This window comes from Halorubrum salinum, from assembly GCF_024494575.1.
Taxonomy (GTDB): Archaea; Halobacteriota; Halobacteria; order Halobacteriales; family Haloferacaceae; genus Halorubrum; species Halorubrum salinum.
Window position 1 is genome coordinate 994,414 of sequence record NZ_JANHDO010000001.1, and the last position, 54,222, is coordinate 1,048,635.

General features: G+C 68.5%; 58 protein-coding genes and 1 tRNA gene (2 of these 59 cut by a window edge). 32 read left to right on the forward strand and 27 right to left on the reverse strand.

Annotated elements, in window-relative coordinates:
• The 3 genes from NO930_RS05370 to gyrA form a co-directional block, all read left to right on the forward strand.
• Window positions 1–203, forward strand: partial view of a hypothetical protein gene (locus NO930_RS05370; protein WP_256402742.1) — the 3' portion only. 664 nt of this gene lie to the left of the window's left edge; the window shows 203 of its 867 coding nt (coding positions 665–867); its start codon lies beyond the left edge, outside the window; its stop codon occupies window positions 201–203.
• An 87-nt stretch (window positions 204–290) separates the two neighbouring features.
• Window positions 291–2,228 carry a DNA topoisomerase (ATP-hydrolyzing) subunit B gene (gene gyrB, locus NO930_RS05375; protein WP_256402743.1) on the forward strand — a complete coding sequence of 646 codons (1,938 nt, stop codon included), beginning with the start codon at window positions 291–293 and terminating at the stop codon, window positions 2,226–2,228.
• Complete coding sequence (gene gyrA / locus NO930_RS05380; protein WP_256402744.1) at window positions 2,225–4,708, forward strand: DNA gyrase subunit A; 2,484 nt, start codon at window positions 2,225–2,227, stop codon at window positions 4,706–4,708. Before gyrB ends, gyrA begins: the two co-directional genes overlap by 4 nt.
• A gap of 32 nt (window positions 4,709–4,740) precedes the next feature.
• Here the strand turns inward: gyrA and NO930_RS05385 are convergent, their stop codons facing one another.
• Window positions 4,741–5,208, reverse strand: coding sequence for a redoxin domain-containing protein (locus tag NO930_RS05385; protein ID WP_137783317.1), 468 nt, complete (start codon window positions 5,206–5,208; stop codon window positions 4,741–4,743).
• Between the two features lie 155 nt (window positions 5,209–5,363).
• On the opposite strand from NO930_RS05385, the gene NO930_RS05390 reads away from it, so the two are divergent.
• Together NO930_RS05390 and NO930_RS05395 are read left to right on the forward strand one after the other, a co-directional pair.
• Window positions 5,364–5,636: a Sec-independent protein translocase subunit TatA/TatB gene (locus tag NO930_RS05390; protein WP_256402745.1), complete on the forward strand. Its 273-nt coding sequence runs from the start codon at window positions 5,364–5,366 to the stop codon at window positions 5,634–5,636.
• A gap of 56 nt (window positions 5,637–5,692) precedes the next feature.
• Window positions 5,693–5,765: transfer RNA gene (locus NO930_RS05395), tRNA-Arg, on the forward strand.
• A gap of 184 nt (window positions 5,766–5,949) precedes the next feature.
• Here NO930_RS05395 and NO930_RS05400 read toward each other — a convergent pair.
• Window positions 5,950–7,095: an acyl-CoA dehydrogenase family protein gene (locus NO930_RS05400; protein WP_256402746.1), complete on the reverse strand. Its 1,146-nt coding sequence runs from the start codon at window positions 7,093–7,095 to the stop codon at window positions 5,950–5,952.
• A 181-nt stretch (window positions 7,096–7,276) separates the two neighbouring features.
• On the opposite strand from NO930_RS05400, the gene NO930_RS05405 reads away from it, so the two are divergent.
• From NO930_RS05405 to NO930_RS14075, 4 genes are all read left to right on the forward strand, one after another.
• The gene (locus NO930_RS05405) at window positions 7,277–8,113 is read left to right on the forward strand and encodes an RIO1 family regulatory kinase/ATPase domain-containing protein (RefSeq protein WP_256402747.1); all 837 of its coding nucleotides are present in this window, start codon (window positions 7,277–7,279) and stop codon (window positions 8,111–8,113) included.
• A gap of 73 nt (window positions 8,114–8,186) precedes the next feature.
• Window positions 8,187–9,707 (forward strand): aldehyde dehydrogenase family protein, encoded by a 1,521-nt coding sequence (locus tag NO930_RS05410; protein ID WP_256402748.1) that lies wholly within the window; start codon window positions 8,187–8,189, stop codon window positions 9,705–9,707.
• A gap of 101 nt (window positions 9,708–9,808) precedes the next feature.
• Complete coding sequence (locus NO930_RS14070; protein ID WP_321169337.1) at window positions 9,809–10,117, forward strand: hypothetical protein; 309 nt, start codon at window positions 9,809–9,811, stop codon at window positions 10,115–10,117.
• Window positions 10,108–10,479, forward strand: a complete 372-nt coding sequence (locus NO930_RS14075; protein WP_321169338.1) for a helix-turn-helix domain-containing protein — start codon at window positions 10,108–10,110, stop codon at window positions 10,477–10,479. The genes NO930_RS14070 and NO930_RS14075 overlap by 10 nt, the downstream gene beginning before the upstream one ends.
• Window positions 10,480–10,531: 52 nt before the next feature.
• Here NO930_RS14075 and NO930_RS05420 read toward each other — a convergent pair whose 3' ends face one another.
• Complete coding sequence (locus tag NO930_RS05420) at window positions 10,532–12,823, reverse strand: nitric-oxide reductase large subunit (protein WP_256402749.1); 2,292 nt, start codon at window positions 12,821–12,823, stop codon at window positions 10,532–10,534.
• Window positions 12,824–12,993: 170 nt separating this feature from the next.
• Here NO930_RS05420 and NO930_RS05425 point away from each other — a divergent pair, with 170 nt between their 5' ends.
• Window positions 12,994–13,119, forward strand: a complete 126-nt coding sequence (locus tag NO930_RS05425; protein ID WP_255511581.1) for a DUF7989 family protein — start codon at window positions 12,994–12,996, stop codon at window positions 13,117–13,119.
• A 52-nt stretch (window positions 13,120–13,171) separates the two neighbouring features.
• Here NO930_RS05425 and NO930_RS05430 read toward each other — a convergent pair whose 3' ends face one another.
• Entirely contained in the window at window positions 13,172–14,119 is a 948-nt protein-coding gene (locus NO930_RS05430) for a hypothetical protein (RefSeq protein WP_256402750.1), read from the reverse strand.
• 104 nt (window positions 14,120–14,223) lie between these two features.
• Between NO930_RS05430 and NO930_RS05435 the strand changes: the two genes are divergently transcribed.
• The 3 genes from NO930_RS05435 to NO930_RS05445 are packed head-to-tail and all read left to right on the forward strand — an operon-like array spanning window position 14,224 to window position 18,279.
• Window positions 14,224–15,267, forward strand: coding sequence for an ABC transporter ATP-binding protein (locus NO930_RS05435; protein WP_256402751.1), 1,044 nt, complete (start codon window positions 14,224–14,226; stop codon window positions 15,265–15,267).
• Window positions 15,264–17,225, forward strand: a complete 1,962-nt coding sequence (locus tag NO930_RS05440) for an ABC transporter permease family protein (protein WP_256402752.1) — start codon at window positions 15,264–15,266, stop codon at window positions 17,223–17,225. The genes NO930_RS05435 and NO930_RS05440 overlap by 4 nt, the downstream gene beginning before the upstream one ends.
• Complete coding sequence (locus tag NO930_RS05445) at window positions 17,218–18,279, forward strand: ABC transporter permease (RefSeq protein ID WP_256402753.1); 1,062 nt, start codon at window positions 17,218–17,220, stop codon at window positions 18,277–18,279. The genes NO930_RS05440 and NO930_RS05445 overlap by 8 nt, the downstream gene beginning before the upstream one ends.
• A gap of 57 nt (window positions 18,280–18,336) precedes the next feature.
• Here the strand turns inward: NO930_RS05445 and NO930_RS05450 are convergent, their stop codons facing one another.
• Entirely contained in the window at window positions 18,337–19,383 is a 1,047-nt protein-coding gene (locus NO930_RS05450; protein WP_256402754.1) for a threonine aldolase family protein, read from the reverse strand.
• A gap of 171 nt (window positions 19,384–19,554) precedes the next feature.
• On the opposite strand from NO930_RS05450, the gene NO930_RS05455 reads away from it, so the two are divergent.
• From NO930_RS05455 to NO930_RS05465, 3 genes are all read left to right on the forward strand, one after another.
• The gene (locus NO930_RS05455) at window positions 19,555–21,081 is read left to right on the forward strand and encodes a carboxypeptidase M32 (protein WP_256402755.1); all 1,527 of its coding nucleotides are present in this window, start codon (window positions 19,555–19,557) and stop codon (window positions 21,079–21,081) included.
• A 123-nt stretch (window positions 21,082–21,204) separates the two neighbouring features.
• On the forward strand, window positions 21,205–21,723 hold the full coding sequence (locus NO930_RS05460) for a hypothetical protein (RefSeq protein WP_256402756.1): 519 nt from the start codon (window positions 21,205–21,207) through the stop codon (window positions 21,721–21,723).
• Window positions 21,724–21,873: 150 nt separating this feature from the next.
• Complete coding sequence (locus tag NO930_RS05465; protein WP_137783953.1) at window positions 21,874–22,122, forward strand: DUF4242 domain-containing protein; 249 nt, start codon at window positions 21,874–21,876, stop codon at window positions 22,120–22,122.
• An 80-nt stretch (window positions 22,123–22,202) separates the two neighbouring features.
• Here NO930_RS05465 and NO930_RS05470 read toward each other — a convergent pair whose 3' ends face one another.
• Both NO930_RS05470 and NO930_RS05475 read right to left on the reverse strand, forming a co-directional pair.
• Entirely contained in the window at window positions 22,203–22,817 is a 615-nt protein-coding gene (locus NO930_RS05470; RefSeq protein ID WP_256402757.1) for a hypothetical protein, read from the reverse strand.
• A gap of 110 nt (window positions 22,818–22,927) precedes the next feature.
• Window positions 22,928–24,100, reverse strand: coding sequence for a 3-dehydroquinate synthase II (locus NO930_RS05475; RefSeq protein ID WP_256402758.1), 1,173 nt, complete (start codon window positions 24,098–24,100; stop codon window positions 22,928–22,930).
• Between the two features lie 147 nt (window positions 24,101–24,247).
• On the opposite strand from NO930_RS05475, the gene NO930_RS05480 reads away from it, so the two are divergent.
• Window positions 24,248–25,060 (forward strand): DICT sensory domain-containing protein, encoded by an 813-nt coding sequence (locus tag NO930_RS05480; protein ID WP_256402759.1) that lies wholly within the window; start codon window positions 24,248–24,250, stop codon window positions 25,058–25,060.
• A gap of 7 nt (window positions 25,061–25,067) precedes the next feature.
• On the opposite strand, the gene NO930_RS05485 is transcribed toward NO930_RS05480, so the two are convergent.
• The 4 genes from NO930_RS05485 to trpC form a co-directional block, all read right to left on the reverse strand.
• Complete coding sequence (locus NO930_RS05485) at window positions 25,068–25,859, reverse strand: 2-amino-3,7-dideoxy-D-threo-hept-6-ulosonate synthase (protein ID WP_256402760.1); 792 nt, start codon at window positions 25,857–25,859, stop codon at window positions 25,068–25,070.
• 125 nt (window positions 25,860–25,984) lie between these two features.
• Entirely contained in the window at window positions 25,985–26,875 is an 891-nt protein-coding gene (gene trpA / locus NO930_RS05490; RefSeq protein ID WP_256402761.1) for a tryptophan synthase subunit alpha, read from the reverse strand.
• Window positions 26,875–28,188 carry a tryptophan synthase subunit beta gene (gene trpB, locus NO930_RS05495; RefSeq protein WP_256402762.1) on the reverse strand — a complete coding sequence of 438 codons (1,314 nt, stop codon included), beginning with the start codon at window positions 28,186–28,188 and terminating at the stop codon, window positions 26,875–26,877. The genes trpA and trpB overlap by 1 nt, the downstream gene beginning before the upstream one ends.
• Window positions 28,185–29,042, reverse strand: a complete 858-nt coding sequence (gene trpC / locus NO930_RS05500; RefSeq protein WP_256402763.1) for an indole-3-glycerol phosphate synthase — start codon at window positions 29,040–29,042, stop codon at window positions 28,185–28,187. Before trpC ends, trpB begins: the two co-directional genes overlap by 4 nt.
• Before the next feature lie 138 nt (window positions 29,043–29,180).
• Between trpC and NO930_RS05505 the strand changes: the two genes are divergently transcribed.
• A complete protein-coding gene (locus tag NO930_RS05505) occupies window positions 29,181–29,711 on the forward strand; it encodes an MGMT family protein (protein WP_256402764.1) in 531 nt (176 codons plus the stop codon).
• Window positions 29,712–29,804: 93 nt separating this feature from the next.
• Here NO930_RS05505 and NO930_RS05510 read toward each other — a convergent pair whose 3' ends face one another.
• Window positions 29,805–31,007: a redox-regulated ATPase YchF gene (locus NO930_RS05510; RefSeq protein WP_256402765.1), complete on the reverse strand. Its 1,203-nt coding sequence runs from the start codon at window positions 31,005–31,007 to the stop codon at window positions 29,805–29,807.
• A gap of 99 nt (window positions 31,008–31,106) precedes the next feature.
• The gene (locus NO930_RS05515; protein WP_137784241.1) at window positions 31,107–31,364 is read right to left on the reverse strand and encodes a DUF5789 family protein; all 258 of its coding nucleotides are present in this window, start codon (window positions 31,362–31,364) and stop codon (window positions 31,107–31,109) included.
• Between the two features lie 140 nt (window positions 31,365–31,504).
• Here NO930_RS05515 and NO930_RS05520 point away from each other — a divergent pair, with 140 nt between their 5' ends.
• Window positions 31,505–32,047 carry a universal stress protein gene (locus NO930_RS05520; RefSeq protein ID WP_137784242.1) on the forward strand — a complete coding sequence of 181 codons (543 nt, stop codon included), beginning with the start codon at window positions 31,505–31,507 and terminating at the stop codon, window positions 32,045–32,047.
• Here the strand turns inward: NO930_RS05520 and NO930_RS05525 are convergent.
• The gene (locus NO930_RS05525) at window positions 32,044–33,027 is read right to left on the reverse strand and encodes a biotin--[acetyl-CoA-carboxylase] ligase (protein ID WP_256402766.1); all 984 of its coding nucleotides are present in this window, start codon (window positions 33,025–33,027) and stop codon (window positions 32,044–32,046) included. The two genes, NO930_RS05520 and NO930_RS05525, sit on opposite strands and share 4 nt — an antisense overlap.
• Before the next feature lie 92 nt (window positions 33,028–33,119).
• On the opposite strand from NO930_RS05525, the gene NO930_RS05530 reads away from it, so the two are divergent.
• Together NO930_RS05530 and NO930_RS05535 are read left to right on the forward strand one after the other, a co-directional pair.
• On the forward strand, window positions 33,120–33,500 hold the full coding sequence (locus tag NO930_RS05530; RefSeq protein ID WP_256402767.1) for a 2Fe-2S iron-sulfur cluster-binding protein: 381 nt from the start codon (window positions 33,120–33,122) through the stop codon (window positions 33,498–33,500).
• Between the two features lie 168 nt (window positions 33,501–33,668).
• The gene (locus NO930_RS05535) at window positions 33,669–34,244 is read left to right on the forward strand and encodes a hypothetical protein (RefSeq protein ID WP_256402768.1); all 576 of its coding nucleotides are present in this window, start codon (window positions 33,669–33,671) and stop codon (window positions 34,242–34,244) included.
• A 28-nt stretch (window positions 34,245–34,272) separates the two neighbouring features.
• Here NO930_RS05535 and NO930_RS05540 read toward each other — a convergent pair whose 3' ends face one another.
• On the reverse strand, window positions 34,273–35,220 hold the full coding sequence (locus NO930_RS05540; protein ID WP_256402769.1) for a DMT family transporter: 948 nt from the start codon (window positions 35,218–35,220) through the stop codon (window positions 34,273–34,275).
• Window positions 35,221–35,403: 183 nt separating this feature from the next.
• Here NO930_RS05540 and NO930_RS05545 point away from each other — a divergent pair, with 183 nt between their 5' ends.
• Complete coding sequence (locus NO930_RS05545) at window positions 35,404–35,886, forward strand: Lrp/AsnC family transcriptional regulator (RefSeq protein WP_137784505.1); 483 nt, start codon at window positions 35,404–35,406, stop codon at window positions 35,884–35,886.
• A gap of 14 nt (window positions 35,887–35,900) precedes the next feature.
• On the opposite strand, the gene NO930_RS05550 is transcribed toward NO930_RS05545, so the two are convergent.
• The 5 genes from NO930_RS05550 to NO930_RS05570 form a co-directional block, all read right to left on the reverse strand.
• A complete protein-coding gene (locus tag NO930_RS05550) occupies window positions 35,901–36,362 on the reverse strand; it encodes a DUF5804 family protein (protein ID WP_137784506.1) in 462 nt (153 codons plus the stop codon).
• Between the two features lie 72 nt (window positions 36,363–36,434).
• The gene (locus NO930_RS05555; protein WP_256402770.1) at window positions 36,435–37,637 is read right to left on the reverse strand and encodes a methionine adenosyltransferase; all 1,203 of its coding nucleotides are present in this window, start codon (window positions 37,635–37,637) and stop codon (window positions 36,435–36,437) included.
• Between the two features lie 89 nt (window positions 37,638–37,726).
• Window positions 37,727–38,848: a pyridoxal phosphate-dependent aminotransferase gene (locus NO930_RS05560; protein ID WP_137783458.1), complete on the reverse strand. Its 1,122-nt coding sequence runs from the start codon at window positions 38,846–38,848 to the stop codon at window positions 37,727–37,729.
• 67 nt (window positions 38,849–38,915) lie between these two features.
• The gene (locus tag NO930_RS05565) at window positions 38,916–39,656 is read right to left on the reverse strand and encodes a tRNA (adenine-N1)-methyltransferase (RefSeq protein ID WP_137783459.1); all 741 of its coding nucleotides are present in this window, start codon (window positions 39,654–39,656) and stop codon (window positions 38,916–38,918) included.
• 10 nt (window positions 39,657–39,666) lie between these two features.
• Window positions 39,667–40,086 carry a nascent polypeptide-associated complex protein gene (locus NO930_RS05570; RefSeq protein ID WP_137783460.1) on the reverse strand — a complete coding sequence of 140 codons (420 nt, stop codon included), beginning with the start codon at window positions 40,084–40,086 and terminating at the stop codon, window positions 39,667–39,669.
• Window positions 40,087–40,221: 135 nt separating this feature from the next.
• Here NO930_RS05570 and NO930_RS05575 point away from each other — a divergent pair, with 135 nt between their 5' ends.
• Window positions 40,222–40,995: a creatininase family protein gene (locus NO930_RS05575; RefSeq protein WP_137783461.1), complete on the forward strand. Its 774-nt coding sequence runs from the start codon at window positions 40,222–40,224 to the stop codon at window positions 40,993–40,995.
• A gap of 21 nt (window positions 40,996–41,016) precedes the next feature.
• Here the strand turns inward: NO930_RS05575 and NO930_RS05580 are convergent, their stop codons facing one another.
• From NO930_RS05580 to NO930_RS05590, 3 genes are all read right to left on the reverse strand, one after another.
• Window positions 41,017–41,715, reverse strand: a complete 699-nt coding sequence (locus NO930_RS05580) for a 6-hydroxymethylpterin diphosphokinase MptE-like protein (protein WP_137783462.1) — start codon at window positions 41,713–41,715, stop codon at window positions 41,017–41,019.
• A 159-nt stretch (window positions 41,716–41,874) separates the two neighbouring features.
• A complete protein-coding gene (gene folP, locus NO930_RS05585; RefSeq protein ID WP_256402771.1) occupies window positions 41,875–43,206 on the reverse strand; it encodes a dihydropteroate synthase in 1,332 nt (443 codons plus the stop codon).
• Window positions 43,207–43,525: 319 nt separating this feature from the next.
• A complete protein-coding gene (locus NO930_RS05590) occupies window positions 43,526–44,056 on the reverse strand; it encodes a DUF192 domain-containing protein (RefSeq protein WP_256402772.1) in 531 nt (176 codons plus the stop codon).
• A gap of 136 nt (window positions 44,057–44,192) precedes the next feature.
• Here NO930_RS05590 and NO930_RS05595 point away from each other — a divergent pair, with 136 nt between their 5' ends.
• Genes NO930_RS05595 through NO930_RS05610 form a run of 4 tightly spaced genes read left to right on the forward strand, consistent with a single transcriptional unit; the run spans window position 44,193 to window position 46,784 of the window.
• The gene (locus NO930_RS05595; protein ID WP_137784855.1) at window positions 44,193–44,780 is read left to right on the forward strand and encodes a DUF8114 family protein; all 588 of its coding nucleotides are present in this window, start codon (window positions 44,193–44,195) and stop codon (window positions 44,778–44,780) included.
• On the forward strand, window positions 44,777–45,691 hold the full coding sequence (locus tag NO930_RS05600; RefSeq protein WP_256402773.1) for an RNA methyltransferase: 915 nt from the start codon (window positions 44,777–44,779) through the stop codon (window positions 45,689–45,691). The genes NO930_RS05595 and NO930_RS05600 overlap by 4 nt, the downstream gene beginning before the upstream one ends.
• A gap of 5 nt (window positions 45,692–45,696) precedes the next feature.
• A complete protein-coding gene (locus NO930_RS05605; protein WP_256402774.1) occupies window positions 45,697–46,380 on the forward strand; it encodes an AzlC family ABC transporter permease in 684 nt (227 codons plus the stop codon).
• Complete coding sequence (locus NO930_RS05610) at window positions 46,377–46,784, forward strand: AzlD domain-containing protein (RefSeq protein WP_256402775.1); 408 nt, start codon at window positions 46,377–46,379, stop codon at window positions 46,782–46,784. Before NO930_RS05605 ends, NO930_RS05610 begins: the two co-directional genes overlap by 4 nt.
• A gap of 28 nt (window positions 46,785–46,812) precedes the next feature.
• Here the strand turns inward: NO930_RS05610 and NO930_RS05615 are convergent, their stop codons facing one another.
• From NO930_RS05615 to NO930_RS05625, 3 genes are all read right to left on the reverse strand, one after another.
• Window positions 46,813–47,181 (reverse strand): DUF8147 domain-containing protein, encoded by a 369-nt coding sequence (locus tag NO930_RS05615; protein WP_137784297.1) that lies wholly within the window; start codon window positions 47,179–47,181, stop codon window positions 46,813–46,815.
• A 116-nt stretch (window positions 47,182–47,297) separates the two neighbouring features.
• The gene (locus NO930_RS05620; protein ID WP_256402776.1) at window positions 47,298–47,630 is read right to left on the reverse strand and encodes a DUF8066 domain-containing protein; all 333 of its coding nucleotides are present in this window, start codon (window positions 47,628–47,630) and stop codon (window positions 47,298–47,300) included.
• Between the two features lie 65 nt (window positions 47,631–47,695).
• A complete protein-coding gene (locus NO930_RS05625) occupies window positions 47,696–49,627 on the reverse strand; it encodes an aldehyde ferredoxin oxidoreductase family protein (protein WP_256402817.1) in 1,932 nt (643 codons plus the stop codon).
• Window positions 49,628–49,833: 206 nt separating this feature from the next.
• Between NO930_RS05625 and NO930_RS05630 the strand changes: the two genes are divergently transcribed.
• From NO930_RS05630 to NO930_RS05640, 3 genes are all read left to right on the forward strand, one after another.
• Entirely contained in the window at window positions 49,834–50,364 is a 531-nt protein-coding gene (locus NO930_RS05630; RefSeq protein ID WP_256402777.1) for a hypothetical protein, read from the forward strand.
• 94 nt (window positions 50,365–50,458) lie between these two features.
• Window positions 50,459–51,553: an archaeosine biosynthesis radical SAM protein RaSEA gene (locus NO930_RS05635; RefSeq protein WP_256402778.1), complete on the forward strand. Its 1,095-nt coding sequence runs from the start codon at window positions 50,459–50,461 to the stop codon at window positions 51,551–51,553.
• 178 nt (window positions 51,554–51,731) lie between these two features.
• A complete protein-coding gene (locus tag NO930_RS05640; RefSeq protein ID WP_137784730.1) occupies window positions 51,732–51,935 on the forward strand; it encodes a DUF8106 domain-containing protein in 204 nt (67 codons plus the stop codon).
• Between the two features lie 34 nt (window positions 51,936–51,969).
• Here NO930_RS05640 and NO930_RS05645 read toward each other — a convergent pair whose 3' ends face one another.
• A complete protein-coding gene (locus tag NO930_RS05645; RefSeq protein WP_256402779.1) occupies window positions 51,970–52,842 on the reverse strand; it encodes a 5-formyltetrahydrofolate cyclo-ligase in 873 nt (290 codons plus the stop codon).
• 157 nt (window positions 52,843–52,999) lie between these two features.
• Here NO930_RS05645 and NO930_RS05650 point away from each other — a divergent pair, with 157 nt between their 5' ends.
• Together NO930_RS05650 and NO930_RS05655 are read left to right on the forward strand one after the other, a co-directional pair.
• The gene (locus NO930_RS05650) at window positions 53,000–53,599 is read left to right on the forward strand and encodes a GNAT family N-acetyltransferase (RefSeq protein WP_092566841.1); all 600 of its coding nucleotides are present in this window, start codon (window positions 53,000–53,002) and stop codon (window positions 53,597–53,599) included.
• Between the two features lie 170 nt (window positions 53,600–53,769).
• Window positions 53,770–54,222 carry the beginning of a PAS domain-containing sensor histidine kinase gene (locus tag NO930_RS05655; protein ID WP_256402780.1) on the forward strand. Its footprint extends 603 nt past the window's final position, so only the first 453 of its 1,056 coding nucleotides appear in the window; its start codon is at window positions 53,770–53,772; its stop codon lies beyond the right edge, outside the window.

The window sequence follows — 54,222 nt, forward strand, 5'->3', positions numbered from 1 at the left end:
TCGTCGCCGCGCTCGACGGTCGCGGCGACTCCGTGACCGTCGCCGACCTCGCGGACCGAACCGTCGAGTCGATCGCCCGCGAGACCACCGTCACCCTCGATGACGGGCGCAGCGCGGGCCCGGGGGCGTTTCGCGCCGCGGTCGTCGAGCGCGCGCGGGCGTACCTCGAGCGTCCCGACGGCAGACGAATCGACGGCGGCTGATCCGTCGCGAATCGACGGGGCGCTCTCACACGCCCGCGCGCGTGCGCCGGCTTTATAAGCTACCACTGACTAGCTCGGGTAAGTTCTATGTCAGAGCAGAGTGAGTACGGAGCCGGCCAGATCCAGGTCCTCGAAGGCCTCCAGGCCGTCCGTAAGCGTCCGGCGATGTACATCGGATCCACGGACGACCGCGGGTTACACCACCTCGTCTACGAAGTCGTCGACAACTCGATCGACGAAGCGCTCGCGGGCTACTGCGACGAGATCTCGGTCACTCTCCACGAGGACGGCTCCGTCAGCGTCGCCGACGACGGGCGGGGAATTCCCGTCGACACCCACGAGAAGTACGACCGCCCGGCGCTCGAAGTGATCATGACCGTCCTCCACGCCGGCGGCAAGTTCGACTCGAAGTCCTACCAGGTCTCCGGCGGTCTCCACGGCGTCGGCGTCAGCGTCGTCAACGCCCTCTCTGGGCGCCTGGAGGTCGAGGTGAAACGCGACGGCGGCGTCTACCGACACGCGTTCGAACGGGGCGAGCCCGTGGAGGGCGGCTTCGAGCGCGTCCGCGACATGGCACCGGACGAGGAGACGGGCACCGAGATCCGGTTCTGGCCCGACACGGAGATCTTCGAGACCACCGAGTTCGCCTTCTCGACGCTCGCGAGCCGCCTGCGCGAGCTCGCGTTCCTCAACTCCGGCGTCGCCGTCACCCTCTTCGACGAACGCGACGCCGAGGCGGTCGACGACGCCGGCGACGAGACCACCTTCGAGTACGAGGGGGGAATTCGGGAGTTCGTCTCGTACCTCAACGAGACGCGCACGCCGATCCACGACGAGGTGATCTACTTCGAGGACGAGGCCGAGGACATCCACGTCGAGGTCGCGATGCAGGCGACGGAGGAGCTACAGGGATCCGTCCACGCGTTCGCGAACAACATCAACACCCGCGAGGGCGGCACCCACCTCACCGGCTTCAAGACCGCCCTCACCCGGACCGTCAACGACTACGCCAACGAGCACGGGCTCGTCGACGACCTCGACGCGAACCTGAAGGGCGAAGACGTCCGCGAGGGGCTCACGGCGGTCATCTCGGTGAAACACCCCGACCCGCAGTTCGAGGGCCAGACGAAGACCAAGCTCGGCAACAGCGAGGTCCGCGGCATCGTCGAGTCCGCGACGCACGAGCAGCTCGGGACGTTCTTCGAGGAGAACCCCGACACGGCTCGCAAGGTCGTTCACAAGGCGGCAGAGGCCGCGAGAGCGCGCAAGGCGGCGAAGAAGGCCGAGGAGCTGACCCGGCGGAAGTCGGCGCTTGAGTCGACGGCGCTGCCCGGCAAGCTCGCCGACTGTCAGACCCGCGACCCCGAGGAGGCGGAGCTGTTCGTCGTCGAGGGCGACAGCGCCGGCGGGAGCGCCAAACAGGGCCGCAACCGCGAGAACCAGGCGATCCTCCCGCTCAAGGGGAAGATCCTCAACGTCGAGAAACACCGGCTCGACCGCATCCTAGAGAACGACGAGATCCGCGCGCTGATCACCGCGATCGGCGCGGGGATCGGCGAGGAGTTCGACATCGACGACGTCCGGTACAACAAGATAATCATCATGACGGACGCGGACGTCGACGGGGCGCACATCAGAACGCTCCTTTTGACCCTCCTCTACCGTCACATGAAGCCGCTCCTCGAAGCGGGCTACGTGTACGCGGCCCAGCCGCCGCTGTACCGCGTCCGCTACCGCGGCGAGACGTACGACGCGATGACCGAGGCGGAGCGCGACCGGATCGTCGAGGAGGAGTGCGACGGGAACCCGACGCAGGTCCAGCGGTTCAAGGGGCTCGGCGAGATGAACCCCGACCAGCTGTGGGACACGACGATGGACCCAGAGAACCGGCGGCTCAAGCGGATCAACGTCGACGACGCGGCCGCGGCAGACCGGATGTTCAACATCCTGATGGGTGACGCGGTCGAGCCGCGAAAGCAGTTCATCAAGGAGCACGCGACCGAGGCGGAGTGGGTGGACATATGAGCTCCGACGCTCCCGACGTCGATCCCGCGGACGTCCGCGCCGCGCAGGTGACGAACGCGCGCATCGAAGACGAGATGGAGCAGTCGTACATCGACTACGCGATGTCGGTCATCGCGGGCCGCGCGCTCCCCGACGTCCGCGACGGGCTCAAGCCCGTTCACCGCCGCATCCTGTTCGCGATGCACGAGGCGGGCGTGACGAGCAACTCCGCGCACCGCAAGTCCTCCTCCGTCGTCGGCGAGACGATGGGTGACTACCATCCGCACGGCGACAGCGCCATCTACGACACGCTCGCGCGGATGGCACAGGACTTCTCGATGCGGTACCCCTTGGTCGACGGGCAGGGGAACTTCGGCTCCGTCGACGGCGACCCGCCGGCGGCGATGCGCTACACGGAGGCGCGGATGTCGCCCATCGCCGAGGAGCTTCTGGCGGACATCGAGCGCGACACGGTCGATTTCACCGCCAACTACGACGACCGCTTGGAGGAACCGGAGGTGCTGCCGTCGGCGTTCCCGAACCTGCTCGTCAACGGCTCCTCGGGGATCGCGGTGGGGATGTCGACGAACATCCCGCCGCACAACCTCGGCGAGGTGATAGACGCCACGGTCGCGCTCATCGAGGACCCCGACTGCACCGTCGAGGACCTGATGGAGCACGTCAAGGGACCGGACTTCCCGACCGGCGCGAACATCGTCGGCCGGAACGCGGTCCACGAGGCGTACAAGACGGGTCGCGGTCGCGTCCGCGTCCGCGCCGAGTTCGAGGTCGACGAGGAGGGTCGGATCGTCATCTCGGAGCTTCCCTTCCAGCAGAACAAGTCTCGGCTCGTGGAGCGGATCGCCGAGGACGTGAACGAGGGCGCGATAGAGGGGATCCGCGACCTCCGCGACGAGTCCGACCGCGACGGGATCCGCGTCGTCGTCGACCTCAAGCGCGACGCGATGGCCGAGGTCGTCAAGAACCAACTGCTGGAGAGTCACCTCGAACGCACCTTCGGCGTCATCAACCTCGCCTTGGTCGACGGCTCGCCGCAGGTCTTAGACCTGAAGGAGACGCTCGAACACTACGTCGAGCACCGCCGCGACGTGATCCGGCGGCGCTCGGAGCACGAACTAGCGGAGCGGGAGGACCGCGCGCACATCCTCGAAGGGCGGCTGAAGGCGCTCGACAACGTCGACAGCGTGGTCGAGACCATTCAGGACTCCGACGACCGAGACGCCGCGAAGGCGGCGCTCGAAGCCGACTACGAGTTCAGCGAGGCGCAGGCCGAACACATCGTCCGGATGCAGCTCGGCTCGCTAACCTCGATGGAGACCCAAGAGATCGAATCGGAGTACGAGGACGTCGTCGCTCGGATCGAGCGGCTGGAGGCGATCCTCGCCGACCCGGACGAACTCGACCAGGTGATCGTCGACGAGCTAGCGGACATCAAAGCCGAGTACGACGACGAGCGTCGCACGAGCTTCATCGAGGACGTCGGCGACGTGACCCACGAGGACCTGATCCCCGAAGAGGAGTGCGTCGTCGTGATGAGCGAGGACGACTACATCAAGCGGATGTCACTCGACACCTTCCGCGCGCAAAACCGCGGCGGGAAAGGGATCATCGGCACGGGGCTGAAAGAGGGCGACCGCGTCTCCTCCGTGTTCGCCGCCAACTCTCACGACTACCTCCTCGTCTTCACCAACCGCGGACAGATCTACGAGCTGAAGACGTACGAGATCCCGGAGATGTCGCGAACCGCCCGCGGCAAGTCCGCGGTGAACCTCCTCGACCTCGACGGCGGCGAGGAGATCGAGGCGGTGGTGAACACCGACGACCTCGACGACGACGAGTTCCTCACGATGGTCACCCGCGACGGGTACATCAAGCGGACCGCAGTCGACGAGTTCGGGAACATCCGCTCGACCGGGATCCGTGCGATTCGACTGGAAGACGGCGACGAACTCGTCGACGTCGAAGTGACCGACGGCGATCGGGACATCGTCATCGGGAGTCGACACGGAATGGCGATCCGGTTCGACGAGGCCGACGCCCGCGCGATGGGCCGTACCGCTCGGGGCGTGATCGGGATCGACCTCCGCGAGGACGACGCCGTCGCCGGCGTCGCCGCGATCGACGAGGACCGGCACAACTGGGTGCTCACCGTGACCGAAAACGGCTACGGGAAGCGCTCGGACCTCGACGAGTATCGCCTGCAGTCCCGCAACGGCAAGGGGCTGATCGACATCAAAACCGGCGACCGAAACGGCGAGGTCGTCGCCATCGAGGCGGTCACCTACGGCGACCACCTGCTCGCGATGAGCGGCGAAGGCCAGATCATGCGAACCCGTGTCGAGGAGATCTCGACGGTGAGTCGCAACACGAAGGGCGTCATCGTGATGAACCTCGATCCGGACGACGAGGTCGCGTCCGTGGATATCGTCTCCGAAGCGGCGTACGCGGACGAGGTCGACGAGAACGCGGACACCGAGTGACGACGCGAGGCGCTCGGTAGCGAGTGTGCCGTCTACGACGCCTCTTCGACCGCCTCCGCGACCGCGTCGTAGTCTGGCTCTTGCCCCGAGTGATCGGCGAGCCAACGGTAGGTCACGACGCCGTCGGTGTCGATCACGAAGATGGCCCGTCGTGCGACGGTGTCGACGCCGTAGCGCTCGAACTCCTCGATCGCGTCGTACGCCTCGATCGCGCGGTGGTCGGGGTCGCCGACGAGCGCGAACGGCAGGTCGTACTGCACCCGGTAGGCTTCGAGCGCGTGCGGGAGGTCGGTACTCACCCCGAGGAGCGTGCAGCCGTCGCGGTCGAACTCGTCGCGGAACGCCTCCATCTCGTCGGTACAGGTGTTCGAGAAGGCGGCCGGGAAGAAGGCCAAGACGACCGGTTCGTCACCGAGGCGGTCGGTCAGTTCGAACGGTTCGATGTCGCCGTCTACGATCGAGGCGTCGAAATTCGGCGCGTCGTCACCGACATCTGTCATACCCTCCGATCGGCGGCGGGGCGTATCACCGTTTCGGCGGCGGCGAGCCGCCAGTGGTGACCGCGTCGTCCCGCTCCCCACGGATTCGCGTTTCGGGCCTCGGACCCATCGAGGCAAAAAGACTATAGTCGCCAGAGAGCTACGGCCGTGTAGAGATGGCAAGCGCGATACCACTGATCGGCGGCATTCCGGCGGGGCCGGAGCTCCTCATCATCCTGCTCGTCTTGGTCCTTCTGTTCGGGGCGAACAAGATTCCGAAGCTGGCACGGTCCACCGGACAGGCGATGGGCGAATTCAAGAAGGGGCGCGAAGAGGTCGAAGACGAACTGAAACAGATGCAGGGCGACGAGGAGGAGGCCGACTCGACTCTCGAAGACGACGACGAGGAGTTCGAGGACCTCGAAACCGAGAAAGAAACGAGCGCGTAGTTCCCCGCTTTCGACGCCGACCGATTACCGAACGCGGCGTTTTCTCCATACGATTCGGGCGCGTGGCCTAGCGGACAGGGCGAGAGGTTCCTAACCTCTCGATCGCGGGTTCGAATCCCGCCGTGCCCGCTCTTTCGCTTCGCTCAGTCGCGCGCACGGCTGACCCCCGCTCGCTCACTCCGTTCGCTCGCGGGGATCCCGCCGTGCCCGCTATCTGCGAACAGCGTGAGCAGTAGCGGGTCGAGTAATTCGAATCCCATCGGTCGCGCGCAGCGAGCACCGCACGCGGTTGTCCCGCGCGGAGTTATCCCACTCACAGACCGAGTTCGCGGCCGATCACGGCGCGTTGGATCTCGCTCGTTCCCCCGTCGATCTCCATCAGCTTCGCGTCGCGGTAGAACCGCTGAGGCGCGAAGTCGGTGGTGTACCCGTAGCCCCCGAGCGTCTGGACGGCCTCCTCTGCCACCTCTCGGGCGGCCTCGCTGGCGTCGAGCTTCGCGAGCGCCGATGCGCGAGTCACGTCGTCGGCGTCGTACCGCGTCGCCGCCCTGTGCGTGAGCAGCCGCGCGCGCTCCGTCTGTCGATGCATGTGGACCAGCTTGTCGCGGATCGCGTCGAACTTCGCGATCGGTTTTCCGAACTGCTCGCGCTCGCACGCGTATTCCTTCGCGGCCTCGTACGCCCCTTGCGCGAGACCCACGGAGAGCGCGGCGATAGAGATCCGGCCGCAGTCCATCGTTTTCATCGCCTGCGTCCGTCCCTCGCCCTCCTCGCCGAGCAGTCGGTCTGCGGGGAGGCGCACGTCGTCGAGGGTGACCTCACACGTCGGCGAGCAGTTGCACCCCATCTTCTCTACGGCCGCTGTCACTTCGAACCCGTCGTCGGAGTCGGGGTCGACGATGAACGTCGAGATGCCGTCGGAGCCGGCTTCGGGGTCCGTGACGGCCGTTACCAGCACCGAGTCAGCGACGTTCGCGTTCGTGATGAACCGCTTGGTGCCGTTGAGTACGTACTCGTCAGCGTCGGCGTCGTACTCGGCGGTCGTCTCGATACTCGACGCGTCGAAGCCGCTTCCGGGGTCGGTGAGCGCCCACGCGCCGAGCGCCTCGCCCGCGGCGAGCGGGCGGAGCCACTCCTGTTTCTGTGCGTCGGTACCGAACAGCTCGATCGGTTTCGCGCCGAGCGACGTATGCGCGGCGAACGACAGACCGATGCCGCCGGAGACGCGACCCAGCTCCTCGGTGACAACGGCGTACATGAGCTGGTCGCCGCCGAGTCCTCCGTGCTCCTCCGAGATCGGGATTCCCATCATATCGAGTTCGGCGAGGGTGTCGAACACCTCGGCGGGAAAGCGGCGGTCGTCTTCGACCGCTTGGGCGATAGGGCGGATCTCGGACTCGCAGAACTCCCGGACCGTGTCACGGATCATCCGGTGTTCCGCCGGCAACTCGAAGTCCATACGTGCGAATTGCTGGCATGAGGCATAAACAACACGAACGACCGTACCCGATCTCGGTAGGGTCGGCCGGCCGTCGCGAACGCTCCACGCGACGATGTTCGCGCGCGACGGTTAGTTTGCGTGTGACGACGCCCCCGCGTGACGACGCCACTTATCTGTCGTCGCCGCGTTCCGTTTCGGTATGGAACTCCGGCAGCTCGTTCGCGGTCGCGTCGACTGGCCCGACATCGAACGGGTCGTCCGCGAACTGGCGGACCGGTACGACCGCGACGAGATGCGAGTGCGCTTTCTCGACGCCGACAACTGGCTGTCGACGCCCATGGTCGTCGACGACGACCTGTTCGTGAAGGTGATCACGCGGCAGAACACGCTGGTTCACGCGCTTTTCACCACCGGACGGAACCTCGGGGCCTTCTCGGCGGGGACCGAGGGGTTCTTCGAGCGCCACGAGACTCCCTACGAGATGGCTCGCCACGAACTGGAGGCGACACGGAAGGTCCGCGACCTCGGCGTGAACGCCCCGGAACCCGTCGAAGCGTTCTCGGTGGGGGACCTCGGCGTGCTCGTGTTGGAGTACCTCCCCGAGTTTCGGCCCCTCGACGACCTCGGGAGCGAGACGGTCGCCGCGCTCGCGCCGGCGCTTTTCGACACCCTCCGAACGATCCACGACGCCGGGCTCGCACACGGTGACCTCCGTGCCGAGAACGTGCTCGTTCGCGACGGCGACCTCTACGTCATCGACGCGACGAACGTGAGCGGCGACGGCCGCGAGTCGGCGCGCTCGTACGACTTGGCCAGCGCGCTCGCCGCCCTCGAACCGCTCGTCGGTGCGTCCACGGCCGTTGACGCCGCGCTCACGAGGTACTCGACCGCGGAGCTGCTCGCCGCCCGACAGTTCCTCGATTTCGTCGCCATCCGCCCCGATCACGACTTCGACGCCGCGGCGCTGAACGGGGAACTCGAAAAGCGGGCGACTGCGACCGGTCCAAGCGGCGACGCGGCCGCCACGGGAGAGTAGTCCGACTTCGCGACGTCCAGTCGACACCCCACCGAGAGGTGAACTTTTACGCTCGCTCGCGAACGGTATACACATGGTAGACATCAACAAGCAGTACGTCGACGGCGAGTGGATCGCCGGCTCTGGCTCGCGGACCTTCGCGAGCGAGAACCCGGCGACCGGCGAGACGCTCGGCGAGTTCCGTCGGGGGACACCGGCCGACGTCGACCGCGCGGTCGAGGCGGCCGCCGACGCGTTCGGGCCGTGGCGTGAGCGCTCGCGGATCGACCGCGCCGAATACCTCTGGGACGTGTACCGCGAACTGCGCGAGCGGACGGACGAGCTCGGCGAGATCGTCACCAGAGAGTGCGGCAAGGAAATAAGCGAGGGGCGGGCCGACGTGGTCGAGGCCGCGCACATGGTCGAGTGGGCCGCGGGTGACGCCAGACACCCGAACGGCGACGTGGTCCCCTCCGAGATCGCTGCGAAGGACGCCTACATGCGGCGGAAGCCGCGCGGCGTCGTCGGCTGTATCACGCCGTGGAACTTCCCGGTCGCCATCCCCTTCTGGCACATGGCCGTCACGCTCGTCGAGGGCAACACGGTCGTGTTCAAGCCCGCCGAGCAGACGCCGCTGTGTGCCCAGATCATCGCGGAGATGTTCGAGGACGCCGGGCTCCCGGACGGCGTGTTCAACATGGTCCAGGGGTTCGGCGACGCCGGTGAGGCGATCGTCGAACACGACGCCGTATCGACGGTGCTTTTCACCGGCTCCGCGGAGGTCGGCCAGCAGATTCAAGACGCGCTCGGCGGCGTCCCCGGCAAGCGTGCCGCCTGCGAGATGGGCGGGAAGAACGCGGTCGTGATCACGGAGCACGCGGATCTCGACATCGCGGTCCACTCGGCGGTGATGTCGAGTTTCAAGACGACCGGCCAGCGCTGCGTCTCCGCGGAGCGGCTGATCGTCCACACCGACGTGTACGACGCGTTCAAAGAGCGGTTCATCGAGGTCGCGGAGTCGGTCGCCGTCGGTGACCCTCTCGATGAAGGGACGTTCATGGGGCCGCTCATCGAGCCCGAGCACCGCGAGACGGTCACCGCGTACAACGACCTCGCTCGCGAGGAGGGCGTGACCGTCCTCGTCGACCGGACCGACCTCGACGACGCGGCGATCCCCGAGGAGCACGAGGAGGGACACTGGGTCGGGCCGTTCGTCTACGAGGCGGACCCGGACGCCGACCTCAGGTGTACGAGCGAAGAGGTGTTCGGCCCCCACGTCGCGCTCCTCGAATACGAGGGCGGGATCGAGCGGGCAGTCGAGATCCAGAACGACACCGACTACGGTCTCGCCGGAGCGGTCATTTCGGAGGACTACCGCCAGATCAACTACTACAGAGACCACGCTGAGCTGGGGCTCGCGTACGGGAACCTCCCGTGTATCGGTGCGGAGGTACAGCTCCCGTTCGGCGGCGTGAAAAAATCCGGCAACGGGAACCCCTCCGCACGGGAGATAGTGGAGACGGTCACCGACCGGACCGCGTGGACGCTGAACAACGCGACGGATATCGAGATGGCACAGGGCCTCTCAGCGGACATCGAGACGACAGACGAGTAGGACGCTGCGACCGGCACCGCCCGGTCACGGACCGTCGCCGGCCGCGTGGCTCGGGGTCGCACGGAGGCGAACCCATTTCCGGCGGCCGTCGAACGGGCGGCATGGCACAGGCGCGCCTCCGTGTCGATCTCCCCGACGGCCCGTGGATCGGCGAAGTCTCCCGGGAGTTTCCTGGGGCGCAGATACAGGTACTGACAGCCACGCCCGGCGACGGTGCCGGGTTCGCGCTCGTGAAGGTCACCGCCGACGACCTCGACGAGGTTCTTGCGGCGGTCGAGTCACACGAGACGATCGAGGAGCTGTCGGTGATGTCGCGGAGCGACGGCGTCGCAACGGTGCAGATCGAAGCGCACGCGCCGCTCCTGATGGCCGCCGCGCGGCAGGCGGGCGTCCCGTCGAGATGCCGGTAGAGATAGCGAACGGGACGGCACGTATCGACGTCACCGCTCCCCACGAGCGCGTGGCCGAGTTCGGGCGTATGCTCCGCGGAGTCGATGCGAACTTCGACGTGGAGTACGTCCAACAGCGGCTGAACCCCGACGAGTTGCTCACGGACCGACAGCGCGAGATACTGCTCGAAGCCGTCGATCTGGGATACTACGAGGTTCCGCGGACGTGTACGCTGACCGAGGTGGCCGACCACGTGGGTATCCCGAAGTCGACCTGTAGTGAAGTCCTCCAGCGGGTCGAACGGACGGTCGTGCGGGAGTTCGTCGACGGCCTCCCGCGGACGCCGATCTCGTTCGACGCCGAGACGGCGCGAGACTCTTGATGCGGCTCGGTCCTCGTCTCCGACGATCCTCAGTCGTCGTTTGTCGCGATCCTCAGTCGTCGTCTCCGACGATCCCCTCGGCGACGGCCATGTCTTCGACGCTCGGATCGTCGGCGGACTGCCGGAGGACGAACCGCTTGCGGAGGAGGTCGGCGGCGTAGATCACCGTCCCGACGATGATCAGCGTGTCGCCGGGGAGCCGCGCCCAGAACAGCGTCTGAACGATCGACCGCTCGTAGAAGGCGAGGCTGCGGGCCGCCGCGTACCCCTCGGTGAACGCGACGTCGAGCTGGAGGAATCCGACGGGCAGCACCGAGACGAACACCATGAGCGCCAGCCCGACGTTCCAACACCAGAACGACGCGCGGAGCCACGAGCCGTCCCAGCGCTCGGGGTCGATCGACAGCTGGAGCATGTACGCGACCATCCCGAGCGCGAGGAATCCGAAGGCTCCGAACATCGCGGCGTGGGCGTGGCCCACCGTGAGGTAGGTGCCGTGCTCGTAGTAGTTGACGAGCGGGAGGTTGATGAAGAAGCCGAGGACGCCGGCACCGACGAAGTTCCAGACCCCGCTCGCGACGATGAACATGAACGGGAGCGTGTACGGGAATCCGTCGCCGGCGGTCATCGCCCGGTACTGGCCGATCGCCTCGTAGAGGATGAAGATCAGCGGGAGCAGCTCTAAGGTCGAAAAGACGCTCCCGATCGGCACCCAGTAGTCGGGCATCCCGATCCACCAGTAGTGGTGTGAGACGCCGATCACGCCGGTGCCCATCACGAGGAGCGCCTGCAGCATCACCGCCTTCTCGGCGCTGCGCCGCGTGAGGAGGTTCATCGACACCAAGGTGAGCCCGATGATCGCGACGATGAAGAACTCGAAGGCCCCCTCGACCCACATGTGGACCACCCACCATCGCCAGAACTCGGTGACGGCGATGTTGGTCGTGGGCGTGAACAGGAACCCGGCGAGGAAGAGCAGAGTGATGGATCCCCCGGCGTAGAGGATCATGTGCGCGAGCCCGTAGACCGGCTCGCGGTCGAGAAGCGGCTTGAGTCCCCGAATCGCCAACACGGCCCACAACAGGAACCCGGCGAGCAGGCCGCCCTGCCACACCTTCCCGACCTCCAGGTATTCGAGCCCCTCGTTGCCGAGAAGCCACCAGAGCTGACCGTCGAAGTAGCCGTTCGCGCCGAGCCAGATCCCCCCCATGCCGCCCCCGACGACCACGACGAGCGCGCCGAGCAGGACGTTCACGTACCGGCTCTGGTTGGTCGGCTCGTGGCCGGTCAAAAGCGGCGGGAGGAAGAGCCCAGCGCCGAGCCACGTCGACGCGATCCACAGGATTCCCAGGTCGATGTGCCACGTCTTCGCGATGGAGAAGGGGAGGAGCTGGAGGATGTGGACGCCGAACAGCTCTTCTATCCCGAAGAACCCGGCCCGTTCGATGTAGAAGTGCGCCAGTAAGCCGCCGAGTAACACCTGTGCGAGGAACAATCCGGCGGCGACCGGAACGAACCGGAGCGCCGCGCGCTGGCTCGGGAACACGCTCACGTCGCCCGGTTCCGGGACCGATATTCCCGCCGCCGACGGCTCCGGAAGCTTCACCGACTTGTAAAGGAGGATGGCGGCCCCGGCCGCGCCGACGAGGAGCACCATCGCGACCACGCTCCAGATCATCGCGGCTCCCGTGGCGTCGTTGCCGGCGGGGGGCGAGTAGGGCCACTCGTTCGTGTAGGAGTTGTCGCTGCCGGGTCGGTCGGTGTGCGAGAACCACGCGGTCCACAGCGCGAAGTCGGCGAACTCCCGAGCCTCCTCCGGCGACTGTATCATGTCCTCGGGCACGCCCCGGGCGTGGTCACCCTCGTGGTACCGCTCGACGTACGTCTCGGTCACCCGCTCGTGGGCGTACGCCTCGGCGGCGGAGTATTCGACGGTGTCGCTCCCGTCGTGCGCCTCGTCGAGGTCCTCGCGGACGGTCTGGGCCACCGCCGCTCGCTCGGCGGAGTCGAGGGCGTCGTAGGCGGCACCGTACTCCTCTCGCGCGTAGTAGTCGCGCATGTGCTGGGCTTTCAACTCCAGCGTCTCGGCGGTGTAGTCCTCGCCGTAGTACGCGCCGTTGCCGAGTATCGACCCGTGGTTCATCAGGCCGTACTGCTGGAACGCCGCCTTCCCGTCTCTGATCTCGCCATCGGTGACGATCGCCTCTCCGTCGGGCCCGACGACCTCCTCGGGGATCGGCGGGGCCTCTTGGTACGCGAGCCACGCGCCGGCACCCATGACGACCAGATTCAACAGGAACGCCGCGACGATTACCTTCGCTATCGTCTTCCGTGTGAGTTGCATCGTCGGAGCGTTGTCGCCTGACGGACAACCGATTTCGTGCCAACATGTTCGGACGCCGCTCCCGGAAGCCGAGAGCGTCTTGGCGCCCGACCACCCCTTGAACAATATAAGGTCTCGTTATCACCCCGTGCGAAGCGTTAATGCGGCGTTCGCTGCAATCGGGCGTCAACATGAGTGACCGTGACACGATGAAAGACGTCTCGCACACAGCACCGAACGACACTTCGGCTCACACCGTCTGGGAGCGAGGGCGCGTCCCGGGGGAAGCGGAGGAAGCGGAAGAAGAGGAAGAATAGCGGTCTCACCCGCCGGCTCCCGCGTTGCCTTCTTATCTCCTTCGAGCCGCGGTCAGTCGTCGCGATCCCCGTCACGCGGCGGTGCGTCCGGGTCTGGTGGGTCGGCGGGCGGCTCGCGCCCGATCATCGCGCGGAGCGACGACCACGCCTCGCTGCGGTCTGCTCCCTTCGAGATCTGCACGCCGTCGAACGTCGCCGTCGGGTGCCGGGTCTCGGGTCCGAGGTGGTCCATGTGCGCGGCGACCCACGTGAACCCGCCAGCGAACACCGTCAAGACGGCGAACGTGGCCCACAGTTCCGTCGGAGAGAGCCCGACCGCGCCGGTCACCACCCCCGCGACGACGTAGACGAACGCGAGGAAGACCAAGAGGACGGTCACGGTCGCGAGCAGGTCGTTAACGGCCATGACGCGGGCGTTGTAGTCGATCCACTCGGCGTAGCTGCGCAGCAACCGCTCGTCGAAGCTGGCCGGCGTCTCGTCGCACCTGTCCGGCGTCTCGTCGTGCGGGTCGTCGTCCGTGACCGCGTCGGCCGACGACGCGTCGGTCACCGGTCCGTTCTCGCCGTCGGCGCGTGCGCGTTCCGCGGCGATCAGGGCGTCGACGTCGGCGATGGTGAGTCCGCCGCGGAGGTCGGAGGCGGTGTACGTGACGGCCGCCAGCCCGGTCGAGACGAGCAGGATCGCGCCCCCCGCGAGCGTGAATGGGTTGAGGAACCCGCCGAGGTCGAACTCGGTCTGCACGACGATCGACCCGCCCGTGACGACGATCCCGATGAGAACCAGGTTCGCCTTGAGGATCTCGATGGCCTTGGTGTCGATCTCGCGGAGCCGCTCGACCTGATGGGAGAACGTCGTGCGCAGCTCCTCGCGGGCCGTCGCCGCGACCGCGGGATCGATGTCGGTTTCCCGCTCGGTGTCGCCCCCGCGTCCGGCGGTGCCGCGGCGGTCAGCGCCATCCCCGCCGTCAGCGGCTTCCACCGTCTCCCCGGCGTCGGTCATTACCGTCGCGTTCGTCGACCGGTCCCCTAAGGATACCGGCGAGCGTTCTCGCCGGCGATAACCGCGGAGGTGGGTTTAACCCGACAGAGGGTCGATCGCGACGCATGATCGAGGTGGCGGGCCTACGGAAGACGTACGGGGAGTTCGCCGCCGTCGTCGACAGCACGTTCTCCGTCGGAGAGGGAGAGGTCTTCGGCATCGTCGGCCCGAACGGAGCGGGGAAGACGACGACGCTCAAGGTGCTCTCCGGGCTCGTCGAGCCGACCGACGGCGACGTGACGGTCGCCGGCTTCGACTCCGACGACCCCGAGATGCGGCGGCGGCTCGGCTTCCTCCCGGAGGAGTCGCCGCTGTACGAGGAGATGACGCCGCGGTCGTACCTCCGGTTTTTCGCCGACCTCTACGACGTGCCGGGGGACGTCGCGGACGAGCGGATCGAGTCCGCGCTCGACCGGCTCCAGCTCGACCACCGCGAGCGCCGGCTCGGCGACATGTCGAAGGGGATGAAACGCAAGGTCGCCATCGCGCGGTCGCTCGTCAACGACCCGGACGTGCTCGTGTACGACGAGCCGGCCTCGGGGCTCGACCCGGTGACGACGGACTCCGTGCTGCAGTTCACCCGCGAGCTTCGCGAGGCCGGAAAGACGGTCGTGTTCTCCGCGCACAACCTCTATCACGTCGAGTCCGTCTGCGACCGCGTCGTCGTGATGAACGAGGGGCGAATCGTCGCTCGCGGGAGCGTCGACGGGATCCGCGAGCGGCACGGAGAGACGACCTACCACGTGTTCTCCGACGTCGCGCCGAGCCGAACCGACGCGCTCGCCGACCTCGCGGACGGTGAAGCGAGCGGCCTCGCGGACGACGAGGCGGGCGAGTCGGACGCCTCGCCGGCGCTCACGGTCGAGGTCGGCGACCGGTTCCGGACCGCGGTGCCGACGATGGCGGCGGTCGAGGCGGTCCGCGACGCGGTGACGGCCGCGGGCGGCGAGGTGGTCGACATCCGCACGCGCGAGCCGAGCCTCGAAGACGTCTTCCTCGACATCGTCGGCCGCCCGATGCCGGGGCGGTACACGGCCGGCACCGGCGACGGTTCCGCGGACGAAGAGACCGGCGGGCAGACGCCGAACGAACCGGAGGGGGCCGAGTGATCGACCGGCTCCGGAGGACGCTCCGGGTCGCCAGATGGGAGACCGCCCGCGCCGGCGGGGGCGTCGACCGCCGAACCCTGCTCGCGGCGCTCGCGCTCCTCCTCGTCGTGGGCGGCTTGGTCGGCGGCGGCCTCGCGGCCGGCGTCGTCGGGCTCGACGTCGACCGCGACGTCTACCGGGTCGCGGTCGACGACGGCTCGCCGTACGCCGACGCGGTCGAGTCTGCACCCGCGCTTACCGCAGTTCCCGTCGATGGCGCGTCGCTCGGCACCTCGGCGGATCTGATCGTCCGAGACGTCCGCGGCGTTCCGAGAGACGACGGGACGATCGGGGGGACGGCCGGAGGCGATTCGACCGTCGTCGGCGTCGTGGTCAGCGCCAGCGACACGGAGAAGGGCGCGGCCGCTGCGGCCGAGTTTCGGGAGGCCGTCGAGGCGCACAACGAGCGGCTGATGGCCGACGAGGCGAACGAGACGGCGGCGTTCCCGATCGCGGTCACGCTCAGGTACGTGAGCCGAACGAGCGGGGTCGACGGCGGAGCGACGCTCGGCGGAGGGGGATCGACGGACGGAACCGCGGGAGACGGAGCGACCGGCGGCGGTGGCACCTCCGACGGCGGGACGGCTGGCGGAGACGGGTCCGACTCGACGGGTGCGGTCGCTGCCGGCGGCGACGGCGGTGACGGCGACGACGGCGGCCTCGCGGTCCCCTCGATCGGAGGCGGGACGTTCGGTGCCGCCACGGTCGGCTCGCCGGGATCGATCTCCCCGCCGTTCCCGTTCGTCTCCCTTCTGCTTGCCTTCGTCTTCCTCGTGCCGATGAACTTCCTCATTCAGGCGTACGGATCCTCCATCCTCGACGAGCGGACGAACCGCCGCGGCGAGCCGCTCCTCGTCACGCCGCTGTCGCCGGTCGAAATCGTCGCCGGCAAGACCCTCCCGTACGTCGCGCTCGCGGCGGCGGTCACGACGCTCATCGCCCTCGCGGTCGGCGGCGGTCCGCTCTCCGTCGTCGCCGTGTTCCCGGTCGCACTGGCGTTCCTCGGGGCGACGTTCGTCGGCGCGATGTTCGCGCGGTCGTTCAAGGAGCTCACGTTCGTCACGGTCGGCGTGAGCGTCCTGCTCACGACCTACGCGTTCGTCCCCGCTATCTTCACCAACGTCACGCCGGTCGCGCTCGTCTCGCCGCTCACGCTCGTCGTCTTCGACCTGCAGGGCGAAGCCGTCTCCGCCGGCGACGTGCTATTCGCGACGACGCCGATGTCGATCGGGGCCGGGCTCCTGTTCGCGCTCGGGCTCGGCGTCTACCGCGAGGAGGACATGTTCACGCAGAAGCCGGTCGGACGGAAGTTCCTCGACGCGCTGGCGGTGCGGCTCGCACCGGTCGGCGGCGACGCTCACCGGGGGCGCGGGGCGGGAGCGCGGGGCCGCCTCCGCGCGCTCGCTCCGGTGGCGCTTCTCACCGCCTGTGCGATACCCTTCGTGTTCGTCGCGGAACTCATGGCCGTCGCGCTGCTCTTCGCGCTGCCCGTTACCGTCTCGATCCCCGTCTTGCTCGTCACGATCGCCTTCATCGAGGAAGTCGCGAAGAGCGTCCACCTCTACGCCGGGTTCGAGCGCGGCGTCTTCGCCCGGACCGACCGGGTCGCCGTCGCGGTCGGCGCGGCCTCCGCCGTCGGCTTCTTCCTCGCCGAGAAGGCCACCGCGGTCGTGCAGGCCGTCGGACTCACGGAGCTGTACGTGGGCCGCGCCGCCTTCGGGAGCGTCGCCGGCGTCGGGGGACTGTCCGTTCCCGTGCTGGTCGCGCTGGCGTTCGCGCCGCTCGCGCTCCACGGCGTCACGACGGCCGTGACCGCGGTGGGAGCGAGCCGCGGCCGGACCCGGTACGTCCTGACGCTCGCGCTGGCGACGCTGCTTCACGCGGCGTACAACTTCGCGGTGGTGAGCGTCCATGGGTAGCCGCCTGACGGTCGCCGGCCGCGAGCTTGCGGGGCTGCGCGCGGAGAAGACGATCCTGCTCGCGATCGGCATCCAGCTGTTCATCGCGGCGTTCTCGTCGTTCCTCGTCGTCGGGCTGGTCTCCATGTACGACCCCGGCGCGCTCGACGCCGCGGAGATAGAGGTGGCCGCGAGCGGCGACGCGGTCGACGGGCTCGAACGGGCCGCCGCCGACGTCGAAGGCGTCGGCGTCACGACGTACGTGGACGCGGGTGCCGCCCGGGACGCGTTCGACCGCAACGCCGCCGACGCGGTGGCGGTCGCGAACCGGGTCGACGCGGGGGACGGCGGCGGCGACCGGATCGCGGTACGGGTCACCGCGCCGGACGCCACGGTCGAGACGACCGTCCTCGTCGTCCAGCTTCGCGAAGTGTTGCGCGCCTACGAGCTCGACGAGCGCAGGGACCGCGCCGCGTACCTCACCGAGTCGCCGCTTCCACTGCCGGCGCAGAGCGGCTCAAGCCCGTACTTCACGTTCACGTACACCGTGTTGATCCCGGTGTTGGTGTTCCTGCCCGTGTTCATCTCCGGGTCGCTCGTCGTCGACTCGATCACGGAGGAGATCGACGAGGGGACGCTCGAACTCCTCCGCGTCGCGCCCGTGACGCTCGGCGAGATCATCGACGGGAAGGCGCTCGCGGCGGTCGCCATCGCCCCCGCACAGGCGCTGTTGTGGCTGCTGTTGCTCCGCGCGAACGACACGCCCGTCGCCAACGTTCCCACGATACTCGTCTTGATGACCGCGCTCACGGCGCTCGTCGTCGCGCTGGCCGTCGCCATCTCGGCGCTCGCGCCCGACCGCCGCGCCGCGCAGTTCCTCTACTCGATCGGCGTCCTCGCGCTCTTCGGCGGCGCGACGGCCATGGCCGGCGGCCCAGCGAACGCGGTCGCACGGCTCGCTATCGACAGCGCGGACGCGACGACCACGGCGCTCGTCGTCGCGTACGCGGCCATCGCCGCGGTCGCCTACGTCGGGGTGAGGTGGATCGTCGCCGAGAACGGGTTCGACCGGTGAACCGCGGCGGGACGGCTACCGGTCACGATCCGCGGACTGCGCGTTGCGATCCGCGACCTACGCGGTGAGATCTGCGATCACGTCGTCGACACGCTCGACCGCGATGTCGATGTCGTCCGCGTCCACGTCGCGGTGGGTGGTGAACCGCGCGGTGTGCGCGTCGAACTCGACGCACCCGACGCCGCGCTCCTCGCAGGCCGCGACGAGGTCGCTCGCCGCGACTCCGGCGCTCTCGGTGTCGGCGACGACGATGTTCGTGTCGGGCTCTGCGGCGTCGACGCCGTCGATGGCGTCTAACCCCGCGGCCAGCCGCTCAGCGTTGGCGTGGTCGTCGGCGAGGCGGTCGACGGTCTCTAACGCGAGCAGCCCCGGCGCGGCGATCATCCCGGCCTGCCGCATGCCGCCGCCGAACAGCTTCCGGACCCGTCTGGCCTCCTCGATGAACGCCGTCTCCCCCGCGAGTATCGATCCGACGGGCGCGCCGAGCCCCTTCGAGAGACAGAAGGTGACGCTGTCGACGGGCGCGACGATCTCGCTCGCGTCGACGCCGAGCGCGACCGCGGCGTTGAACACGCGCGCGCCGTCGAGGTGGACGGGTACGCCACCTTCGTGTGCCGCCGCTGCCGCCGCGTCGATCCGGTCTACGGGGACCGCCAGCCCGCCGCGGTAGTTGTGCGTGTTTTCGAGCGCCAGCAGGCCGGTGCCGGGCCGGTGGAGGTCTTCTGTCACGGTCTCTGCGCGCACTCGCTCTGCGGTCGGGACGCAGCGCGCGCCGGCGTCGACCGGCCGCGTCTGGACCCCCGAGAGCGTCGCCGCGCCGCCGAGTTCCCACCGGTAGATGTGGGACTCCCGGTCGAGAAGCAGTTCCTGTCCGGGGTCCGTGTGGACGCGGACGGCGATCTGGTTGGCCATCGTCCCCGAGGGGACGTACAGCGCCGCTTCGGTGCCGACCGCCTCGGCGGCGCGCCGCTCCAGTTCGTTGACTGTGGGGTCGTCGCGGTACACGTCGTCGCCGACCTCGGCGGTCGCGGCCGCGTCGCGCATCGCGTCTGACGGACGCGTGACGGTGTCGGACCGGAGGTCGATGAAGTCGTCGTCGGTCATTCGTTGTCGGTCGTTCGGCGGCCGGAGAGATATAGGTCGCGCTCGCGACGGGGCGGTCCGCCGGTCGGGCGGTGTCGCCGGCGGGATCGGCAGCGGCGCGGTCACCTCCGTCCGCGGCGGGGCCGTTTCGTCGGCGGACACTTCTTATGGCACGCGGTCGATCCGTGTCGTATGGCAACGGAAGCCGCCGCAGACGACGCGAGCGACGCGCCAGACGCGTACGACGCACTCCTGGACCGCGTTCGACGCTGGAACGCGGTCGGGAGCGCGGCCGGCGTGCTCGGCTGGGACCAGCAGGTGATGATGCCCGAGGGCGGCACGCCCGCCCGGTCGAGACAGCTCTCGACGCTCTCGTCGGTCCGCCACGAGATGATAACGGACGCAGAGACCGGGGAGCTTCTGGACCGGCTCGCCGACGCCGACCTCTCGGACGAGCGGGCGGCCGTCGTGCGCGAAGTCTCGCGCGAGTACGAGCGCGCCGACGCCGTCCCGCGCGAACTCGTCGAGGAGATCTCCGAGGCGAGCACCGAGGCGCTGCAGGCGTGGGAGGCGGCGAAAGCCGAGGACGACTTCGATCGGTTCGCACCGCATCTTGAGAGACACGTCGAGTTGAAACGCGAGTACGCCGAGCACATCGACCCCGACCGGGACCCCTACGCGGTGCTGTTCGAGGAGTACGAACCCTGTCTCTCGATGGAGCGCACGGAGGCCATCTTGGAGGAACTCCGCGCGACGCTCGTGCCGCTCATCGACGCGATCCGAGAGTCGGACGCCGACCTCGCCGTCGACACCTTCGAAGGGCAGTTCCCCGAGGACGACCAGGAGGCGCTCGCGCGCGACGCGCTGGATCTGGTCGGCTACGACTTCGACCGAGGGCGGCTCGACGTCTCCTCGCACCCGTTCACGTCGGGCAACCAGTTCGACTGTCGGATCACGACCCGGTTCGACGAGTCGGACCCGCTCGGTGCGATCGGGTCGACGATCCACGAGTACGGCCACGCGCAGTACGCGCTCGGCCTCCCGAAAGAGCAGTTCGGCACCCCGCTCGGCGACGACCGCGACCTCTCGGTCCACGAGTCGCAGTCGCGCCTCTGGGAGAACCACGTCGGTCGGAGCCGCGCGTTCTGGGAGCGGTTCCTCCCGGTGTTCCAAGAGCGGTTCCCCGAGACCGCAGACGCGACCGTCGAAGACGCCTACGAGGCCGTCAACCAGGTGTACGAGGACAACCTGATCCGCGTCGAGGCCGACGAGCTGACCTACCACCTCCACATCGTCGTCCGCTTCGAGATAGAGCGTGACCTGGTCCGGGGCGACCTCGCGGTCGAGGATGTCCCCGAGGTGTGGAACGACAAGTACGAGGAGTACCTCGGGATCCGACCCGATACCGACAGCGAGGGCTGTCTCCAGGACATCCACTGGAGCCACGGCAACTTCGGCTACTTCCCGACGTACTCGCTCGGCTCCGTGATGGCCGCCCAGCTGTACGCGGCCGCAGAAAGCGAGATCGACGACCTCGACGCGAAGACCGCGGACGGCGAGTTCGACGACCTCCAGGAGTGGCTCGCAGCGAACGTCCACCGACACGGCTCTCGCTACGAGACGAACGAGCTCGTGGAGCGCGCGACCGGCGAGGGGCTGTCGGCGGACGCGTTCACCGACTACGTCGAGGAGAAGTACGGCGAGCTGTACGGGATCTGAGCCAGTCGGGCTCACCCCCCAGTGAGCCGTCTGTTTCGGGCGAGGTTGCTGTCGAAACGTGTCCGATTCACAATACGGAAAGAGGCGATCGCTCGGATGAACGGAGAACACGGAGACTCGACGATGGAGTTCCGCACGGACGCCCATATCGACGAGTACGTTCTCGGTAGAGAGGACGTGGGAACGTTCACGGCGTCTGGTGAGCGTCTCACGTACGCTCGTCCGGGCGATGCGTCTCCGACTGCCGTTCCGCTCACCGAGGTCGAGACGATCCGATTCGAACGGAACACCACCCTTCACCACATGCGGTTTCTCGGCGCGTGCACCGGACTTCTCGCCGTCGTTCTCACGGTCGTTCCGACCGCCGACGTGTACCTGAACGGTCTCCCCGCAACCCGACCCGAGGCGCTGCTTCTCGGATTCGTCTACGTGTTCGCTATTGGAGCGTGGCTCACGGCGTACGACTATCTCAACGTCGGGAACCACGACGTCATCGACCTGTACATTCGCACCACCGATGAGACGCACGTCGTCTGTGGGGCGGTTGACGACGCCTCTTTCGTCCACGCGTGCGAGCAACTGATTGCGTCGGACATCCCAACAACGAATCGGAACTCGAAGCTCACATCCGAGTTTTCGTGACCGAGTCCTGTTGAACTCCACCCGTTCGGCCGACGCCGAGCGCGGACGGCCGAGAGTTCGAGACGAGCGTGTAATCGGCAAATAACTGCGTCATACCGCAAAAAGGCGCTCAATAACTAACTTCGGCTCCTCCCCACCTGCGTGTGCACTATGCCACTCTATATGGACGTTCACAGGGACGTTGACGCAAGCGTCGAGGATGTCGTGGAAGCGCACAGAAAGGACGTCGAAACGCAGGAAAAACACGGTGTGAAATACCTGAACTACTGGGTTGACGCCGACGAGGGAGCCGTTTTTTGCCTCTTTGAGGGACCCAGCAAAGAGGCGGGTGAGGAAGTCCACAAGGAAGCCCACGGCCTCACCGCAGACGAGATATTCGAAGTCGAGCAGGGTGAGTGAGTACGCCCGCCGAGACGCCTAGCGCTTTGCTCGCGCGGTCTGACGACCGCGTCTGACAGGCGGAAACGTGTTCTCAGCCGTCATACTCCCAGCCGGAACCCGGTCATCATGGCGATGAGTCCGAGCATCACGGCCGCCTCGAACAGCCCGACGACGAGGTTCTTCTTCTCGATCGATTCGAGCCGGGCCGCGTCCGGGTTCGGCGACTGCGTCTCGTAGTACGCGCTGAGCTGGAGCCGGTGCGGGACCGCGAGCCCGAAGGCGAACAGTCCCCATCCCACGCCGAGCGCGGCAGACGACCACGTGCCGGAGAAGCCGTAGCCGAGCCCGAGGCCGTCCGTCAGCAGCGCGGTCCCCGAAAGCACCGTGGTGAAGGAGAACCCGACCAGAAAGAAGACCGCCTTGGGGACGAGCGTTCCCGTCACCGCGGCCGAGGCCTCCTCGCTCAGTCCACCGAGCGTCGGCCCGATGATCGCGGGGAAGATCAGCGCGAACCCGAACCACACCGCGCCGGCGGCGACGTGGGTGTAAAACAGCAGCGTGGTGCTCGACGCGAGCACGCTCACCGCCAGGACCGCGAGCGGGACGAGGAGACACCCCGCGGCGAACGCGGGGTTCGCGGCGTCGGCGAGGTGACGGATGCGGTCGGCGAGCCCCTGCTCCGTGATCCGACGACGCTCGTTCGTGACTGCCATGTCGGCAGATCACGAGAGCGAACAAAATTCGTTATGGTCGACACGATCGTTTCCGCGCGGCTCACCGCGGTGGCGGCGATGCCGGCGTGCCGCCGCATCGTCGCACCACCTCACTTCTCGATGATGCTCTCCTCGACGGCCTCGCCGAAGTGGCGCGCCACGTCCTCGTAGTAGACGAGCACCTCGTCGCCCGCTTCGAGGTCGGTTACCGCCGTCTTGCCCGCCGCGGTCGCGACCTTCACCGTCTCGGCGTTCTGGATGAGCGTCTCCACGCGGTCGACGCCGTCATCGGTCTCGACTTCCGCCTGAAGCCGGAACATCGGCCGCTTCTCGATTTTGACGCGCCCGACGATCGCCTCGCGGGTGTGGCCGTCCGTATCGACGACCTGCACTTCGTCGCCGCTCGACAGCTCCGCGAGGTAGTTCGTGCCCCCCTCGGGGTTGCGCACGTACGCGTGAACCGCCCCGGCGTTCACGCGGAACGGCCGAGACTCGACGTACGGCGACTCCGCGGTCTCGGCGTGGACGAAGAAGAGCCCGCGCGACATCGACCCGATCAGCATTCCCTCGTCGTCGTCCATCAGCGAGCCGGTGTCGATGCAGACGCGGTCCGCCATCCCCGTCTGCTCCACCGCCGTCACCTCCGCGTGTCGGAGGTCGAGCGTCTCGCGGTCGGCGGCGTCGCGGGCGTCGACCGCGCCGCGGATCTCGTCCGGCGAGTCGGCGTCGAGGAGGACGCCGTCGGCACCGATCTCAAGCGTCTCGAAGGCGGTCTTCGCCTCGGCGGCGGTGGTCGCGCCCGCGACGAGGTGCGTCTCCTCGCCGACGCGGGCGATCAGGTTCTCCAGCGGGATGATAGACCAGTCCTCGCCGACGATCACGGTGAACTCCGCGTCCTCGGCGGCCGCCTCGGCGAACGCCTCGTACTCGGTGCCGAGCACGCGGACGTACGCGCCCTGCGCGCGGTCGTCGCGGCGGCGGAGCGTCGACAGGTCCGCCGACCCCGACAGGTCTCCCGGCATGTCGATCGTCCCGTCGCCCTCGCCGCCCTTACCGACGAAGTAGGCGTCCGCCTCCGCGTCGCTCTCGGCGTCGTCGATGACGTCCGCCTCCGAGCGGAACGCGGCGACGTTCACGTCGCCCAGTTCGCGGACGCGTCCGACGTCGCCCTCGTCGACGAGGACCCAGTCCGCGCCGGCCTCGATAGCGGCCGTGATTCGTCGCTTGCGCGCCTCCCAGTCGCCGACGCTTCCGTCGGCTTTCACCCAGACCGTGCGTGTCATTGTCGAAACCTCACGGCGCGCGGGCTTGAAAACTGCGGAAGCCGCGACGCGGACGCGACGAACGCGTCTGCGGTCACTGGAACGGACACGGACGACGACGACGGCGGGTCAGCCTCAACGGCGTGGACGACGTACCTGCAAACATACATGTCGCTCCCAGCGGACTCTCATTTCGTCGACTTCGTCGACATCGACCCGTCGAAGTCGCTATCGCTGGCCGTCGTCGGGAACACGCGACCGAAACCGACAGAGCGGATGGTTCGATCCCTGTTCGAGCGGCAGCCGGTCGAGGTGGTGACCGGCGAGGGAGACGGGGTTGGCGAACTCACCGACGGTGACCTCGAACTGTCCGGCTCTCCGGAATCTGCCGAGTGCGACCGCGTCGTGCTCTTCGATGACGGCGAGATCGTCGCCGAGTCGCCGCTGTCGGAACTGGAGGCCACGATCTTACACGTCAACTCCGACCTGTACATCACCGGGGCCGTCGACGTGGATCAGATCGAACTGCCGGACGTCATTCGCGGGCTCGCGGACACGACGTTTCACGTCAGGGGCTTCCCCGAGTCGAACTCGGAGAAGCTCCCGCTCATTCTCATCTCGCGACACGTCGAGCGGCTCTCACACGAGCACGGCGGAACACACCGCGCGTCGTTCCAACGGCTCTCCCGGATTCACGACGAGCGCGGGACCGCGAACGTCTACCGAAAGCTCGGGGAGTCGGCGGCCGATATCCACGTCTACGGCGTCCCGGACTGGGTGCCGCCGCGCGAGGCGGGGCTGAAGCTCCACGGCGGGTACGAAGTCGACTACGAGCGCACGTGGTTCGTCGTTCACCGGTCGGAGGCCGAGGCGGCCGCGCTCGTCGCGATCGAGGTGGGAACGAACGAGTGGCTCGGCGAGTGGACGTTCGACCGCGACCGCGTCGAAGCGGTCGAGACGGCGATCAAAGAGAACCTGTAGCCGCCCGTTATACCTCGATGAACCCGCCCGCGGTGAGCGCCTCCTCGACCGTCGCGTCGTCGTGGACGACCGCCGAGACCGCCCGCGCGATACCTTCCGGATCGTCGTGCTGGAAGATCGACCGACCCATCGAGACGCCGGCGGCGTCGCCGTCCATCGCGCCGCGAACCATCTCGACCGTCTCGCGGTCCGTCCCCTTCGACCCGCCGGCGATGACGACCGGCAACCGAGTCGACTCGGTGACGCGCTCGAAGGAGTCGCCGTCGCCGGAGTAACCGGTCTTCACCACGTCCGCGCCGAGTTCCTCGGCGAGCCGGACGGCGTGGCCGAGCGACTCGGGGTCGCTCTCGTCGACGCCGGGGCCCCGGGCGTACGCCATCGCGAGCACGGGCAGACCGAGCCGCTCGGCCTCGCTGGTGAGTTGGGAGAGGCCCTCGATCTGTGACGGCTCGTAATCGGAGCCGACGTTGATGTGGAAGGAAACGGCGTCCGCGCCGGCCCGGACGGCGTCCTCTACCGTACCGGTGACGCGCTTGTCGTTCTCGTCGGGGCCGATCGTCGTCGAGCCGTTGAGGTGGACGATGTACCCCGCGTCGTTCTTGTTCGGGTGGACGCGCTCCGCGATGCCGCGCTGGGTCAACACCGCGTCCGCACCCCCCGCGGTCACGCCGTCGATGGTCGACTCGATGTCGACGAGCCCCTCGACCGCGCCCATCGTGATCCCGTGGTCCATCGGGACGATGAGGAACCGGTCGTTCGTGGAGATGCGCTGGAGTCGTGCTGTGAGTCCTGCTGTCATTGTGAGGTGAGTCGTTGTGTGAACGTGTGGCAATCGGAGGTAAGTCGGTTTCGTTCGGGGACGTATTGGCTCGAACCGGTCTGCCGACCGGTGCGGCGGACGGGCACGGCGAGCGCTCGGCCGTCTCAGCTCGCGTCGGGGGCCTCGGCGCGGGCGGCGTGGCCCCGCTCGGCACCCTCTTTCAGCTCTCGCGAGAGCGACTCCAGCCGCTCTGCGACCGCCTCGGTCGACAGGTCGTTCTCGACGCCGTCGGCGACGATGTCCACGAGCGCCGAACCGACGATGATCCCGTCTGCGCCGCCGGCGACGATGCGCTCGGCGTGCTCGCCGGACGAGATGCCGAACCCGACGGCCTTGGGCACGTCGTAGTCGGCGAGGCGGTCGAGGCTCTCCGTGGTCTGATCCGAGACGTCGTCGCGCGCGCCGGTCGTCCCGAGCCGCGCCTGCACGTAGACGTACCCCGACACCCGGCTCATGATCCGGTCGAGCCGCTCGCCGACGGTGGTGGGCGCGACGATGAAGACGAGATCCAGCCCGAACTCGTCGCACGCCTCGCGCAGCGGGTCCGCCTCTTCGGCGGGGAGGTCCGGGACGACGAGCCCCTCGATCCCCGCGGCGGCCGCGCGCTCGACGAAGGGGCGTGGCCCGGTTTCTTCATCATATTGATAAATGAGGTTGTAGTACGTCATGCAGACGAGCGGGGCGTCGACGTCGAGTCCCTCCGCGAACTCGAAGAACCGATCCGGCGTCATCCCGGCGTCGAGCGCGCGCACGAGCGCGCCCTGAATGGTCGGGCCCTCCGCGATCGGCTCCGAGAAGGGGAGACCGAGTTCGATCACGTCCGCGCCGCCGCGGTCGAGGGCCTCGACGTACGCCTTCGAGGCCTCGTAGTCCGGGTCGCCGACCGCGAGGTACGGGACGTAGGCGGGTCCGTCGGCGAACGCGGCGGCGATGGCCGCGGAGTTGCCGGTCTCCGCTCCCGCGTCCGCGTCCGGCTTCGCGTGCTCTCCCGTCATCAGATTCCCCCCGTGAACATCGACATGTCCGGTGCCTCGTCGATGTCGCGTTTGTCCGTCTCCTCGATGGCGGCGTCGAGGTCCTTGTCGCCGCGCCCGGAGACGTTGACGACGACCCGCTCGCCCAACTCCTCGTGGTGCTCCTCCAAGAAGCCGAAGGCGTGTGCCGTCTCCAAGGCCGGGATGATCCCCTCGGTGCGCGAGAGGCGATGGAACCCTTCGAGGGCCGCGTCGTCGTCGACGGCGACGGGGTTCACGCGTCCCTCGTCGACGAGGTAGGCGAGTTCGGGGCCGACGCCGGCGTAGTCGAGCCCGGAGGAGATCGAGTGGCTCTCCATGATCTGGCCGTCGGAATCCTGCAAGAGCTTCGTGCGCGCACCGTGGAGTACGCCCTCCGCGCCCGTGTACAGCGACGCGGAGTTCGGCGCGACGCCGGCCTCCTCGTCGACCTCCAGCGTGGAGCCGCCCGCCTCGACTGCGTGGAGCGCCACGTCCTCGTCGTCGACGAACGCCGCGAACGACCCCATCGTGTTGGAGCCGCCGCCCGCGCAGGCGACCACGTCGGTCGGGAGGCCGCCGGTCTTCTCGATCGACTGCTCGCGGGCCTCTTCGGAGATGACCGCCTGGAAGTCGCGGACCATCACCGGGAACGGGTGGGGACCGACCACGGAGCCGATCACGTAGTGGGTCGTCTCGACGGTCGTCGCCCAGTCGCGCATCGTCTCCGAGATGGCCTCCTTCAGGGTGCCGCGGCCGGCCGTGACCGGGTTCACTTCGCTCCCGTTGAGCTTCATCCGGAAGACGTTGGGGCGCTGGCGGTTGATGTCGCGCTCGCCCATGTATATCTCACAGGGCATATCGAGGTGGGCGGCCGCCATCGCCGTCGCGGTGCCGTGCTGGCCCGCGCCCGTCTCCGCGATGATCCGCTCTTTGCCCATGTACTTCGCGAGAAGCACCTGACCGAGCGCGTTGTTCAGCTTGTGTGCGCCGCCGTGGAGCAGGTCCTCGCGCTTGAGGTAGATCTCGCGGTCGTACCGCTCCGAGAGCCGGTCGGCCCGCTGGAGCGGGATCGGCCGCCCGCCGAAGTCCGCGAGCCGCTCGCGGAACTCGTCCATGAAGCCGTCCTCGTTGTTCAGGACGTAGCGCTCGTAGGCATCGGTCAGTTCCTCTATGGCCGGCATCAGCGCCTCGGGAACGTACTGGCCGCCGTAGCGGCCGAACTTCCCGTCGTCGCGGCCGCGCTCGCGACCGGGGCGTCGCGATGGCACCGCCGTGTCCGGTTCCTCAGCCGTTCGCGTGTCGGATTCGCTCATGTGGGTGTCTCCGTGTCCGCCGTCTCGTCTGCGTCCGGTTTCGTCTCCGCGCTCTCGTCCGCTGTCGCGTCCGCCTCCGTCTCTGCGCCCGCCTCCACGCGGGTCAGCGTTCGCGTGTTCGCCGTCACGTTCCCGTCCATGATCGCACTGCCGACGAGCAGCGCGTCGGCACCGGCCGCTCGCATCCGCCGGACGTCCGCCGGCGAGCCGATCCCGCTCTCGGCGACGAGCGTCACGTCGTCGGGAGCGTCGGGCGCGACCGACTCGAAGGTTTCGAGGTCGACCTCCAGTCTCGCGAGGTCGCGGTTGTTCACGCCGACGAACGTCGCGCCCGCGTCGACCGCGGCCGCTAGCTCCGCGGCGTCGTGAACCTCGACGAGCACCTGAAACCCGCGGTCGCGCGCGGCGGCGAGCAGGTCCGGGAGGTCGTCGCCGACGAACCGCGCGATGAGCAGGACCACGTCGCTCTCGACGGCGTCCAACTGCGACTCGGCGACGACGAAATCCTTCCGGAGCACCGGCACGTCGACGGCCTCGCGGACGCGTTCGAGGGTGTCGACGCTCCCGCCGAAGTGCTCCGGCTCCGTGAGCACCGAGAGCGCCGCGGCCCCGCCCGCGACCATCCCCTCCGCGAGCGCGACGGGGTCGTCCTCACGGGTTCCCTCCGTCGTCGGGCTCGTCGGCTTCACCTCGGCTATCACGGGCACGCGACCGTCGGCCTCGGCGCGGTCGAACGCGGCGCGCAGGTCTCGGGGAGCAACGTCTACGCGGTCAGTCCGTCCCTCGGCCGCTCGCTCCCGAGCAGTCGTCAGTATCGACTCGACCGCCGGGGCCAGCGCGGAATCATCCTCCATTAGTGTACACTAATGCACTCATCTGTGCATAAGGCTTGCGGGCGGCGGAGGAATATTCGGTACTGACGGAGCGCGTCGCGGATGCGGAGACGGCGGGTGACCCAGCGATTTAACCGTCGGGACCGCGGAGCCGGAGCCATGCAATCGACGGGCACGTCGGGCGTGTTCGCCCGACACTTCGAGGAGATCGGGCGCGCGGTCGAGGTCGGATTCGCCGGCGGCCGCGTGATCGCGGTCTCGTTTCCGGCCGAGACGCCGGCCGACGCCGAGGCGGACCACGGGCTGCTCGACCGGATCGGCGCGTACCTGCAGGGCGAACCGGCAGACGAGGGCGTCTCGACCGGAGATTCAGCCGGCGGCGGAGTCGGGCCCGCCACGCGCGGAGCCGACCCGTTCGACGACGTGCAGATCGGCCTCACGGTCCCGACCGACCAGCGGCGCGTCCTCGACGCGCTCCGATCGGTCCCGTCCGGCGAGTCCGTCTCGGTCAGTCGGCTCGCGCGGTCGGCCGGCTACGACGACAACGACGCCGACGACCTCGACACCGTGACCCGCGCGCTCAGCGAGAACCCGATCCCGTTACTGCTCCCCGACCACCGGGTGCAGGGCGGGCCGCACGCCACGCCGGGCGAGGTCCGAGACGTGTTGCGGCGGGTCGAAGGAGTGTAAGTCGCCGCTCGCGCGACGGTAATGGGTGAGACGAGAAACCGCGAAAAAACGGCCTGAGAGTGGCCTGCGGGCGTCATAGGGGGGCTGCGGGCGTCAGGGGGCGGCCTGCTTCGTCGAGATCAGCTCGATCACGTCGCGGTGGGAGAGTTCGTGGTCGGCCCCGACCTGTCTGCCGCTCCGGCAGTCGGTCCCGTGAAGGAGCCCCTCACCGATGTCCGAGTGGATGTGGAACGCGAAGTCCTCCGTCGTCGAGTCTTCGGGGAGGAGAAAGCAGTCGCGGAAGACGCCCTTCTCGTCTTTCGACCCGTTCGCGGAGCCGGGAAAGACCGCGATACAGCCGAGGACGTCGAAGATCGCGGCTTCGAGCGCGCCCTGGACGCCGGTCCCGTCGTACTCGTCGACGAACTCGGCGATCTGGTCGAGCCCGGCCGCCTGTTCGCCGGAGACGTCGCCGACGGTCTCGAACTGAGCGGAGCCGGGCGTGTAGTCGACGACGCCCGCCTCGTCCGCGTTCTTCAGCGCCTTCTCGGCGTGGGCGCTCGCGGGGACGAAAGATAGGTGGTCGTACTCGGGGTCGCTCGTGATTTCTTCCCAGTTCGCCTGCGCCGCCGGCGTGTCCATCTTGTTCGCGGCGACGACCATCGGCTTCGTGCGCTTTCGGATCTCGCGCGCGAGGTCGGCCCTGTCCTCGCCGTCCCACGTCTCGGGGTCGAGGTCGAGACCCTGCGCTAAGATCACCTGTTTCATCCGGTCCTTGTCGATGCCGAACGCCGACATCTGCTCGGCCAGTTCCTCCTCGATCGCGGCGTCTGCGCCGTGGTACCGCGTCTCGAACTTCTCTAAGCCCTTCTCTAACACGTCGAGGTACCACTCGTCGAGTTCTTCCTCTAAGAAGTCGATGTCCTCGCGCGGGTCGTGGCCCTCGGTGGTCTCGCCTTCGATGTCCGTCTTCCCGGAGAAGTCGACGACGTGGATCAACACGTCGGTCTCGTTGAGATCGGTGAGGAACTGGTTGCCGAGTCCGCGCCCCTCGTGTGCGCCCGGGACGAGCCCGGCGACGTCGACGAGCTTGACCGGGACGAAGCGGGTCCCCTCGCGGCAGACGCCGACGCTCGGCGTGCAGGTCTCGTCGAACTCGGGGGCGGCGCAGTCGACGCGGACGTACGCCTCGCCGACGGTCGGGTCGATCGTGGTGAACGGGTACGCGCCCTCGGGCACGTCGTTCATCGTCGCGGCGTTGAAAAAGGTCGACTTCCCCACGGAGGGCTTGCCGACGAGGCCGACGCGGTAACTCATTGGTCGCACTGCGCGAGCCACGGTAAAAAGCGATGCGAGACGCTCCGTGACGTGTGTACGGGTGACGAGGGGTGACCGCGAGCGACGGATCCGTCCGGGTCAGGCGTCCCCGTCGGACTGACCGGGCTCGCCCACCGCCTCGATGGGCAGGACGTTCTGAAGCGCGGCGAACGCGTCCTCGGCGCTCTCGAACTCGTGCTGATCGACGTCGGCGACGAGGTCGCCGAGATCGGCGTCTCCGTCGGCGAACAGCACGGTCGTCCCCGCGCACGATTCCACGAGGTCCGCGTGAGTCGCGGGGTAGGCGTAGTCTCGAAGCTCCTCTTCGACGCGAGAGAGCGTGATCTCGGTAGACATACTCGATACTGGTCGCCAGACGGCTTAACTGCGCGTGTCGGTGTGACCGTGGCGCGGCCGAGGTCTGCGATGAGTGAGCGAAGAACCGGCAACATTAGTGAAGAGTTATGCGTCATCGGAACCATGTGGTATGTGATTACATGTCGTTATACGACCGAATTCTCGTCCCCACCGACGGCTCCGCCGAGGGAGAGCGCGCGGTCGCGCACGCGCTCGACCTCGCGGCGGTTCACGGCGCGGCGGTTCACGCGCTGTACGTGGTCGACACCGCGAGCTACGCCGGCATGCCGATGGAACACTCCTGGGAGGGGGTCGGCGATCTGCTCCGGGACGACGCGACTGCGGCGGTCGCCGCGGTCGAGGAGCTCGCGGCCGACGCCGACGTCGACGTCGAGACCGCGGTCGTCGAGGGGTCGCCGAGCCGCGAGATAATCCGGCACGCGGAGGAGGCCGACTGCGACCTCGTCGTGATGGGGACCCACGGCCGCGGCGGGATCGACAGACTGCTGCTCGGGAGCGTCGCGGAGAAGGTCGTCCGCGGCTCGTCGGTCCCGGTGTTGACGGTGCGGCTCGACGGGAGGGTCCCGGACGGTCCGGGAACGGTCGCGGGAACCGCCGATAGGACGGAGTCCGAAACGGACGCCGACGGCGACGTCGCCGTCGACGGCGGTCCGACCGGCTAACGGTCCGCGTCCCTGAGGTGTTCGCAGTCGCCGGCGTGGACGCGCCGGGTCCCCTCTTCCGTCTCGATCACGAGCGCGCCCGGCGGCTCCACGTCGACCGCGGTACCGACGACCGGGCCCCCGGCGGTGTCGACGCGAACGCGCCGCCCGAGCGTGCTCGCGCGCTCGCGCCACGCCGGGAGGACGCGGTCCATCCGGTCGGACGTTCCCGCGAGCGCGTGGAACCGATCGAGGAGGGTCGTGGCGACTCGCTGTCTGCTGACGTTTCTCTCCGCCTCGGCGGCGAGCGAGGTCGCGTCCGGCGGTAGCGCCTCCGTGTCGACGTTGGCGTTGACGCCGACCCCGACGACGAGCCACGACACCCGGTCGGCTTCGCCCTCCATCTCGGTGAGTATCCCGGCCAGTTTGCGTCCGCCGCGGCCCGTCGCCGCGGCCGAATCCCCCGCGTCGCCGTCGCGGCCCCCGACGAGCACGTCGTTCGGCCACTTGATGTGGGCGTCGACGCCGACGGCGCGGCAGGCGTCCACCGCCGCGACGGCGGCCGCGAGCGTGAAGAGCGGCGCGCGCGCGGCGGGGGCGTCGGGGCGGGTCACGAGCGAGACCCAGACGCCCCCGCTCGGCGCGATCCACTCGCGGTCGAGCCGTCCTCGCCCGCCGGTCTGTTCGTCGGCCGCGACCGCGACGCCGTCGGCTCCGTCGGCCGCCAGCTCTCGCGCGCGATCGTTCGTCGACGGGAGGCTGTCGTGGTACTCGACGGCGTACGGCGCGTCGAGGCCGAACTCGATCCCCGGCCCGCAGTAGCCGGGGTCGTCTGGTGCGACGTACCCGGCCGCGGTCGATTCGACGGCGAAACCCGAGTCTCGGAGCCCCTCCACCGCCTTCCAGACCGCCGCCCGCGAGACCCCGAGGTCGTCGGCGAGCGCCGGGCCCGAGACCGGCCCGTCCGCGAGGGCGTCGAGGAGCGCGCGACGCGTGTCCATGCCGTCGGGGTGGCCGCCGGGACCGAAAGCCGTTCCGGCTGACGGGCACACAGCTATCCCTCCGGGCCGCCACCGATCCGTCAGCGAGACCGATGAGAAACCGAGAGGCGAGCGACCGAGACGCCGCGAGCAACCCAGAGGCGAGCGACACCGTCGATCTCGTCGTGCTCGACGGCGACGACCGCACTGAGATGTCCGTGGAGCGCGGCCGAAACCTGCGGCGCGTCCTGCTGGAGGCGGGGCTGTCGCCGTACGCCGAAGCGACGAGCCGGCTCAACTGCGGCGGACGCGGGATCTGTGCGACCTGCGGCGTCCGGATCCGGACGGGACCCGATCCCGAGCACTGGCACGACCGCCTCGCCGATCGGTTCGGGTACCCGCGACTCTCCTGTCAGGTGCGCGTCGACGCTCCGATGACCGTCGAACTGGTCGACAAGCGCGTGTGGGGCGGCCGGGAACCGAACGACGGGTGAATCGCGCCGCGAGACACCGGGTTTCCGGTGAAATGGCGGGCGGTAGCGATACACACGGACACCGCGCTTGACGGGGACAGCGATTCCGATCCGGCGCTCTCCGAATCGAACGCCGACGACGCGAGGCGTCGGCACAAGAGCCAAGGGCTCACGCCCGAACGCTCGGGTATGCAACCCTCCAAGGAGTCCGAGTCGTCGGACGAGGATCCGATGGACGACCTCGACGACCTCCTCGACGACGATCTGGCCGAGGGGAACTCGGGAACGTCATCCGGCGGCGTCGCGGTCGGCGACGGCGCGACCGACAGCGACACGACCACTGCCGGAGACGCGGCGAGCGGCGAGGGTCGGATCGGCGTGAGCGGCCGGTGGTTCTCCGCGAAGGCGTTCGCGCTCGCGCTCGCCGTCGTCGCCGTCGCGACGTTCCTCGTCGGCGCGATTCCGCTCGTCGGCGGCGCGATCGGCTCCGTCGGCGGCGTCTTCGTCGCGGCGTTCGTGTTCGGGGCGATCTCGTCGTCGCGACGGTACGTCGAGACCGGGCTGGCGGGCGCGCTGGCCGGTGCCGGAACCGCCGTGACGAGCGTCCTCGGCGTCGGGTTCCTCCCGATCGGTCTCGACTACCTCGGGCAGTGGGGCCCCTCGCTGCTCGCGATCGGCGGCGGGCTCGGGCTCGCGGTCGCGCTCCTCGGTCACTACCTCGGACGCGACCTGCGAGCGGGGCTGACTGCCGACCTCGGCGCGTGATCGACCGGAGCGGCAGACCGCGGACCGACTACCTGAGCAGGCTGTCCGCGTCTCCGCTGACTCCGACGTACGCGGCGATCTCGTGGCGTTCGAGCGCGAGGAAGCCCGCGAGGATCGCGACGAATCCCAACACGGCTTCGGCCTCGATCAGCTGTCCGAGGAGCGCCCAGCTTCCGACCGCCGCGACGACCGGCTCCGCGTAGCCGACCAGGTGCAACTGCGCCGGCCCTACCGTGTCGAGCAGCGCGAAGTAGATCAGGAAGGCGACGACCCCGGACAGCAGCGTGAGGTACGTCAACGACGCGACGGCGGTGGCGTTCCAGACGATCGCTCCCGGCGACTCGCCGAGCAGGCCCGCGCCGACGAACAGCTGCCCGGCCCCGAGCACCATCGCCCACCCCTGCAGCGCGGCGACCGGGAGGTCGGTGCGAAGCGGCCGGAGCAGCACCGCGCCGAGCGAGAACGCGACCGCACCGGCGAACGCGAGCGCGACGCCGAGGAGGGCGGAGCCTCCGAACCCGGACGCGACCGGGTCGGCGATCACGACGACGCCGAGGATACCGAGCGCGAACCCGCCGACCTCGACCGGGCCGAGCCGCTCTCCCGGAAGCAGCGCGGCGGCGAACGTCGCGGTCAACACCGGCGAGAGGCTCACGATGACGGCCGCGACCGCGCCGGAGACGTACAGCTCGCCGACGTACAACAGCCCGTGATACGCCGCGATCACGAACGTGCCGGCCACGGCCACGCCGAGCCACTCGTCGCGGCCGCGGGGGACGAAGCGGTCGGAGACGAGGACCGCGAACCCAAGCACGACGGCCCCGGCGACGGCGTATCTGACGCCCGCGAACAGCAGCGGCGGGAAGTAGTGGAGGCCGGCCTCGATGGCGACGAACGAGGTCCCCCACAGCGTCGCGAGGAGGAGGAACGCCCCCACGATCGATTCGGACGAAGAAATCGGTGATCGTAGACTCATTGGTTGTCAGTTCGAAATACACAGAGATAGTTAAACTACACTCTCGAATACTGCTGATTTTAGGATGGACAATCACGCATTTGAATACAGTGCAACTGGCTCTCGAAATGTGGAGTCGTTTTCGTACTCGACTCCAAGTATGTCGGTCGAAATATATACGGGTTCGTCACGCGAAGCGAGGGTATGGACGAGCGCGACGTGCGGTTGGTGAAGGCCATCTCCGATCTGGGCACTGGGAGCCCGGAGCGGCTCCACGAGGAGACGGGCATTCCGGTGTCGACGATCCACTACCGGCTGAACAACCTCCGGGAGGCCGGCGTGATAGAGAACGACCTGTACGACCTCGACCACGAGGCGCTGGGTCTCGGAGTGACCGTCATCGTCGAGGTGCTCGCGGACTACGACGGACCCTACGAGGAGTTCGCCGACGAACTGCTCGGGGTCGAGGGCGTCACGGAGGCGTTCTTCACGATGGGCGAGACGGACTTCGTCGTGCTCGCCCGGCTCTCCTCGTCTGACACCGTCGAACGGCTGATCAGCGACTTCGAGGCGATTCCCGAAGTCGAGCGGACGAACTCGACGTTCACTATCGCGACCCTGCGCGACGAGCCGCGCGCGCCGGCGACCTACGAGTTAGAGACGCTCGTGGACGAACTGACCGACTGAGGTTCCAGAAGCGGTCAGCTCTGCGTCTCGTCGAACTCGGACTCGCTCACCCGCACGACGAGCGTTCCGTCGGCGTCCCCGCGGTCGTGCGTTGGCGTCTCGCCCTGCGTCCGGCGCACGTACCGCGGGTCGACGGGCTCGCCGTCGACGAGATCGAACACCTTCAGTCGCTGGTCGGTCTCCTCCGGCGGCACCGCGCCGTCGCGTACCGCCCGCGCGAGGTCGCGAGAGAGCCACTCGTCGGTCGATATCGACGGCTCGCGGACGATCGCCTCGTCGGCGAAGCGCACGAGGTACCAGTTGAGGTCGTTCAGAAGCGAGACGGCCGCGCCGAGACTCACCGTATCGACCGCGAGGCTGTTCGCGAACGGCTCCTCGATGTCGTAGGTTGAGAGCGCGTCCCGCGCCGTCTCGCGGGACAGCAGCTCGTAGGTGAGATCGACCGCCGGATCGCCGAGGAGACACACCCGCGTCACACGTCGCCCGACTCGCTCGCTCGCCAAATCGGTTGCGGTCGGTCGGATGCGGTCGGTCGGGTGCGGATCGGTTCAGAACGTGGAGGCGTCGCCGTCGATGACGCTCCGCGTGACGTCCGTGACGTCGGCGAGCTCCCTGTCGACGATGGCGACGACGTCGTCTTCGATGTCCGCGAGGTCGACTCCCTCGGTGGTGACGATCTGCGCGTCGGCGACGTGCGGCTCGTCGATCGGTCGGCCGATCTGCGAGAGCAGCCGGACCTGCAGGTCGCGGATGCCGTCGACCTCGGCGGTGACCGACTCGGCGATCCGCGTCGACAGCAGGTTGTAGATCTTCCCGATGTGGTTGACGGGGTTCTTGCCCGAGGTCGCCTCCATCGACATCGGCCGGTTCGGCGTGATGAGCCCGTTCGCGCGGTTGCCGCGGCCGACGGAGCCGTCGTCGCCCTGTTCCGCGGAGGTGCCGGTGACGGTGAGGTACACGGAGCCCTCCTCGTAGTCGTCGGCGGTGTTGACGTCGACGCTGACCTCCCGGTCCGTGCGGTCTTCCGCCAGCTCCGTGACGAACTCCCGAACGTCGCTCACGGCGTCGTCGTAGTCGTCGAGCCCGTCGACGTACCGGTCGACCATCGCGGCCGCGACCGTGATGTCGATCCGGTCGCCCTCCCGTTTTCCCATGATCTTCACGTCGGGGCCGAGTTCGGGGTGCTCGTCGTGGTACGTCGTGTTGAGTTCGCGCTCCGCCTCGTAAACTATCGTCTCCGTCTCGGTGAGGGGTGCGTGGCCGACGCCAAAGGACGTGTCGTTGGCCATCGGGACCTGTTGGGTCTCCTCGCCGAACACGTCTTGGAGGTCACCCGACCCCTCGCCGAGCTTCACGTCAACGACGACGTCGGTCCCGTACTCCAGCTCCGGGATCGCCTCGGCGAGGTACTCGCGGGCGGCCGCCAGCGCGGTCGAGTCGACCGGGAGCTGTTCGCCGTCGTACTCCTTCGTGGCTCGGCCGACGATGAGCAGGTAGATCGGCTCGACCACCTCGCCGCCGCCGTAGGCGGGCGCGGCGCGGCCGGCGACGAGCTGCGTCTCGTCCGTGTTGTAGTGGAGCACCTTTCCGACGCGGTCCAAGTAGAGCTGTGAGAGCGCCCGCGAGACCGACTCCGCGACGCCGTCGCAGATCGAGTCGGGATGACCGATCCCCTTTCGCTCGACGATCTCGACCTCCTGGTCCTCGACCGCCTGCCGGTCGAGGCGGCTGACCTGAATGTTCCGGTCCATTGGCGAGTCGTACTCCGTCGGCGGCAGTATAACTTGCGGAAACCTCCGAGCACTCGTAAATGCGTGTGGGGAATATTGCGGCCGCTCGTTCAGTTCACGGCCTCGTAGGCGTCGGCCATCAGGTCGAGCGCCTCGCGCAGTTCGGCCTCGTCGGTCGCGTACGAGATCCGCGCGTGGCCGGCCCCGCCCTCGCCGAACGCCTCGCCGGGAACCACGACCACGCCGCGGTCGAGACACTCGTCGACGAACCCCTCCGGGACGCGGGGCATCGCGTAGAACGCCCCCTGCGGCGTCGGACAGTCGAGTCCGATCTCAGCGAACCCGTCCAACACGAGGTCGCGCCGACGCTCGAAGGAGTCGGTCATCTCGTCGACGATCGCGCGGTCGCCCCGCAACGCGGCCTCTGCGGCGTACTGAGCCGGAGCCGACGCGCACGCCTGCGCGTACTGGTGGACGCGCAGCATGCGCTCGACACGCGCTTCCGACCCGTACACCCACCCGAGCCGCCAGCCCGTCATCGAGAACAGCTTCGAGGCGGAGTTGACGACGACGACGTTGTCGCTCTCGGCGAACTCGATCGGCGAGCGGTGCTCGCCGTCGAACACCGTGTACTCGTACACCTCGTCGGAGACGCAGAGCACGTCGTGTTCGTCGGCGATCCGCGCGAACTCGCGGACGTCAGCCTCGGAGGAGACCGCACCGGTGGGGTTGCCGGGGGAGTTCACGACGAACGCCGCGGTGTCGTCCGTGATCGCCGCCTCGATCGCCGCCGGGTCGATCGTGAGGTCGTCGCGGAGCGGGACGGGAACGGGGTCGCCGCCCGCGAGCTTCGTCAGCGCGTCGTAGGAGACGAAGCCGGGGTCCGGGATCAACACCTCGTCGCCCTCGTCGACGTGCGCCTCTAAGGCGACGTGAAGCGCCTCGCTGCCGCCCGCGGTGGCGATCACGTCGTCCGGGTCGAGGTCGATCCCCTGGTCCGCACGGTGCTTCTCCGCGATCGCTTCGCGAAGCGACCGAGTTCCCTTGTTCTCGGTGTAGGCGTCGGCCTTCCCGGCCTCGATGGCGTCGACGGCGGCCCGCCGCGCGTGTTCCGGCGTCGGGAAGTCGGGCTGTCCGAGCCCGAGATTTATCGCGTCGTCGCCGGCCGCCTCGAACACCTCGCGGATCCCACTGATGGAGATCCGTTCGACTCGATCGGAGAACGTCGTCATACGCGTTCGGGGGCACCGCCGGCAGTTAGGTCTTGTTACGTCGGTTCGACCGTCGCGCTGCAGCCGATCACGGCGCGCGGCCGAACACCAGGTAGCCGGTGTGGCCCACGCCCGCGGTCGACGGGCGGGAGCCGCGGTCGGAGAAGTCCATCTCCCGCTGGATCGTTTCGAGCGTCTCGACGCCCTCGAACCCGGCCTCGCGGGCGGCGAGCGCGGCCTCGCGGGTCCCCTCGACGAACGGCGAGTAGACGGCGAGGCGGCCGCCCGAGACGAGCAGGTCGGTCGCCCGTTCCACGACCGCCGGCGCGTCGCCGGTGTCGAGCGTGAGCGCGTCGAACGGCTCCCCGTCTGCGAGGTCGTCGAGCGCTTCGGTGAGGTCGCCGGCACGCACCTCGACGCGGTCGTCGACGCCCGCGGTCTCCATGTTCGCGCGGGCGACCTCGGCGAAGTCGGGGTCGATCTCGTACGTGGTCACGTCCGCGCCTGCGCGGCCGAGGTAGGCGGAGAGAATGCCCGTTCCCGTCCCGGCGTCGAGGACGCGGTCGCCGTCCGAGATACCGGTGTGACCCATCACTAGTCCGACATCGCGGGGCATCATCGGTGCGCCCGTCCGTTCGAGGTGGTTGAAGAGATCCGGACCGCGGAGCTCACGGACGTCGAAGACGGTCCCGAGGTGGGTCTCGACGGTGTCGCCGCCGGCGACGTCTTCGGGGACCTCGATCACGCCGAGGTCGGTTCCGAACTCCTCGCCCGGCTCCAAGAGGTACTCCCGGTCGTCGTGGACCAGCAGGTACGCGGCGTCGGTCACGCCGAACCGATCACTCCAGCTCCGCGATGGCGGTCGCGAGGTCGCCGTCGGCGTCCTCTAGAGCCTCGCGGGCCTTCGGCTCCGGAACGCCGGCGCGCTCGGCGACGAGCGCCACGTCTTCCTCCGGAATGGCGTCGACCACGCCCGCGTCGCGCGCGGTCGGGTCGGGGTCGTCGCCCTCGACCGCGGGCGCGTCTCCGCTCGCGCTTCCGCCCGCCCCGGCGTCCGCGACCTCCTCGGGCGACCCCACGATCTGGTAGGTCTCCTGCCCCTGCGCGTCCATCTTGGTGACTTGGGCACCGTCGAAGACGAGGTCGCCGTCGGCCGTCTCGATGACGACCCGCTCGGCGTCGAGTTCCTCGACGTCGATCCCCATCTGTTTCATCATCTGTTTCATCTTCCGCGGGTTCATGCCGCCTCCTCCGAACATGGGTCCCGATTCGGCTGGACGACACAAAAAGGGTGACGACACGGGACGACGACGTGAGGCCGGCGTCGCTCTCTCGGTTCCGGTTCGCTCCGCCGGAGACGGCGGGTTGATACGTCCCGACCGCGACCCGTCGATATGTACATCGCCGACCAGACGTGGCCCGAGCTGCGCGAGTCGCTCTCCGAGGAGTCCGTCGCCCTCGTCCCGCTCGGGTCGACGGAACAGCACGGACCGCACCTGCCGCTCGCGACCGACCACCTGATCGCCGAGGCGCTCGCGACGGCCGCCGCCGAGGAGACCGGCGCGGTCCGCACGCCGACCGTGAACGTCGGCGTCAGCCCCCACCACCGCCAGTTCTCCGGGACGATGTGGGTCGACGCGCCGGAGTTCCGCGACTACGTCGAGAGCTTCACTCGCCACCTGACCTACCACGGGATCGACCGCGTCGTGTACGTGAACGCCCACGGCGGCAACGTCCAGCACCTCCGCGAGGTCGGTCGCCGGCTCCACGAGGACGGGGAGGCATACGCGATCGAGTGGATGTGGGACGAATCGATCCCGGAACTCGTCGACGACCTGTTCGAACACAACGGTCCCCACGCCGGCCCGAAGGAGACGGCGATGATCACGCACATCGCGCCGGACCTCGTCCGCGACGACCAGTTCGAGAACGCCCGCGACGACGGGCTCGTCGATCTCGAGGGATCGGACGCGCGAGTCCACGGCGCGCGGACGTTCTACGACTCGATCGACAACTCGGCGAACGGTGCCTTCGGCGACCCGACCGACGTGACGCCAGAGAAGGCCGAGCGGCTCTTCGAGGCCGCGGCCGACCAGCTCGTGCAGCTGACCGAGTGGCTCCGGGCTCGCGACCGCGACGAGCTGCTGCCGGAAGACCGGGTAGCGTGACCCTACCGGCGGCGAAGGGCCCTACCGGTCGAGCCCGTCAAGCGCCGCGTCGAGCGCGCCTCGGTCCCGGCCGTCGAGGACCCCGAACCGCTCTCCTCGGCGGCGTTCGAGCCATCGCAACAGCCGCTCGGCCCAGCCGAGCTTCTTCGCCTTCATCGGCCCGACGCTCGGGTCGTCGAACTCCCACCCGGGGAAGACGAGCCGACCGGCCCCGACGTGGTCCGCGAGGAACGCCGCGCGGTCGCCGTCGGTGAACCCGCCGAGGTTCCGGACCGGACCGACCGGGGCGGCCTGCGTCGTCGACAGCGTCCACGCGGACTCGAACCGCGGGAGCCACTCGCGGACCGCGGGGACGTTGTCGCCGTGCGCGTGCGCCGCGACGGGTACCCCCTCGCGGGTCAGCCTCGCTGCAGTCTCCGGGTTCTTGTCGAGGTCGGTCACCATGCAGTCGACGGTCACGCCGCACGCGAGGAGGGTGTCGGCCGCGGTGGAGGCGGCGACGACGACGTCGGCCTCGCGCGCGGCGTCGACCTCGTCCGTGAGGCAGGGAGCGGCACCCGCGATCGCGACGGTCTCCCCTCGCCAGTCGTCGAACCGATCGAGCGGGAACGGCGTCGACCGTGCGGCGGCGACGTCGCGCGCGCGCTCGTCGGCCTCGCGCCCGAAGCCGAAGTCTGCGAGAATCGCCTCGTAAGCCGGCTCGAACGTCTCGAAGTTCATCGTCTGTTCCCTCCACACGCGCGAGTCTGTGGCGACGCACAGCGCTGCCGCTCACGGGATCGAATATGGTATGGACCGGAGTAGCACAGAGTACCCCTACCCACGTGCCCCTCCGGCGTCCAGTGGATGGGTTGTCTGCACGACGGCATAAACTTTCTCTTACCTTGAGCCCGCGTCTATCGATTCGAGTGCGGCGTCGAGCGAGGCAGAGACACCGGATACGGCCGTTTGGACCGCACCGATCGCCGTCGGAGTTCCGACGAGAACGCCGCCCATCGCTTCCTCCCCCCCGTCTCCGGCTGATCGGCCGATCGAACGCCGGCCGCTCTGGCTTCCGCCGTCGGCCGTAGACGGGGACACAGCGACCTCGCGCTCGACTCCGGCGAGCGCGAACGCCGCGCGGGTCGCGGCGGCGTCCGCACCCGACCGGCCGTCGGCGTCGGAGCGCCCGTTCGTCTCGTACTCCGCGGCGGGGGCGGTCGTCGCGGCTCGGAGCGCGCCGACGGCCTCGTCCGTCAGCCCGCCGAGTTCGTAGGTGTGTACGACGGCGTCGCCGGCGACGGACCGGTCGGCGGCGAGTCGGTCGAGGTGGCGTTCGGCCTCGCGGACGGTCGTCACGTTTAGTTCCTCGACGGTGACCGCGTCGTCTCCTCCCGTCCCGGCCCGGCCGGTCCGCGCGCGGTCCCGAGTGAACTCCGCACCGACGAGCGCCGCGTCGCTCGTCTCGGCCACGTCGTGGGTGCGGATCACGTGTGCGCCGCGCTCGACCGCCATCGCGGTGGCCGCCAGCGAGACGGGAAGCGCCTCCTCGGTCGTCCGCCCCGCGATCGTCTTGAGGAAGCTCTTGCGGTTGATCGAGACGAGCAGGGGGCGACCGTAGCCGCGGAACTCCCGCAGCCTGTGGAACGTCTCGCGGTCGTCGGCGTGGGTCTTGGCCTCGGACCAGCCGCCGAAGGCGGGGTCGAGGATCGTCTTGTCGGTGAACCCGTTCCGCGAGAGCGCCTCGTAGATCTCGTCTACGTCCTCGATCGCGCCCGGTCGCTCCAGATCGGGCGGCGAGGCCATCTTCGAGACGGCGGCGTCGTGCTCGCGACACACCCGCGGCATCTCCGGGTCGGCGAACCCGCAGATGTCGTTGACCATGTCGAAGCCGCGCGAGAGCGCCTCGTCTGCGACCTCGTGGTAGCGCGTCTCGATCGACCAGACGGCGTCGCCGGCGGTCGATTCCAGGGTCTCGACCGCGGTGTCGAGCCGCTCTAACTCCTGCTCGGCCGAGAGCACCTCGAGGTCCTTGTTCGCCGATTCGAGCCCCACGTCGACGATGTCCGCACCCTCGCCGATCAGTTCCTCGTCGACGTACTCGGCCGCCTCGCCGGGGTCGTCGTACACGCTCGGGTCGTACGGCGACTCCTCGGAGACGTTGAGCACGCCCATGATCCGCGGCGGGTGGTCGTCGCCGATCCCGAGCCCCGCGGCGTCCACGTTTCGCATACCACAGCCACGGGCGCGAGCGACATAAACGGGGCGAGTACCCGACGCGCTCGCCGGGGATCGGCGACAGCGATTGTTTATAAATAGCCGGCGGTGCGATCGGCGCATGTCTGCGGTCGGCGCGTGCCTGCGAGGCCGCTCCGCGGCCGAGCAGCACCGCGCGAGGGAGTCGGCCGCCCTCCGCGTCGCTCCGGGCGGCCGACGAGGCTGGGGAGGCGTGAGGTGCTGTGCGGAGCGGTGGGGCTTTGGAGGAACTCGCTACGCTGACAACCGCGTATAACCAAACGAGGCGTTCGGCCCGCCCTCGACACGCCTCTGCTTATAACTCGAACGCCAACGAATCGCCGACGGTGACACCGTTGCGGTCGGTCCACTCGTAGGGGACCTCCAGCACGTACTGGCCCGATCCGGGGTACCGCTGGTCGTTCCCGTCCTCGTTCGGTCCCGGTTCCGGCGCGTGGTGGATCCGAGTGAGCTCCCGATCGGCGTCGGCGTAGACGATGTCGATGCCGAAGCTCATCTCGCGCATGACGTACGTCAGGCTCTCGCGGGGCGCGTCGTAGACGAACAGCATCCCCGCGTCCTCGGGCAGCGACTCCGCGTCGCTGAGTCCGAGGTATCGCTTCTCGCTCGTGTCTGCGACCGCGGCCGTCACCGTCTCTCGGATCTCCCCGTCCGGCCCCTCGACCGCCACGCGCGTCGCCTCGTAGTCGGCGTACGGACCGACGGGCCAGTCGGGTGTCTCGTCGCTCTCGCCCGACTCGTCTTCCGTCGGACCGTCCCCGACGCACCCCGCGAGTCCGCAGAGTGCGACGGCACCGGTCGCGGTCAGGTATCCCCGGCGTCGCATCGATACGGTAGAGGCGACACGCGCGTAAATGTCTCACGAGGTCCCTCGCACACTCCACGCGGGCGCTCACACGCACGAGTCCGCCGTTCGTTCCCGGAAGGACGCGCTTTTATCGCCGCCTCGCGTACGTTCGCGCATGGCGAAAGTGAGCATCGGCCTCCGCGGATGGCGGTTCGATGAAGACGAGATACTCTCCGACGACGAGGAGCTGAAGCCCCTCGACGAGATTCCCGAGGAGCCCCGCGAGCGACTCCTCAGGCTCGTCGCCCTCGTCGAGGAGCCGTGCGACGTCTGCTATCTCGACCACGGTGAAGAGGAGGTTCACCGGTGCAATCAGGCCGAGATCGTGTACGGCGAGCCGAACGGCGAGGTGCTGTTATGCCCCGAACACGAGCCGGAGTTCATCTACTGGTTCCGCGAGGAGGGAGGCAGCGAGCACGCCGGCGAACTGGAGTTCGGCGACCGGTTCCACGAGTGGGTCGCCGCGGGCAACGAGGCACCGGAGGGGTACGCCTCCGTCGAGCACGTCGAAGAGGACCCGGACGACCTCCCGGACCTGCCCGATCAACAGGACATCCAAGAGCGCGTCGAGCAGGACTTCGAGGGCGAGCGGATCGACATCCTCGAACTCGCCGGAGAAACCGACGACGAGGACGAACTGAGCGAAGACGACCTCACCGACTCGGACGTCGACCTCTCGACCGACTACCCGTCGAGCCGATGAGCGGGGCGGACGCAGACGAGACGATGACTTCGACGGACCGCGGGGGCGACGACGAGACAGACCGTTGTGAGAGCGACGACGAGACGGACCGAGATGGGACCGACGTCGACGCCGAGGCGACGGACCGCGACGGTGCGTCCGCACGCCGAAAGCCCGTCGTGGTCGTCGTCGAACCGGAGACCCCGGGCAACGTTGGGACGATCGCTCGGGCGATGAAGAACTTCGGACTCGACGACCTCAAGCTCGTGAACCCGCCCGAACTGGCGGAAGACGGCGAGGCCTACGGGTTCGCTGGCCACGCCCGCGAGGACGTGCTCCCGAACGCGGACGAGGTGACCTTCGAGGAGGTCGTCGCGAACTACCACACCGTCGGAACCACGGCGATCACCGGTGAGGACGACCAGAGCCACGAGCGGTTCCCGTTCAAGACGCCCGTCGAACTCAAGGAGTCGCTCGCGACCGTCGACGCGCCCACCGCGATCGTCTTCGGCCGGGAGGGTCGCGGACTCAACAACGAGGAGCTGTCGCGACTCGACGAGGTGTGTTCGATCCCGGCGGACGACGACTACCCCGTCCTCAACCTCGGACAGGCCGCGACGGTGCTGTTGTACGAGCTTCGCGACCTGACCGTCGGGGAGACGCAGTTGCCGGACACGGCAGTGACGCGCGCGCCGGAGGCGGACGTGGAGCGCTTCCACGGCTTCTTCGAGGAGTTCCTCGCGTCGACCGGTCAGCGCGAGCACGTGCGCGAGAAGAACGCGCTCTTGATGCGTCGACTGCTCGGTCGGGCGCATCCCACGGAACGGGAGATACACTCGCTTCTGGGCACGTTCCGCAAGGCGAACACCAAGTTAGAGCACGCAGACCACCTCGCCGCGAAGTACGACGAACCGGTGTATCCGAGGGAGTGAGACGGATGGACCCGCTTCACGACGACCTCCTCGCCGGCGTGCGCGACGTCTCGCCGCTCATGCTCGGGATCGTTCCGTTCGCGCTCGTGGCCGGGATCGCCGCCGTCGACGCGGGCCTCGGGCTCGCGGAAGCCGTGGGGCTGTCGGTGATCGTGTTCGCCGGCGCGTCACAGCTCGCCGCCCTCGATCTCATCGGATCGGGCGCGCCGCTGGCGGTCGTCGTCGGGACTGCGGTCGTGATAAACCTCCGGATGGTGATGTACTCGGCGTCCATCGCCCCGCACTTCGCTCGATACGCACGGGGGGTTCGAGCCGGGCTCGCGTACTTCCTCACCGATCAGGCGTACGCGCTCTCCGTCGCGGAGTTCGGCGCGAGCGACGACCGGAGCCGTGCGCTGTACTATCTCGGCGCGGCGGTGTCGCTGTGGATCGTCTGGCAGATCGGCACGGTCGCCGGCGTCGTGGTGGGCGCGGGCGTCCCGGACGCGTGGGGACTCACTTTCGCGGTCCCGCTCGTGTTCCTCGCGCTTCTCGTCCCGGCGATGAAGGACCGACCGACCACGGCCGCGGGCGTGACCGGCGGCGCGGTCGCCGTCGTCGCGGCCGGCCTTCCGCTCAACCTCGGACTGCTCGTTGGGGCGGTCACCGGTATCGTCGTCGGACTGCTGACGGAGGGGCGATCGCGATGACGGGGGGCGGCTTCGCGCTCGTTGAGGGAGCCCTCACGCGTGGCGTTCTCGGTCAGTGGCAGGACGTGTTCGGGGGATCGTCGGACGTGTGGGCAGCGATCGTCGTCATCGGCGTCGCGACGTACGGGTTCCGGCTCTCTTTCATCTACCTGTTCGGGCGGATCGACGAGGTTCCCCAGTCGGTGAAGCGCACGCTCCGCTACGTCCCGCCGGCGGTGCTCGCGGCGCTCGTGTTTCCCGATTTCGTAACACTGGAGTCGTCGCTGATCGCGACGCTCGCCGACGAGCGGCTGATCGCCGGCGCGGTCGCCGGCGCGGTCGCGTGGCGCACCGAGAACGTGTTCGCGACGATCACGGTCGGGATGGTCGCGCTGTGGCTGTTCCGCTTCGTGGTGTTCGCGTAGGCGCGGCCGCGGACGGATCGGAGGCCGCTCAGTCGATCCGATCCGCGTTCCGCGAGGCGACGGCGAACACGACGAGGCCACAGACCCCGGCGACAGCGAGTCCACGCTCGACCGAGACGAATCCCCGGGCCGGTGGCACCGCGTACGACACCGCGGCCACACCGAGGACCGCGTAGCCGACGGTCGAGTATCCGAGCAGCGCAGGTCGAACTGACGGCGTGTTCCAGAGAACGACCCACGCGGTGACGCCGGCAGCGACGCCGACGGCGACGCCGACGGGGAGGCCGACGAGCGCGGAGAACTCGATTCGTGACGCGAGCGCGCCCGTGAGGACGGCGCTCACGAGGAGGATCGTCGTCAGTCCGGTTCCGATCGCGGCGACGGGGCGAGCGTTCATGTACGACTCGTCGCCGGGCAACGAGATAAAGATCGAGCGCGCCGACGCGGGGAGCGGTTGTATCGCTAGGCGGCGACGTTCGTTCCCGATGCGCCGCTGGGAGAGTACTCCGACAGCTATCTCTCGCGTTCGGTCGCGCGGTCCGACGACTGCTCCGATGCTCGGGGCGTCTCCCGATCGGCGTGACGGTCGAACCGCGACACTTCGTCGGCCTCGCGCTCCCGCACTTCGGCGATCCGTTGGGCGGCGTCGGCGACCGAGTCGAGCGCAGCGAGGAGCCGATAGCCGAGGTACGGGCCGACCGAAAGCAGCGCCACCGCGATGAGTCCGAGTAGGATCTGTGCGGCGATCACGACGGAGTACGCGAGCGCAAGCAGGCTCACCGCGCCAAGCGCCGCGCCGACAGGCGTGGAGAGGGCTTCGGAGGGAGACAGCGGGTCGTGTGGCATACGCGGCGCTATCGACGGAACGTACCTAAAAATGGTGGACGAACGGTTCGGCGCGGCGGAGCGGTTCAGTCGTCGGCGGGAGCCGCGGAGTCGCCGGCGGAGACGCCGGTGCCCGGCCCGACGTCGATGTCGAGGTCCGCGAGCTTCTCGTCGGGGACGACGCCGTCGACCCAGCCGCGGGTCTCGTAGTACTCCGCTTTCATCTGGTCGAGTTCGACGAGTTCGCCCTCGCTCGCACCCGTGCCGGGGATGGCGTCCGGGTGCCCCTCGATGAAGCGGTTCGGCAGCGTGTCGTCGTCGCCGTCGAAGCCGGCGAGGTTGTTGAAGTACCGTTCGAGGTTGTAGACGCGTTCTCCGGCCTCGAACAGCTCGTCCTCGCTGATGTCGCGGCCGGTCATGCCGTTGTACTGGAGCACGTACTCTTCGATCCCCTCCGCGAACGCGCTGAACTTGCAGATGTCGAAGGAGTCGGAGACGGCGTGCAGGTCCTGGAAGGTTGCGGTGAGCTCGCCTTTGCCCTCCCACTCGTACGGATCGACCTTCTCCGGAATGCCGAGTATCTCGGCCGCCGGCGTGTAGCCGCGCAGGTGGCACGCGCCGCGGTTGGAGGTCGCGTACGCGATCCCCATTCCCTTCATGCAGCGCGGGTCGTAGGCGGCGATCGTCTGACCCTTGACCGAGAGCTTGTTTCCGTGCGCGCCCTTCGCGTCGGCGACGCGCTCTGCGCCCTCCGCGAGGAGGTCGCCCAGGTCCGACGAGCGGTTGCCGATCTCGTCGAGCAGGTCTATCATCGCCTCGGAGTCGCCCCAGTCGATGTGACCGACGCCGTCGAGTTTGCCCTCCTCGCTCATCTCCATCGCCATCGCCATCATGTTGCCCGACTCGATCGTGTCGATGCCCAGATCGTTACAGCGCTGGAGCATCAGCGCGATCTCGTCGCGGTCGGAGTGTCCGGAGTTCGGACCGAGCGCCCACGCGGACTCGTACTCGTACGACTCCGTGCGAACGTTCATGTCCTCGCCCTTGTGTGTGACGTCGACTTCGACCTCCTTCTTACACGCGACCGGACAGGAGTGACACGTCGGCTCGTCGACGAGGATGTTCTCGCGGACGTTCTCGCCGGAGACGCGCTCGGCGTCGATATCGGCCCCCTCGGCGTCGTGGTACTCGCCGGTCGAGGTGTACCGCGCGTTCTTCGTCGGGAGACCGTCCATCTCGTCGGTCGCGTTCATCAGGACGTTCGTCCCGTACATCGAGAGGCCGCCCTCGTTGGGCGCGGTCACGTCCGACTCGCGGATGACCTCCATCGCCTGCTGGTAGCCCTCCTGGAACGTCTCCGGATCGGCGGGCTTCGGCATGTCGGTACCGCCCCTCACGACGACCGCCTTCACGTTCTTCGAGCCCATGACCGCACCCGTGCCGCCGCGGCCCGAAGCCCGGTCGTCCTCGTTCAGGACGCAGGCGTAGCGAACGCCGTTCTCGCCGCCCTGCCCGATCGCCATCACGGAGAGGTTCTTGCCGACGGAGCCGTCGACCTCCTCACCGAGCGCGTCGATCGTGTCGTGGACGCCCTGTCCCCAGATGTGGGAGGCGTCGCGTACCTCGACCTCGCCGTCCTCGACGAGGAGGTAGACGGGGTCGTCGCTCGCGCCGTCCAGCAGGATCCCGTCGAGGCCGGCCCACTTGAGCCGCGCGCCCGACCAGCCGCCGTGGTGGGAGTCGGTGACGGTCCCCGTCAGCGGCGACTTCGTCACCAGGGCGATGCGGCCGCTCATCACGGTCTGGGTCCCCGTCAGCGGACCCGTCATGAACGCGAGCCGGTTGTCGGGACCCAGCGGGTCGACGTCCGGGCCCGCGTCGAAGACGTACTTCACGCCGAGCCCGCGCGCGCCGATGTACTTTTTCGCGTCCTCGTCGTCGATTCCCTGGTAGTTGACCTCGCCCGCACCGAGGTCGACCTGTGCCACCCGGTCTCGGTATCCGCCCATTTCGGTCATGTAATGTTCTACCATTATATTAGGGCCGTATCGTGTTAGGTGTTGATTCGCAAATGTAACCGGAACCTATTACGGAACGCGATCGCCGAGCGCGCCCGTTCGATCCGATCCGACCAGTCACGTCTGGCGATTTCGGCCGGCTCCCGCCCGCGCGTGAGCCGAAGTTCCCACGGGAAGTTAACTCGTCTCAGCCCGCACCGCGCTGTATGTCGACGAACAGCCGTGGTCGGGGGACGAACAGTCACGATCCCTGGATCGTCGTCGCCGCGGCCGCGACGGCCGTCCTCGGCGCGTCGCTCCTCCCGATTCCGGACGTCGCGCTCGGGGGCGTTCCGCGCGGCGTCGGCGGTGCCGGCCCGCTCCCGGCGTGGGTGAGCTTCACCACGCCGTTCCATCTCGTGGGATACGCGGCCCTCGGCGCACTCGTCGCCCGGGCGACGCGCGTGTCACTGACTGTTCGTCGACGCAGCCGCGTTGACGGCGTCGCGACGGGCGGCGGACCCAGCCGTGTCGACAGCGACAGCGGCGGCGGACGCGTCGGCGGCGCGACCGGACTCGCCGTCGTCGCACTCGGGGTCACCGTCGCCGCCGCGGTCGGGTTCGGCGTGGAGCTCGCGCAGTCGACGATTCCGTGGCGATCGTTCGCGTGGATCGACGTCGGCGTCAACGTCGTCGGTGCGGTGGTCGGTGCAGGCGGCTACGCGATCCGCTGGACCGTGTCGGTCGCACCGCGGTAGGAGGGCTCGAACGGTCTTTCGCGCGTCTCCATCGAGCCCGGCGTCGAGCCGTGATGACGACACGGCTTTACGCGCTCGTCCGCTCCCTCCGACAATGAGCAAGCCGAGCCCCGACGCGTACGAGCAGGGGCGCGGGATGGACGCGCACAACGCCGTGATGCGCGACATCCGCGCCGAGCGCTCGGAGACGTACGACCCGACGGAGCCGACCCGCGTGTGGATCGACGAGGACAACACGCCCGACGGGGTCGTGAACTCCCTGACGATCATCTTGAACACCGGCGGCTGTCGGTGGGCCCGCGCCGGCGGCTGCACGATGTGCGGCTACGTCGCCGAGTCGGTCGAGGGCGGCAGCGTCGCCCACGAGGACCTCATGCGCCAGATCGAGGCCTGCCTCGACCACGAGGCGGAAAACGCCGAGAAGCCCGCCGAGCTGATCAAGATCTACACCTCGGGGTCGTTCCTCGACGAGCGCGAGGTGCCGGCAGAGACCCGTCGGGCGATCGCGGAGACGTTCGCCGACCGCGACCGCATCGTCGTCGAGTCGCTTCCGGACTTCGTGAGCCGGGAGAAGATCGGCGACTTCGCCGACCGCGGCATCGCCACCGACGTGGCGGTCGGACTGGAGACCGCGACCGACCGCGTCCGCCGCGACTGCGTGAACAAGTACTTCGACTTCGCCGACTTCGAGGACGCCTGCGCGGAGGCGGCCGCGGCCGACGCGGACTTTTCGGCGGACGTGGGGGTCAAGGCGTACCTCCTCATGAAGCCGCCGTTCCTCGCGGAGCCCGAGGCCGCCGCGGACATGGTCGACTCCATCCGCCGCTGCGCCGACGTGGAGGGCTGTCACACCGTCTCGATGAACCCGACCAACGTGCAGCGGTACACGATGGTCGACGAGCTGTTCTTCGAGGGCGGCTACCGCCCGCCGTGGCTCTGGTCGGTCGCGCACGTCCTCGACGAGACCGCCGACGTCGACGCGATCGTCGTCTCCGACCCGGTCGGGCACGGTTCCGACCGCGGCGCACACAACTGCGGCGAGTGCGACGACCGCGTCCAGACCGCGATCAAGGACTTCGACCGCAGACAGGACCCGAGCGTCTTCGAGCAGGTCTCCTGCGAGTGCGAGGCGACGTGGGATCGGGTGATGGACGAGGAGACCGCCTACAACATGCCGCTCGCGCGCTGAGACGGCGACAGGACGGTCGACGAACCGGGCGGACCCGTCCACGCCGTCCGGCCGCCGTGTCGTTTCATAGTTGATCAACTATCTTCGCGTTCGGATCGTGTGTGATCTATATATACCGATATATACGGATCGATCGGGTCGGACAAGACCCTTATACGTCGGGATACTCGGTCTAAACATGAATGCAGTCGCCAGCGGTCACCGGTCGGCCCGCCGGAAGTCGGTCCTCTTCTGTGCGGAGTGCAGCTTCGAGAGCGCCCTGAACGAGGGGTGGCTCGTCGTCAGCGACGGCGACGAGCGGACGGTCGTCTGCCCCGAGTGCGGCCACGTCGCCGACCACCGGCCCGAGCCGTCCGCGCCGACCTCGCAGTGCGCGGACTGAACGCGACGGGTCCCGAGTCGTCGGCCGTGTTTTTTCACTCGTCCGCGGGTGACCGCGCCGCGAGCGCCGGTATCGCGTCGAGCCGCTCGTCGTCCAGTGCCTCCCAGTCGATCCCGAGCGGTCGCGCGTACGGCGTCTCCGTCCGAATCGTCCGCTCTGGCGTCGCGATCAGGTCGAGCGGAACGTCGTGTGCGTCCGGCTCCGGGAGCGTGTCGTTCGGGTCCGCGTCGTCGGCGGCGCTCCCCGTGCCGCCGCCCCCAGCACCGCCATCTCCAGCGACCGCCGACTCGGGACCGTCGAGAACCGACAGCTCGTGCGCCGTCGTCGCGACCGTCGTGTCGACGTCCACCGCGTCAAGTTCGCGAAGGAGTCCCCACTCCAGGTCGCTGTACCCCTCTCCCTTCCCGATCCGCGCGCCGTCGGTCGTGACGCCGACCGACCCCGAGACCACGAGGTCGACGCGGGGGACCGCCTCGGGCGCGACGGGCGTCCCGTGCGTCGAGATGCCGGAGACGGTCGTGGCGTCGTCGACGGTTGGAGCGTCGACGGTGGCGTCGTCGCTCTCGGCGGCCGACTCGCCGCCGCCCCCGTCGCTGGCGGCGTCCGCGACGGCGAGGTCGTCGGGGTCGATCCGGAGGAACGGATCCGGGTCACGCAGCCGCGGCTGTGCGACGTAGAGCGTCTTTCCGGCCCGGAGCGCGGCCCGCCGAACCGGGAGTTGCGGCGCGTCGGGGTTACACTTCAGCGTGCGAGCGGCCGCCCACTCCGGCGTCGCAGTCAGCCGCTCGCACGCCGCATCCGCGCCCGCGAAGTTCGGAATCCGATCGTGCGGCGGAAACGGGAACCGGGCCTGGTCGCCCTCGTCGAACGCGTCCCAGACGGCCTCTCGGACGGCCTGCTTGTCCATATCTGAGCGTACGCCGGGAGCGGCATATACGCGGCGCTGCCGAGCGTCGCTCTCGCGGCCGTCGCTTCGTCTCGTTCTGCATCGATTCTGTGTCTGTATTCTCACGACGTGAAACTCGGTTCGGCCCTATACCTCCTTGCGGCGTGAACGCACAGCCATGACCACCGAATCCACCGACGCCGTCTGTGCGGGCTGGGACGGGAGCGAGTGCGAGGGGACGGTCCACTGTCCGCCGCGCTGTCCGCGGTTCGTGGACAAGCGGGGCGCGCGCTGGACGATCCGCCCGGCCGTCTCGGAAGACCTCGCACCGCTCGCCGAGATGTACGAGGGGTTCGGCCGCGAGGACCGCGCGCAGGGGCTGCCGCCGGTGGTTCGACGCCAGCGCGCGGAGTGGATCGAGTCGATGCTCGCGGAGGGGAACAACGTCGTCGCCGAGCGCGGCGGCGAGGTGCTCGGCCATGCGATGTACACGCCGACCGACGCGGACGTGCCCGAACTCGCCGTCTTCGTCCACCCCACGGCGCAGGACCGCGGGATCGGGACGGAGCTCTGTCGGCACGTGATCGCGAACGCCGCGGCGGCCGACCGCGACGCCATCGAACTCCACGTCGAGGCCGGAAACCGGATCGCCCGTAGCGTCTACCGCTCCGTCGGGTTCCGGATCGCCGAGCGGCGCGGCGATCTGCGGATGGAACTCTCGCTCGACGACCCGGTGGCGACTGCGGTTCGGCTGCCGCCGATAGCGCGTGAGAGATAGGCCGGCCAACGAGCCGGGAGCAGCGCCCGTACCGTGGATGGGGAACTATATTTAACATGTATTATTGTCTGGATTATCAATTAAATAGACTGAATACTGTTATGTTAGGCGCTCTAGACGACTGTATCTGGAATGGTAGTGTATATTCGATCCGTCGCGCAATTCGTGTTATGAGCCGTCCTACCAGCGTTCGTCTCCCCGAGATATTCGACGATCTGAACGTCGGTATCAATCTCCACGATACGGACGGCGGACGAATTCTCGACGCGAACACCCGACTCGCCGAGCTGTACGGGTACTCGGTGGCCGAACTCCGGTCGATGAGCGTCGGAGACTACACGGCACCGTCGACGCGATTCACACAGGAGGAGGCGTCTCGCAGGATCGCTCGCGCCGCGGCGGGCGATCCGCAGTCGTTCGCGTGGCAGATAGCGCGCTCGAACGGCGAACTGCGCTGGATCCACGTCAGCCTCAACGCGACCACAATCGACGGGGTTGCGTGCGTCCTCTCGGAGGTGCAAGACGTCACCGAGTATCGGGCTCGCGAGCGTCGACTGCGGCTTCTCAGTCGGATCGTTCGTCACAACCTCCGGAACAAGACAAATGTTCTCATGGGATACGCC

Excerpts from the sequence above, each read along its gene's own strand:
- gyrB (WP_256402743.1), top strand. The coding sequence starts at position 291 with ATGTCAGAGCAGAGTGAGTACGGAGCCGGCCAGATCCAGGTCCTCGAA.
- gyrA (WP_256402744.1), top strand. The coding sequence starts at position 2,225 with ATGAGCTCCGACGCTCCCGACGTCGATCCCGCGGACGTCCGCGCCGCG.
- NO930_RS05385 (WP_137783317.1), bottom strand. The coding sequence starts at position 5,208 with ATGACAGATGTCGGTGACGACGCGCCGAATTTCGACGCCTCGATCGTA.
- NO930_RS05390 (WP_256402745.1), top strand. The coding sequence starts at position 5,364 with ATGGCAAGCGCGATACCACTGATCGGCGGCATTCCGGCGGGGCCGGAG.
- NO930_RS05400 (WP_256402746.1), bottom strand. The coding sequence starts at position 7,095 with ATGGACTTCGAGTTGCCGGCGGAACACCGGATGATCCGTGACACGGTC.
- NO930_RS05405 (WP_256402747.1), top strand. The coding sequence starts at position 7,277 with ATGGAACTCCGGCAGCTCGTTCGCGGTCGCGTCGACTGGCCCGACATC.
- NO930_RS05410 (WP_256402748.1), top strand. The coding sequence starts at position 8,187 with ATGGTAGACATCAACAAGCAGTACGTCGACGGCGAGTGGATCGCCGGC.
- NO930_RS14070 (WP_321169337.1), top strand. The coding sequence starts at position 9,809 with ATGGCACAGGCGCGCCTCCGTGTCGATCTCCCCGACGGCCCGTGGATC.
- NO930_RS14075 (WP_321169338.1), top strand. The coding sequence starts at position 10,108 with ATGCCGGTAGAGATAGCGAACGGGACGGCACGTATCGACGTCACCGCT.
- NO930_RS05420 (WP_256402749.1), bottom strand. The coding sequence starts at position 12,823 with ATGCAACTCACACGGAAGACGATAGCGAAGGTAATCGTCGCGGCGTTC.
- NO930_RS05425 (WP_255511581.1), top strand. The coding sequence starts at position 12,994 with ATGAGTGACCGTGACACGATGAAAGACGTCTCGCACACAGCACCGAAC.
- NO930_RS05430 (WP_256402750.1), bottom strand. The coding sequence starts at position 14,119 with ATGACCGACGCCGGGGAGACGGTGGAAGCCGCTGACGGCGGGGATGGC.
- NO930_RS05435 (WP_256402751.1), top strand. The coding sequence starts at position 14,224 with ATGATCGAGGTGGCGGGCCTACGGAAGACGTACGGGGAGTTCGCCGCC.
- NO930_RS05445 (WP_256402753.1), top strand. The coding sequence starts at position 17,218 with ATGGGTAGCCGCCTGACGGTCGCCGGCCGCGAGCTTGCGGGGCTGCGC.
- NO930_RS05450 (WP_256402754.1), bottom strand. The coding sequence starts at position 19,383 with ATGACCGACGACGACTTCATCGACCTCCGGTCCGACACCGTCACGCGT.
- NO930_RS05455 (WP_256402755.1), top strand. The coding sequence starts at position 19,555 with ATGGCAACGGAAGCCGCCGCAGACGACGCGAGCGACGCGCCAGACGCG.
- NO930_RS05460 (WP_256402756.1), top strand. The coding sequence starts at position 21,205 with ATGGAGTTCCGCACGGACGCCCATATCGACGAGTACGTTCTCGGTAGA.
- NO930_RS05465 (WP_137783953.1), top strand. The coding sequence starts at position 21,874 with ATGCCACTCTATATGGACGTTCACAGGGACGTTGACGCAAGCGTCGAG.
- NO930_RS05470 (WP_256402757.1), bottom strand. The coding sequence starts at position 22,817 with ATGGCAGTCACGAACGAGCGTCGTCGGATCACGGAGCAGGGGCTCGCC.
- NO930_RS05475 (WP_256402758.1), bottom strand. The coding sequence starts at position 24,100 with ATGACACGCACGGTCTGGGTGAAAGCCGACGGAAGCGTCGGCGACTGG.
- NO930_RS05480 (WP_256402759.1), top strand. The coding sequence starts at position 24,248 with ATGTCGCTCCCAGCGGACTCTCATTTCGTCGACTTCGTCGACATCGAC.
- NO930_RS05485 (WP_256402760.1), bottom strand. The coding sequence starts at position 25,859 with ATGACAGCAGGACTCACAGCACGACTCCAGCGCATCTCCACGAACGAC.
- trpA (WP_256402761.1), bottom strand. The coding sequence starts at position 26,875 with ATGACGGGAGAGCACGCGAAGCCGGACGCGGACGCGGGAGCGGAGACC.
- trpB (WP_256402762.1), bottom strand. The coding sequence starts at position 28,188 with ATGAGCGAATCCGACACGCGAACGGCTGAGGAACCGGACACGGCGGTG.
- trpC (WP_256402763.1), bottom strand. The coding sequence starts at position 29,042 with ATGGAGGATGATTCCGCGCTGGCCCCGGCGGTCGAGTCGATACTGACG.
- NO930_RS05505 (WP_256402764.1), top strand. The coding sequence starts at position 29,181 with ATGCAATCGACGGGCACGTCGGGCGTGTTCGCCCGACACTTCGAGGAG.
- NO930_RS05510 (WP_256402765.1), bottom strand. The coding sequence starts at position 31,007 with ATGAGTTACCGCGTCGGCCTCGTCGGCAAGCCCTCCGTGGGGAAGTCG.
- NO930_RS05515 (WP_137784241.1), bottom strand. The coding sequence starts at position 31,364 with ATGTCTACCGAGATCACGCTCTCTCGCGTCGAAGAGGAGCTTCGAGAC.
- NO930_RS05520 (WP_137784242.1), top strand. The coding sequence starts at position 31,505 with ATGTCGTTATACGACCGAATTCTCGTCCCCACCGACGGCTCCGCCGAG.
- NO930_RS05525 (WP_256402766.1), bottom strand. The coding sequence starts at position 33,027 with ATGGACACGCGTCGCGCGCTCCTCGACGCCCTCGCGGACGGGCCGGTC.
- NO930_RS05530 (WP_256402767.1), top strand. The coding sequence starts at position 33,120 with ATGAGAAACCGAGAGGCGAGCGACCGAGACGCCGCGAGCAACCCAGAG.
- NO930_RS05535 (WP_256402768.1), top strand. The coding sequence starts at position 33,669 with ATGCAACCCTCCAAGGAGTCCGAGTCGTCGGACGAGGATCCGATGGAC.
- NO930_RS05540 (WP_256402769.1), bottom strand. The coding sequence starts at position 35,220 with ATGAGTCTACGATCACCGATTTCTTCGTCCGAATCGATCGTGGGGGCG.
- NO930_RS05545 (WP_137784505.1), top strand. The coding sequence starts at position 35,404 with ATGGACGAGCGCGACGTGCGGTTGGTGAAGGCCATCTCCGATCTGGGC.
- NO930_RS05555 (WP_256402770.1), bottom strand. The coding sequence starts at position 37,637 with ATGGACCGGAACATTCAGGTCAGCCGCCTCGACCGGCAGGCGGTCGAG.
- NO930_RS05560 (WP_137783458.1), bottom strand. The coding sequence starts at position 38,848 with ATGACGACGTTCTCCGATCGAGTCGAACGGATCTCCATCAGTGGGATC.
- NO930_RS05570 (WP_137783460.1), bottom strand. The coding sequence starts at position 40,086 with ATGTTCGGAGGAGGCGGCATGAACCCGCGGAAGATGAAACAGATGATG.
- NO930_RS05575 (WP_137783461.1), top strand. The coding sequence starts at position 40,222 with ATGTACATCGCCGACCAGACGTGGCCCGAGCTGCGCGAGTCGCTCTCC.
- NO930_RS05580 (WP_137783462.1), bottom strand. The coding sequence starts at position 41,715 with ATGAACTTCGAGACGTTCGAGCCGGCTTACGAGGCGATTCTCGCAGAC.
- folP (WP_256402771.1), bottom strand. The coding sequence starts at position 43,206 with ATGCGAAACGTGGACGCCGCGGGGCTCGGGATCGGCGACGACCACCCG.
- NO930_RS05590 (WP_256402772.1), bottom strand. The coding sequence starts at position 44,056 with ATGCGACGCCGGGGATACCTGACCGCGACCGGTGCCGTCGCACTCTGC.
- NO930_RS05595 (WP_137784855.1), top strand. The coding sequence starts at position 44,193 with ATGGCGAAAGTGAGCATCGGCCTCCGCGGATGGCGGTTCGATGAAGAC.
- NO930_RS05600 (WP_256402773.1), top strand. The coding sequence starts at position 44,777 with ATGAGCGGGGCGGACGCAGACGAGACGATGACTTCGACGGACCGCGGG.
- NO930_RS05605 (WP_256402774.1), top strand. The coding sequence starts at position 45,697 with ATGGACCCGCTTCACGACGACCTCCTCGCCGGCGTGCGCGACGTCTCG.
- NO930_RS05610 (WP_256402775.1), top strand. The coding sequence starts at position 46,377 with ATGACGGGGGGCGGCTTCGCGCTCGTTGAGGGAGCCCTCACGCGTGGC.
- NO930_RS05615 (WP_137784297.1), bottom strand. The coding sequence starts at position 47,181 with ATGAACGCTCGCCCCGTCGCCGCGATCGGAACCGGACTGACGACGATC.
- NO930_RS05620 (WP_256402776.1), bottom strand. The coding sequence starts at position 47,630 with ATGCCACACGACCCGCTGTCTCCCTCCGAAGCCCTCTCCACGCCTGTC.
- NO930_RS05625 (WP_256402817.1), bottom strand. The coding sequence starts at position 49,627 with ATGACCGAAATGGGCGGATACCGAGACCGGGTGGCACAGGTCGACCTC.
- NO930_RS05630 (WP_256402777.1), top strand. The coding sequence starts at position 49,834 with ATGTCGACGAACAGCCGTGGTCGGGGGACGAACAGTCACGATCCCTGG.
- NO930_RS05635 (WP_256402778.1), top strand. The coding sequence starts at position 50,459 with ATGAGCAAGCCGAGCCCCGACGCGTACGAGCAGGGGCGCGGGATGGAC.
- NO930_RS05640 (WP_137784730.1), top strand. The coding sequence starts at position 51,732 with ATGAATGCAGTCGCCAGCGGTCACCGGTCGGCCCGCCGGAAGTCGGTC.
- NO930_RS05645 (WP_256402779.1), bottom strand. The coding sequence starts at position 52,842 with ATGGACAAGCAGGCCGTCCGAGAGGCCGTCTGGGACGCGTTCGACGAG.
- NO930_RS05650 (WP_092566841.1), top strand. The coding sequence starts at position 53,000 with ATGACCACCGAATCCACCGACGCCGTCTGTGCGGGCTGGGACGGGAGC.